A 49,511-nucleotide genomic window follows, 5' to 3' on the forward strand; every position below is an offset into this window, starting at 1 on the left:
AGGCCCTGCTTGCGCGCCCGCAGGTCATGACCGCGGGGCGCCGCCAAAGGTGCCTCGGCCAGCGCGCCCAGATCGGCGCGCCGAAGTTTCTGGGTCGAGGTCGTGGGCAGACTGTCCACGAACACAACCACCCCCGGCACCTTGAAGTAGCTGAGTTGCGTCGCGCAACGGTCGAACACCGCCTGCGCCAGCGCGGCTTCGTCCTGCCCCGCCTTCGGCACGATGACGGCCAGAACCTCCTCGCCGCGCAGCGGTTCGGGCATGGCGACCACGGCAACCTGTGCGACACCGGCGCAAGAGGCCACCGCGCCTTCAACCTCGATGGCCGCAATATTCTCGCCCGAGCGGCGGATGATGTTCTTCTTGCGGTCGTTGAAGTAAAGCCGCCCCGCCGCGTCGCGGATCACCACATCGCCGGTATGGAACCAGCCGCCCGCCCAGGCCTCGGCCGTGGCTTCCGGGTTCTTCAGATAACCCGAGAACAGCCCCCGGCGCGGATCGTCCCCCGACGCCCGGACCCAAAGTTCGCCTGGCGTTCCGTCGGGCACATCGGCGCCCGTGTCATCGACCACGCGCGCCTCCATCGCCGGGCCGGGGCGCGCGGGGTTGCCGATGCAACGGCTGCCCAACACGCGCGGCTCCTCCCATGCGCACAGCACACAGGCACCGCCGGTTTCCGTCATGGCCCAGCCTTCCAGCAGCGGCACGCCATAGCGCGCCTCGAACACCGCATGGTGATCAGGATGCACGCCACCGCCCAGACCGAACCGCATGCCATGCGCGCGATCCTCGGGGCCTTCCGGCAGTTCCAGCAAGATGGCGGGCATGACACCAAGATAATGGAAGCAGGTCGCGCCCGTCTCTGCCGCCTCGTGCCACCAGTTGCGGGGGTGGAAGCGATCCACAATGATCTGCGCCCCGCCGGTCGTCAGCATCCCCATGAAGGAATGGCCCGACGCATTGACGTGAAACGCGGGCAGCGGCGTCATCAGCCGCTCAGCCCAGGGACGCAGCGAGATCGCGCCGCCCTGCGCGGCATACCATCGTCCCCAGTTCAGGAAGTAAAGGTTCGACAGGATGCAGCCTTTGGGCTTGCCCGTCGTGCCAGAGGTATAGACCAGCGCCGCCTCGGCTTCCTCGCCCGTCTGGCCGCCGGGGGCAGCCGGGGCCGGGGGCGGCACCTCGCCGGGCCCGATCACCGGCAGGCCCAGCGGCGCAGCGGCGGTGCGGACATGGGCCGCACGCGCTTCCAGCGCAATCGCCAGAACCGCGCCACTATGGCCCAGCACATAGCCGAACTCCTCGGCGCTGCCGTCTGGGTTCAGCGGCACCGCGCTGATGCCCAAGCTGTTCAGTGCCAGCCAGTGCAGGAAATGCTCGGGCCGGTTTTCCAGCAGCAGCGCCACCCGGTGTCCCGGCCCATAGCCAGCCGCTGCGAAATCAGACGCCAGCCGCGCCACTTCGGCCTGAACCTCGCCATAGCTCCATTGCGCCTTCGCGCCCCACATCGCCTGAACCGAGGCAGGCAGCAGGAACAGCGGCGCATCGGGGCGTTCGGCAGCTTTATCCGCCAGCAGCGCGGCAAGGGTCGTCATGTGCGCAGGCCCGCCTTTTGCAGAAGCGGCAGAACCCTGTCGCAGAAATAAGGAAGTTCATACAGGTAGTTGGCGAAAGACAGCGCGATCCCGGCATAACCCTGCTCCGAAATCGCCTTCATCTCTTCGACAATCTTTTCCGGTGTGCCGACCAGCGGATAGCTGCCCGCCCCACCGGCAAAACGCTTGCGATAACGGTCATAGGCATCGGCGTCATGGGAATGCGAGAATTCCTTCTTGCCCGCCATATGCTGATCGACGGCTTCTTTATCCGCCAGTGTCACGGCATAGCGTTCGTAATACTCTTCCGCCTCGGCCTGCGTTTCGCGGCAGACCACATGGCAGACGGTATAACAGCCGACATCGCGACCCACCTTTTCGGCGCGGCCACGAATATCCGCGACATGTTTGCCTGCCTCGGCAATCTCGGTGAATGTTGTGAACAGATATTCACAATGCGCCGCCGCGAAGTCACGGCCAGGGCCACCGAAAGCCGCGTTCATCGTCACCGGACGCGGGGTTTGCAGGCTGGCCGGGCGGCTGACCGCCTGTTTCAGCTGGTAGAAATCGCCGTTGAGATCAATCGGCCCCTCGGCGGCATAGACCTGCTCGATGATCCGCAGCCATTCCGACGCCTGATCATAGCCCTTTTCCACCAGCGGGATGTTGAACATCCCGAATTCCTTCGGGTTCCAGCCGCAGACGATGTTCAGCCCGGCCCGCCCGCCCGAGATATGATCCACCGTCGCCAGCGCCTTGGCCGCGTAAAGCGGATGCACGATCGGCACATGCACGGTCATGAACAACCCGATGCGCTGCGTCGCCGCCGCAAGCCCCGCCGCCCAGGTGAAGGTCTCGTAAGACCATTCGCGCACCTTGTTCTTGCCGCCGAACCCGGCCCAGCGGGCGATGGGCAGGAAAAAGTCGATCCCCGCGCGGTCGGCGATCTGCGCCGCCGACAAATTGTCGTTCCACAGCGCGCGCCAGCGTTCAGGCACATCGGTAATGGCCAGCCCACCGTCGGCATTTGCCGCAAAGATACCAAGCTTCAGCTTGTTCGGGCCTTTCAGGGGATGCAGTCGCGTCATCGGAGCCTCGTGAAAAAGGCGGCTGACCTGTGGTCAGTCGGTCAGGGGAAAGGAGGCGCGCGTCGGGATCAGACTAGAGGCTGCGGTCAATATTTCAAGCATGAAATACATGGCCGCAGCGGATTCTCAGCCGCGCCGGAAGCCCTGTGCCGCAAGCTGGCGGAAATCGCCCATCGCCTGTTCCGGCGCGCGGCAGCAATGCGGCCCGCGGTTCGGCTCCAACCCGTTCAGCCGGTGCAGCCGCACCTGCATTTCCGCCTGCATCAGCGCGACGGCAGCGCAGTTCACCACCGGCGCAGCGCCGATCTTCAGCCCGTATTCGCCGCCGATCAGCAGCCCCGGCAATACACCCGCCGGCACGATGACATCGGCGCCGTCCGCGACCATCGGTTCGGCCACCTTGCGGAAGCCGTCAATCATCCGCACCTTCGCGGCCTCGTCCCCGGCAAAGGCCGCCGAGAAATCAGAAGGCAGAATGTTCAGCCCGGCGATATGGCTGATCCGGTGGCCAAGGCCGTAAAGATCGGCCTGTTCGCGGTGCATGTTGCGGTAAACGTCATCCAGCGAGACCAGCGCGATCATCCGCCCCAGTTGCGCCGCCAGATGCAGCGTCGCTTCGCCGGTGCCCACGACAGGGATGCCCACCGCCGATTTCAGCTCATAAAGCCCAGGGTCCTGAAAGTGCCCCATGACGATGGCGTCATAACCATCCGCCTCGGCCTGAATCCCCTGATCCACCGCCTGCACGGCACAACGGAATTCTGACAACCGGCCGAAGCCGCGGTCGGGCGGCGAGATGCCATGCACCTCGACCGTGGTGCCGGGGCTGGCGATCTCGTTCAGATAGGACGAGAGCTTCGCCAGATAGGCGGCGCTGGCGGTCGCGTCGATGAAACTTTGCCAGTAGATGCGCATTCATCCCTCCTTCGGGATCAGGGCCAGCACCCGCAGCGGGCTGCCCGAGCCTTCATGAACCTTCAGCGGCGCGGCCAGGATCACCGCCCCGGTCGGCGGCAGGCGATCCAGCGCCGCAAGGCATTGCAGCCCGTAGCGCCCGGCACCATGCAGATAGTGGTGCGCAGGATAGGGCGGTGTCAGATGCCCGCCCTGCCCCGCATCGGTGCCGATGGTTTCGGTGCCAAAGCCAAGGATGCCCCGTTCGTCGACCAGCCAGCGCATCACAGCCGCATCAGGGCCGGGGGTATGGGCGCCATCGTCGCGCAGGTTGGCATAAGCCGCGCCTTGCCGTTTCGACCAGTCAGTTCGCATCAGCACCCAGGACCGCGCCGGGATGCGACCGTGTTTCGCCTCCCACGCCTCGACATGGGCGATGGTCAGCAGGAAATCCGGGTCGGCGCTTTCCGCCGAGCAGTCGATCACACAGGCCGGGGCGATCATATCCGCCACCGGCAGCGTATCGACCGTGTTCAGCGGCAGGTCGCGCCCGGTGAACCAATGCACCGGCGCGTCGAAATGCGTGCCCGTATGTTCGCCGAAGTTGAGGTTGTTCCAATACCACGCCGGGCCATTGGCATCATATCGCGAGATGCGTTCGATCCGCACCGGGGCCGAGGCGCCAAATTCCGGCGGCAGCACGATGGTGGGGCTGTCCTCGCGCAGGGTCTGCGTCAGGTCCACCACCTCCACCGCGCCGGAGCCGAGTGCCGAAACAAGCAGGGTCAACGGGTTGGTCATGCGATGCTCCTCATCCCTGCCGCATTTCGCGTTCGACCGCCTTGGGGTTGGCGGCCAGCCGGGCCTGAACGTCCTTGGCGACATCGCCGACGAACATTTCCTCCAGCCCGCGTTTCAGCCCGGATACCGCAGCGGTGGCGACGGCAGAGCCCCCGACCTTCGGTTGGGGCCAGGTCTGGAACCAGTCGCTGTCCGTAGGACCACAGAACAGGTTCAGAAGCTTCACGCCCCCCTGCGCCAGGTCTGCCCGCAGGCTGTGCGACCAGGCCAGCGCCGCCGCCTGCGCCGCCGACCAACCGGCAAGCGCAGGCGAAGGCGCCAGCGCATGTACCGACAGCAGGTTGACCCAGGCCGCCGCGCCGGTCGGCCCGTCGGCACCGCGCCCGATCATCGCGGGGGCCAGCGCCTGTGCCAGCCGCATCGGGCCAAAGACCACCGCCTCCATCGCGTCGCGGGTGGCGGTTATACTGCCTCCCAGCGCGCCACCGGGGCGCATGTGGTCGGCGGTATTGATCACGATTTCGGTTTTGCCACCGTAATCGCGCGCGTGATCGGCGACAGACCGTTCCGAGCCCAGATCCAGCGGCACCACGCTCACCCCCGGCAGGGCGGTCAGCTTCTCCGCCGCAAAGGGCTTCCACGCCTCGGGCAGGCCCAACCGCACCTCGCGCGCGCCCGCCTCCACCAGCGCCTTCACCAGCGCCGGAGCCACGAAGCTACGCGCATCGGTAATCAGAACCCGGCGATGCAGCGGATCGGCGGTCATCTCGCGCCATTGCGGATCGGTCATCGGATCGGCCCCCTTCTGTTCCGGCCCCGCATAAAGCACCGCCTGCCCGGCGCGGTCCAGCATCAGCGCAAGCCGCACCCGCGACCCGGCGATGCCTTCGGGATGCAGATGCACCAGCGCGGTCGGTCCAGCATCCATCTTGACCAGCCCCACCCGCCATGGCGCGCGCTCGCGGAAGTAATTGTCGGCGGGCACTTCGGCGGTGGTCTGCGACAGGACGGTGGCACCCTCCGGTGCCTCGACCATCTCGATCCGCGCCGACAGGCAGTCGGGGCAGGCCTCGCGCACCGGGAAGTGGAAGGTGCCACAAGCGGCACAGCGCGGCAGGGCAAAGCTCCCCTCGGCGGCGGCAGCGGTCAGGTGATGCGCCGCGCGGCTGCGCTGGCCCGGCGGCAACAGCGGCAGCCGCGTGCGTTTCAGCGGATCTTTGCGACGCGGTGGTTGAAGCGGAGCCATCACGCGCCCTCCCCGCCAAGGATCACCGCGCCCGAGCCAAGCCCCCGGTCGAAGTTGATCATGCCAAAGCCCGAGGCCAGACCGCGTTTCGCGCCCGAAACCTGCGTCGGCCCGGCTTGCCCGGTGACCTGCCGCAGCACCTCGACAATGCCCATGTGCCCGCCACCGCAACCCGCCTGCCCGGCCGACAACTGCCCCCCACAGGTGTTATGCGGAAAGTCCCCGGCGATGGTGAAATCATGCGCCTGCACGAAATCGGACGCCTCGCCCTTCTTGCAGAAGCCCAGATCCTCGAACTGCATCATGCAGACAAAGGGGTAATCGTCATAGGTGTTCACGACGTCGATCCCTGCGGGCGTGGTGCCCGACATGGCGTAAAGCTCCGGCATATCCTTCGCCCAGCCGCCGCGCATCTGCACCGGGTCTTCGGCAAAGGCATTGTGCCGCTCAATACTGCCCAGCAGATGCGCATAGGGCAGGCCCTGCGCCTTGGCAGTTTCCTCGCGCATCACCAGAAACGCCTCGGCCCCGGCGCAGGGCATGACGCAATCGAACAGGTGGATCGGCGGCGCGATGGCGCGGGCGTCCAGATATTGCGCCAGCGTCAGCGGCTTCTTCATCAGCGCATTGGGGTTCTTCAACGCATTGTCGCGCATGGCGACGCAGAGCTTGCCGAAATCCTCGCGCGTTGCGCCGGTCTGGGCCATGTAGTTCTGGCAGATCAGCGCGAAAGACACGTTCGGCCCGCCGGCCCCATAGGGGTAGACGGCATCCTGCGAGAAGCGGCTGAAATTCTCCAGCCCGTAGCGGAAGGTATGGACGCCGTTGGTTTCGGCGGCAACGCAGGCCACCACATCGGCATCGCCCATCTGCACCGCCCGCGCAGCGCGGCGAAGGCTGACAACCCCCGCCACCCCGCCCAGCGGCACGAAATCCAGAAAACGCGGCAACAGGCCGAAATGCTGGGTCAGGCCGATCGCACTGTCCGGTGCGGCGGAAAAGCTGGCGAAGGAAAAGCCGTCGAAGTCCCGATGGCTCATCCCCGCACCCGCCGCCAGCGCGGCCAGCGCCCGCCCGGCCCACCAAGCGGTGCTTTCGACCGAATAGCGCTGATAGGGCACCGTCACCGGCACCGTCAGCACGACATCCTCATACCCGCGCCGCGCCATCCGGTCAGACCAGCGTCAGCGTCACGTCGATATTGCCGCGCGTCGCATTGGAATAGGGGCAACGCTGATGCGCGCCCTCCACGATTTCCTGCGCCAGCGCCGACTCGACACCCGGCAGGTGGATGATCAGTTCCACCGTCAGCCCATAGCCGGTGGGCACAGGCCCCATGCCGACCTTGGCGGTCACCTTCAGGTCATCGGGCAGGCTGACCTTCTTCTGCCGCCCCACCAGCTTCAGCGCGCCGATGAAACAGGCCGAATAACCTGCCGCGAACAGCTCTTCGGGGTTGGTGCCTTCACCGCCCGGACCGCCCAGTTCCTTCGGGATGGTCAGCGCCAGCGGGAAGCTGCCGTCAGGGCGGCTGGACGTGCCCTGACGTCCGGCGGTGGAGGTCATTTCAGCGGTATAGAGGATCTTCTCGGGGGTCATTCGCGTATCCTTTCCTGTCATGCCTTCTTGCGCAGCGCGGTCTTTTCCGACCGCAGATCGAAGGCGCGGCCCGATGCCACCGCCTCGGCCGCATCAGATTTCAGCACGCCGCGCAAAAGCTTGTTGGTCGAACTGACCGGCAGTGCCTTGGTATAGGCAAGCCAGCCGGGCAGCTTGTGGTAACTCAGCTTCGCCGCCAGACGTTCCAGCAGCGCATTTGCAGCGGCAGGGTCGGCGGCAGCTTCCGTCACCACGAAAGCAAATACCTCTTCGCCGCGGGTGTCATCTGCGACAGGCGTCACGGCAGCGGTCTTCACCGCGGGATCGGCGATCAGCGCCATCTCCACCTCCAGCGCCGAGATATTCTCGCCCGACCGCCGCACGATGCTTTTCTTGCGATCGACGAAATAGAACCGGCCTTCAGCATCGACACTCATCACATCGCCGGTATGGAACCAGCCGCCCTCCCAGGCTTCCGCTGTAGCCTTTTCATCGCCCAGATAGCCGGTGAAGAACCCCTTGTGCGGGTCGTCGCCCTTGGCGCGCACCCACAATTCGCCTGGGGTGCCGGGGGGCACATCGCGGCCCTCGTCGTCAACCAGCCGCCAGTCCATTCCGCTGCGCGCCACACCAATGCAGCGCTGGCCGGGCGGACAATCGACGCCGAAGGTGCAAGTGACGCCGGTGCCGCCTGTCTCGGTCATCGCCCAGCCTTCGAGGATCGGCAGGCCATAGCGCCGCTCGAATTCGATCTTGTGCGCAGCATCAACGCCGGGGCTGAAGGCAAAGCGCGCCTTGTGCGCAGTTTCAGCCGGGTGGGACGGCAGTTGCAGCAGGATCGCCGGAATGACGCCCAGCGCATGCACAATGGTCGCGCCGCTGTCGGCCACGGTCTGCCACCAGCGCGAGGCATGGAAGCGATCCAGCGCCACGATGCAGCCACCGACGACCATCATCCCCACAGCCGTACAGCCCAGCGCATTCATGTGGAAGAACGGCAGCGGCGTCAGCGAAACTTCGCAATCCTCCGCCAACCCGCCCATGCCTTCGGTCGAAACATACCAGTCCGCGACATTCATGAAGTAGTAATTCGACAGGATGCAGGCTTTCGGCATCCCGGTGCTGCCCGAGGTGAACAGCAGCGCGCATTCGTCGCCCGGCTGGCCTTCGGCGGCGGGGCGGGGGGCCTTCGCGGGCGGGATCGCGTCGCCGGGGTGGCAGTGCGGCATATCCCCGGGGCAGCCCGCCGCCACCAGCGCATCGAATTCAGGCAGCGCCACCATCAACTCGGCCTGCGATTTCTCCATCTGATAGCGCAGCTCGTCGGGACGCATATCGGCATTCACCGGCACGATGGAAGCGCCAAGCGCATTCAGCGCCAGCCAGTGAAACAGGAACTCCGGCCGGTTCTGCAATATCAGCGCCACGCGCGACCCATGGCCGTAACCCGCCGCCGCATAGCTCACGCGCAGGGCGGCAATCTGTTCCGCCGCCGCACCGTAAGTGTAGCTGAATCCTTCCGGCGCATACGGCAGGCCCGCGCTGGCCGGGGCCATGACAAAGGGCAGATCTGGGCGGGTTTGCGCCTTGCGGTCGAAGGCATGAAAGGGCGTCGGCAGCAGCATGGGCACCTCTGTTCTTTCGGTCAGCTTAGGGGCCGTTGTCCCGTCGTTCCAATTCAATTGCCTTGTCGAACTGATAGCAACTTACTATCAAAACACATGGAACTGAGACAGCTTCACTATTTTATTGCCATTGCCGAGACCGAACACTTCGGTCGCGCCTCGACCAGTCTGCGCATCGCGCAACCGGCGCTGAGCCGTCAGATGCAGCTTCTGGAGGCGGAACTGGGCATCGACCTGTTCGAACGGCTGCCGCGCGGGGTGCGGCTGACCCCGGCAGGTCGGGTGTTTCTGGACCAGACGCGCGAGGTGAAGGCGCAGCTTGCCCGCGCCGTGGCGGCGGCGCGTTCGGCGGCGGCCGGCACCGGCGGGCGGCTGCGGCTGGGGCTGATCGAGGTGGCGGCCTGGCAGGGGCTGTTGCCCGAAACCATCCGCCGCTTCCGCGCCGAATTTCCGCAGGTCGAACTCGCGCTCAGCGCCATGTCCTCCCCCGCGCAGCTTGCCGCGATTCAGGGCGGCACGCTGGATGCCGGGTTCCTGTATAACCCGCCCGACGATCCGGCGCTGGGGCAGCTGGCGCTTGGCTTTCACCGGATGATCCTCGCCGTGCCCTCTGGCGCCCCCTTCGCGGCGCGGACCGGGGTGCGGCTGGCCGATCTGGAGGGACAAGACATGATCGGCTTTCGTCGCGGTGCCAGCCCACGCCTGTCGGATGATCTGACCGCCGCACTGCGCGGTGCTGGGGTTACCCCGCGCCGCATCGCCGAGACGGAAAGCGAGGCCGACATCCTCGCACTCGTGAATGCCGGGCTGGGCATGGCCTTCGTGAATGAGAACCAGCGGCACCGCCCCCCGCCCGGCGTGCGCTTCCTGCCGGTCACCGACATGGAGGTGCGGCTGCATCTGGCGCTGGTCTGGCATCGCGGCACGCCCTCGCCCGCGCGCGACCGGCTGGCGGAGCTTACGCAGGCCATGGCGCGCGAGGGGGCTTGCGGCGCGGACGGGGAAATACTTTAATCCTGAAATATCATTCCTGCGCGCGAGGCCCAGATGACCGATTTCCGCAGCCGCTGTATCGCCCCCGAGCCGCTGGCCGGGTTGTTCTGCGCCATCCCGCATCCGACGGCGGTGGAAATCTGCGCGGTCACCGCGCCGGATTTCCTGTGTCTTGACGGCGAACACGCCCCCATCGGCCGCGAGCGCGCGGAAGAGATGATCCGCGCCGCGCAACTGCTTGGCGTGCCGGTCATCATGCGCGTGCCGGGGCATCTGCCCGACAGCATCGCGGGCGTGCTGGACAGCGGCGCCGACGGGGTGCTGGTGCCCCGCGTCTCCACCGCCGACGAGGCCCGCGCCGCCGTCGCCGCCACGCGCTATCCGCCGGTCGGAGTGCGCGGGGTCGGGCCAGGGCGCGCGGCGGGGTTCGGCTATCGCATCCCCGATTATCTGGCGACAGCGAACAGCCGCATCCTGCTGGCCATTCAGGCTGAAACCCCCGGCGCGCTTGAAAATATCGAGGAAATCTCGGCCGTGGAGGGTGTGGATGTCATCTTCATCGGCCCCGGCGATCTGGGGGTGACGCTGGGCGCGCTGGGGCCGGAGGGGCGACCAAGGCTGATGGCGGCGATCAAGCGCATCACCAAGGTCTCGCGCGCGGCGGGCAAGGCGGTGGGCATGTTCTGCGCTTCGCCTGACGAGGTGCCGGACTGGCGCGAGCTGGGCATCACCTTCTTCCTGATCGGCAATGATGCGCGCCATCTGGCCGATGCTGCGGGCGCCGCCGTGGCGCGCGCGCGGGAGGGGTTCTGATGCAGGCGATCTTTTATCGCGGCTATGGCGGCCCCGAAGTGCTGGAACATGGCACCCTGCCCGACCCGGAGCCTGGCCCCGGTCAGGTTCTGGTCGCGCTGGAGGCCGCCAGCGTCGCACCGCTGGACTGGAAACTGCGCGCCGGGATGCTGGCTGCGCATTTCACGCCCGAATTTCCCAAGATCCCCGGCCGGGATGGCACGGGCCGCGTGCTCGCCTGCGGGCCGGGTGTCACCGGCTTTACGCCCGGACAGCGCGTCGCCGTCATGGCGCCGCCCGCGCGCGGAGCAGGGTGCTATGCCAGCATGATCGCCGCCGATGCGGCCCTGACCGTGCCGCTACCCGATGCGCTGGCGATGGAAGAAGGCGCCGCGCTGGTGAACTCCGGCCTCTCCGCGCTGATCGCCTGCCGCACGGCGGGGGTGATGGCGGGGCAGCGCGTGCTGGTCCATTCCGGCGCGGGTGCGGTGGGCGGGCTGCTGGTGCAGCTTTGCGCTCATCTGGGGGCCGAGGTCAGCGCCACCTGCCACAGCCGCAACGCCGATTATGTGCGTGGTCTGGGGGCCACGCGGATCATCGCTTATGACCGGGACGCCCTGACCGACCTGCCGCCGCAGGATGTGGTGTTCGACCTGATGGGCGGAGCGGTCCATACTGCCAGCTATGCCGTTCTGAAACGCGGCGGACATCTGGTCTGGCTGACCGCCGCCCCGTTCGAGGATCGCGGCGCGGAACACGGCGTCCGCGTCACCCGCGCGATGATCACGGACGATGCCAGCGTGGTGGCCGAGGTGCTGAACCTTGCGGCGCAGGGCGTGCTGAAAGCGCAGATCGCGGACCGCCTGCCGCTGGATCAGGCGGCGGAGGCGCAGCGGCGGCTTGCGGCGGGCGAGATCAGCCGCGGACGGCTGATCCTGCTGCCATAAGGCTCAGACCACTTCGGTTGACATCGGGAAGTGGTAATTCCCGCCCTCGAAGGGCGGGAAGGTATGGAAATCCGCCCGCATCTCGTGGCGCACCGGCGAATGCAGCGCGGCAGTCAGCGCCGCCGGGCTGTCGAACAGCACGCGGTTGCGCTGCATGTGACCGGCACGGGCGAAGGGCAGCGCGGAAATCCAGTCGCAGCGCGTCAGGATCTCGATACCGCGAATGCCGGGAAAGCGGCGCATGATCGGCGGATGTCCGGCGATGTAATGCGTCATCCAGGCATTATAGTCCTGCGCCGGGCCGGGATAGTGCACCACATAGGAACAGGGCATTTCGCCCGCGGGCGTCTGCATCTGCGCCTCATCCACCGGATAGCGGCGCAGGACGAACATCTGCTGATCCGCCTGAGCCCCCGCCAGTTCCGGCAGGAAATCTGGATCGGCCAGCGCCTGCAAGGCGCCGTCAGCGGCGCAAGCCGCCTCCAGCGCCTCAAGGCTCGGGGCCTCGATCTGCACACCCAGCGTGGGGCCCGCGCCATCGTCGGTGTAAAGATCGCTTGCCCTGGCGGGGGTGTAGAGGATCGACCGATCCACACCCGCCAGCCCGCCCAGCAGGGCGCGCAGCCTGCCGCGCCCCGCCTCGGTCAGTGCCGCGCCACCCTGCCAGAACATCACCAGTGCAAAGCTCATCGGTCAGCTCCTCAGATCAGGCTTGGCAGGAACAGCGCCAGCTGCGGGAAGATCATGATGATCACGATCAGAAGCAGCGTCAGCAGCACATAGGGCAGCGCCGACATGGCGATGGTTTTCAGCGATGTCCCCGGTTCCGCCACGCCCAGTACGACGAACAGCAACATGCCAAACGGCGGCGTGGTGAAGCCCACCTCATAGGCCAGCAGCAGGATCAGCCCCAGCCAGACCGTATCAAACCCGTACTGGCTGGCGATCGGCATGAACAGCGGCAGGGTAATCAGCATCATCGAGACCTGATCCATGAACATGCCAAGGATCAGCACCGTCACCACCATCATCAGCACGATGCCATGCGGGCCAAGGTCGAAGCCGGTGATATACTGGATGAACCCGTTCGAGGCGCCCGAGAAGGCGAAGATCTGCGAGAAGGTCATCGAGGCCGAGATGATGAGGAAGGTCATCGCCGTGACCTTCATTGCATCATCCAGCGACTTCCACAGCACCGCGAAGCTGAACTTGCGATAGACCATCAGCAACAGCACGACGCCCGCACAGCCCAGACCGGCAGATTCCGTCGGCGTGGCGATGCCAAGGATGATGGTGCCCACCACCATGAACACCAGAAAGCCCATGGGGATAATGTTCACCAGCACGGCTTTCAGCTTTTCGCGGCCGGTGACCTGCGGCACCGGATATTGCGGCGCGGCCTCGGGGTCGATGCGGGTCTGCACCCAGATCAGCACGGCATACATCGACACCAGCAACAGGCCCGGCAACACCCCGGCAATCAGCAGCGCCCCCACGTCGATCTGCGCCAGCGAACCCAGCAGCACCCCCAGCGCCGAGGGCGGGATGATGACGGCAAGGCTGCCCGCGCCAAGGATCGGGCCATAGGCCATATGCGGTTTATATTTCCGCTTCAGCATCTCGGGCGCCATCAGCGAGCCCATCATCCCCGCATTGGCAAGGCTCGACCCCGACAGCGCGGCGAAGATCGCCCCGGCGCTGAGCACGACATAGGACAGTCGCCCTCGCAGGTTGCCGATGGCAAGATCAAGCGCGTGGATGACCTTCTCGCCCAGACCGGACCGGAAATACAGGCTGCCCATGACCAGGAACATCGGCAGCGGCGCCAGTGCATAGGTCGCCACCGCATCGTTGAAATTCGCCACCATCTGCGTGATGCCCCGCGTACCGCCAAAGTACAGGAGCGCGCCAAGGATATTGGTGGCAAAGAAGGCAAAGGCCACCGGCAGGCCCAGCCCCATCAGCGTGATGATCGAGCCGATGAGCACGGCGAAAGGATAAAGCCAGTCCATCACATGCCCTCCATCTCGGTCGGGTTGATGTCGTACATCGACACCGGCGTCAGCAGGAAGCGCAGCCACTCCAGCGCGGACAGGCCAAAGCCCAGCATGATCGGCAGGAACACCGCCCATTTCGGCATGTCGAAGGTACGGGTTTCATAGGTGCCCTTTGCCACCGCCACCGACAGCGAGGTTGCCGCGATCCAGCCGAGGTAGAGGCACAGCACGATGCAGGCGATGTACATGAGCTTTTCCAGCAGCGCTCGTCCGGCAGGCGGCAAAAGCCCCCGCAAGAACACGACAAAGACATGCCCCTTGTTGCGCACGAGCCAGGGCATCGACAGGAAGGTCAGATACAGCAGGCTGTATTCGGAGGCCGAAATGGCCCAGGTCAGCGCGCGCATCCCGAGGTTCCGGGCAACGACATCCGACACCACGAACAGGATCAGCAGCCCGATCAGCAGTTTTGCCACAACGGCCAGCAGCCAGGAAACCCGGCCGACAATATCGAAGAAGGTGGTCATCCGCTCCATCCGCAAAGCAGCCCATCCGGGCCATGCGCCGGTTCACCCTGTCGGGAACTCTGGCGCCAGTCGGGGGCGGAGCACGGGTCACGCACCCCCTCGCAAGGAAAAGGGCCGCACATCAGGTGCGGCCCGGCAGGTCTCAGGGGAACAACTTGCGCAGCTCTTCCACATGGGTCGGATCGCGGTCCTTCATGCGGTCCCAGCTTGCCTTGGCAGCTTCGGCGAGGAACTTGTCACGGCCTGCGCCGGTCATTTCCACGACCTTCATGCCCTCGGCTTCCATCGCAGCGCGCGATTCCTGGTCTTCCTTGGCAATCGCGTCATAGCTTTCGCGTTCGTATTCGATGGCAACCTCATTGAGAATCTTCTTCGATTCGTCCGAAAGCGAGTTCCACTTATCGAGGTTCATCGAGATCAGCACGTCGAGGTGAAAGAACCCCGGCTCGACCCGGTAGCGGGTGAACTTGTCCCAGCCGAAGGCCTTGTACCCGATGGAAGGATAGGCATTGGCGTTGATCACGCCGCGCTCCAGCGAGGTATACACATCCCCGGCCGGCTGCACGATCATCTGCGCGCCAAGGCTTTCGAAGAACTGTTTGTAAAGCGGCGAGGCGCGGATCACGAGCTTGCTGAAGTCCAGCATGCCATCCTCGGTCAGCTTCGGCTCGTCCACGGTCCACAGCCAGAAACCGGCCCCGGCGTCGACATGGGCCAGCAGCTTGGCATTGCCCTTTTCCTGATAGATCTTGTCGATCGCATCCCAGCCGCCGTTCTCACGCGCTTCCCAGGGCTTGATCCCCGAGGCCGAGAACACCTCGCCTTCCGGCACGATTTCCAGATACAGGCCCGCAGGCGCATTCATCATGTCGATCAGGCCGCTTTGCTGAGCCGTGCCCAGCTGCGGGTTCGGCACAACCTCGGGGCCACCGCGCACGTTGATCTGAACGACACCCTTGCCGCGTTCGTTCACCCGGTCGACGAAGCGCAGGAAACTTTGGGCAAAGCCCACCTGGGTCGGCGTGAAGTGGACCGCCTCGATCACATCTTCCGCCACAGAAGCCGTGCCGAACGACCCCAGCAGGGCCGCGGCGGCAAAGGCCTTGAACATTCTCATAGCATAACCTCCGTTGGATGTCTTTTCTGTCAGGATCGCAAGACCGGCAGCGGCTCTGTCGTCCGCTTTTTCCGATCACCGGGAGCGGTGCGGGCAATGCCCGCCGGACCCCAGCCGAAACTCTTATGAAGCGGATTAAAACATGCATATGCAAATAAAACAAGTTCAAACCTGAAATATCCGAAAAGCGAAGTTCACCCTCCACCTTTTCACTATCAAGTCATTGAAAAAATATGCAATATTTCAGATTCCGCCACAAGAAAGGGCGACCCTGCACTGACCGGGCCGCCCATAAGAAGGTTGCAGACACATGCTCTTTCAATCAGGGCGAAAGCACCTTGCCCGGATTGAGAATCCCCTTCGGATCCAGCGCGGCCTTGACCGCCCGCATGGTGGCGATTTCCTCGGGGCTGCGGCTGTAGGCAAGGTAATCGCGCTTGATCAGGCCGATGCCATGTTCGGCGGAAATCGTGCCCGCCATCTCGCGCACGATGCCGTAGACCAGCTTCTTGACCTCGGACTCCGGCTGGTTCTTGCCAGCCGAAGGGACCGAGACCACAAGATGCAGGTTGCTGTCACCGATATGGCCATAGCTGAGCGCCAGCGCACCGGGCCAGCGTTCGGCAATACCGCTTTCGCAGCGCCGCACGGCCTCGTCCATGCGCATCAGCGGCAGGCCGACATCAAAGGCGATGATCGGGCCGACCACGCGGGCAAATTCGGCCACGCTTTCGCGCACGGCCCATAGCCCGCGCTCCTCGCGGCTGTTGGCGGCGATCACCGCATCCTCGACTGTGCCCGCCTCCAGCGCAGCCTCAAGGCAGGTTTCCAGCGCGGCACGGGCGCCGCCTTCGGCAAAGCCGCTGGCCTCGATCACCACATAGACGCCATGGCGCCCAGTCAGCGGGCTGCCGATGCCCGTGCCTTCGGACATATGGTGAAAGAAGCTCGGCCACATCACCTCGAACGAGGTGAGTTGCGGGCCAAGTGCCGCGCGGGCGCGGGCCAGCATGTCGATCACCGCCGCCGTATCGGCAAGGCCAAGGAAGGCGGTGGCGGTGTGGGGCGGGCGCGGTTGCAAACGCATCACGGCGCGGGTGACCACGCCCAACAGCCCCTCGGTGCCAATGAACATCTGTTTCAGGTCCAGCCCGGCGTTGTTCTTAAGCATCTTGTTCAGCGCGGTGATCACCGTGCCATCGGCCAGAACGACCTCCAGCCCCAGCACATGCTCGCGCGCCATGCCGTAGCGGATCACCTGATTGCCGCCCGCATTGGTGGAGATAACGCCGCCCACGGTGCACGACCCCCGCGCGCCCAGATCGACGGCCAGCATCAGCCCTGCCTCCGCCGCTGCCTGCTGCGCCTTTTCCAGCACCACACCCGCGCCACAGGTCAGCGTGGCCATCTGCGGATCGACCTCCTCGATCTGATTCAGCCGGTCGAGCGACAGCACAACCGCCCCCGCCACCGGCATGGCGCCGCCGGAAATGCCGCTGCGCCCGCCCTGCGGCACGACGCCCACGCCATGTTCGTTGCAGAACCGCAGCGCCGCTGACACCCCCGCCGTATCGCGGGGCCGCAACAGCGCCAGCGGCTCCACCGGGGTCAGGCCAGACCAGTCATGGCGATAGGCTTCGGGCACATCACCCGCACGGGTGACCACCTCGGGGCCCAGAAGTTCCTCCAGCCCCGTCACGATATCCTGCATCGCCAAATCTCCGCTGTCGCTGATGCTTCAAGGTTAAAACGATAACACCCGAAGCGGCAAGCCTTACCAGCGCAGCAAACGCCACCCCAGAAGCGCGCCGATGCCACCTGCGCCAAGAATCGCGGCACCATACCATGTGACGTAGAACAGCGGATTATCCTCGGTGCAGTGCAGCGCATAGCCTGCCGCCGCCATTCCACCGCAGGCGAGCCCCAGCACAGCCCCTGACAGCGCGGGCGCAGAACTCGCCCCGCGCCGCAGCATCAGCAGCCCTACCGCCAGCGGCGGCAGGGACATCAGGGCAATGGTCGTCAGGCATTTCACCTGGGTAGAGCCACGGATTGCCGCACCCAACGCCTGCGTTGGCGTCTGCACCCAGAAGCCCAGCCACAGCCCCAGCGCCGCCAGCCCGACCAGCGCAGCCGGAACCAGCCGACGCCCCACCCGTGCCTCGGGCCGCGCGAGATGCAGCGCCAGCGCGAAACTCGTGGCGCCCAGCACGAAGGGAAGCAGCGACTTCGCCGCCGTCACCGGCGCGAGCAGCGCCGCCTCCAGATCCGGCCGCATCCCCATGCTGCCCAGAAACCACCCCAGCGGCAGCGCCAGTGCGACCAGCATGGCCAGCGCCATCGCCGCCGCGCGAAGCGGCGGGCGTGGCGGCTCCGCCACCAGTCGGGAAATGAGATCTTCGGTTCTCATTCGTCACGTCCCCGGCCCGGTCTATCGCCGCCGCTCCCGGCGCCCAGACGGGCCAATTTCTTCATCGCCCGGTGCAGCGCCACGCGCACCGCACCCTCGGTCATCGACAGCCGCGCGCCCACGGCGCCGGTTTCCTCGCCTTCAATCGCCACCGCCCGCACGATTGCAGCGGAACGGTCGTCGATCCCGGCCAGCAGCCGGTCGGTATCGCGCCGCGCCAGCGGGTCGGGGCCAGGCTCGCTTTCGAGGAATTCGGTGAAATCCTCGATGGGCAGATGCACCGATGCGCCCCAGCGACGAAAGGCATCCACCACCTTGTGCCGCGTCACGGCATAGAGCCACGGCTTCAGCGGACTGTCGGGACGCCAGGTGTGCCGCTTCTCGTGAATCGCCAGCAGCACATCCTGCACGATGTCCTCGTGCCGGTCCGGCGGCAGCGTCCGCCCGCGCGACCGCACGATCCCGCGCAGCACCGGCGTGATCTCCGTCAGCAGGCGTGCATAGGCACGCCCGTCACCGCCGATCGCAGCCCGCATCAGCACCGACCATTCGCTTTCGCTGTCTCTCATACTGTCCTGCATTACGCCGTCAGCCTGACCTTGTTACAGCCGCTCACGACATTTCTGCAATGGATCACGGGTGAACACACAAGCGTGATGCCAGTAACGCCCCCGGCCCGTCCGGCGAAATGCACTGCGAGGGCCGGACGCGCCCTTGCTTCAGATCCAACGGAGGATGACCCGATGACCATGATGACCAAGACCCTGTCGCTGACCGCCACGCTGGCCACCGCGCTGACGCTGGCCGCCGCACAGGCGCAGGCCGAGGGCGATATGGAAAAGTGCTATGGCGTCGCCATGGCGGGGCAGAACGACTGCGCGGCAGGCCCAGGCACCACCTGCGCCGGCACTGCGACGAAAGACTATCAGGGCAACGCCTGGAAATACGTTCCCGCCGGCACCTGCGCCAGCATCGAGACCCCGCATGGCGTGGGTTCGCTGGAGCCGGTCAAGATGTGATCGCCGCCGGGGCCTCGCATGGCCCCGGCAAAGCGACCGGCCGGGGCGTCCCCAGCCCCGGCCACCCTGCCCCGAGGAGGACAAGATGCAGCCCGCCCTTCCCGCCGCCGCCGGACTTGGCTTCAAGCCCGAACATTTTCCCGCCATCCGCGACACCCGCCCTGCATTGGGGTTCTTTGAGGTGCATGCCGAGAATTACATGGGCGCAGGCGGCCCGCCGCACCGGATGCTGACCGCCCTGCGGCAGGATTATGCGCTGTCGCTGCATGGGGTGGGCCTGTCCATCGGCGGCGCCGGGCGGCTGAACGCCGGTCATCTGGCCCGGCTGCGTGCGCTGGTGGATCGCTATCAACCCGAGAGCTTTTCCGAACATCTGGCCTGGTCCAGCCATGGCACCGATTACCTGAACGACCTGCTGCCCCTGCCCTATACGCCGGAAACCCTGAACGTTGTCTGCGACCATATCGACGAAGTGCAGACCGCGCTGGGGCGGCGGATGCTGCTGGAAAACCCGTCGACCTATGTGATCTTCGAACAGTCGGAAATCCCCGAGACCGCGTTTCTGACCGAAATCGCGCGCCGCACCGGCTGCGGCCTGTTGCTGGATGTGAACAACGTCTTTGTGTCCTGCACCAATCACCGGATGGACCCGCGCGCCTGGCTGGCCGATTTCCCGCTGCATCTGGCGGGCGAGATTCATCTGGGCGGCCATGCCGAGGAGGAACTGCCCTCTGGTCCGCTGCTGATCGACGCGCATGGCAGCCCGGTCGCCGATCCGGTCTGGGCGCTGTTTGCCGAAACCGTGATGCGCAGCGGCCCGCTGCCGACGCTGATCGAATGGGACAATGACGTGCCGATCTTTGCCGAGCTGATGGCGGAGGCCGACCGCGCCAGCGTCATCCTGACCCTTGCGCAAGAGGCCCGCCGTGCGCTCGCATCCTGAGTTCATTGCCGCCTTCGGACAGGCCATCGCAGCGGGGGGCCTGCCCCCTGGTGTGACCGCAACAGCGCCGGATGAGGCGGAGCGCCGTTTCGCCGTCTATCGCAACAATGTGGCGCATTCGCTGACCGAGGCCCTGAAAGCCCGGTTCCCGGTTGTGGAGCGGCTGGTGGGGGCGGAGTTCTTCGCCGCCATGGCCGGAGTCTACTGGAAGGACAGCCCGCCCCCCTCGCCTGTGTTGTTCCAATGGGGCGAGACCTTCCCCGATTTCCTCGCAGCCTTTCCGCCGCTGGCCGGGCTGCCCTACCTGCCCGATGTCGCGCGGCTGGAACTGGCGCGCGGCCGCGCCTATCACGCAGCCGATGCAGCACCTGCCCCGCCCGAGGCTGTGGCGGCTGCGGCTGCCGGGGCGGATCGCGCACGCCTGCCCCTGCATCCGTCAGTGCAGCGGCTTGTGGCGCCCTGGGCCTTTGTCACCATCTGGCAGGCCAACCAGCCCGGCACCGCTACGCCCGGCAAGATCGAGGCTGCCCGCACCGAGGCCGCGCTGGTGTTGCGGGATCGTCAGGACGCCGTGCAGGTCGAGACGCTTGCTCCCGGCGACAATGCCTTTCTTGCCAGCTTGATGGCGGGCCATTCGCTGCTCGCCGCAGCCGAGGCCGCAACCGCAGCCGAGCCCCGCCACGATGCAGGCCCGTTCCTGATGCGCCTGATCCGCCACGGCGCCATCACCCAGATCACCTTCGGAGAAACCCCATGACCGCGCTTCTCTCCCCCCGCCTGCAAACTCGCCTTGAAACAGCCGAAGCCCGCTTTGCTCCCCTGCTGTGGGACATCGCAGGGCTTGCGCTGCGCGTCTTTCCGGCGGCCGTGTTCTTTACCTCGGGCCGGACGAAGGTCGAGGGGCTGTTCACCATCAGGGACAGCACATGGTTCCTGTTCAAAAATGAATATGCGCTGCCGCTGATCCCGTCAGACCTTGCTGCCGTGCTGGCCACGGTATCGGAACATCTGTTCCCGATCCTGCTGGTGCTGGGCCTGGCGACGCGCCTGTCGGCACTGGCGCTGCTGGGCATGACGCTAGCCATCCAGATCTTCGTCTACCCCGAGGCATGGCAGGTGCATGGCACCTGGGCGGCCTGTTTCCTTGCGCTGATAGCGCGGGGGCCGGGGCGGTGGTCGCTGGATGCGCTGCTCTGGCGCCGCGACTGACCGCCCCGCCGGGCCTTACATCCCGTCGCGCAGCTTGAAGCGCTGGATCTTGCCGCTTTCAGTCTTGGGCAGCGCCTCGCGGAACACGATGGAGCGGGGGTATTTGAAGGGCGCAATGGTCGCTTTCACATGATCCTGCAACATCTTGATCGTGGCGCGGTCGGCCAGCACGCCCGCCGCCAGCACCACATGCGCCTCGACGATCTGGCCGCGTTCCGCATCCGGTGCCCCGATCACCGCACATTCGGCCACATCCGGGTGCGCCAGCAGCGCCGCCTCCACCTCTGGCCCCGCGATATTGTAGCCCGAGGAGACGATGATGCCGTCGGTCCGCGCGGCGAAGTGGAAATAGCCCGCCTCATCCTGCCAGAAGCTGTCGCCCGTCAGGTTCCAGCCATTCTTCACATAGGCGCGCTGCTTGTCCGGCGCGCTCATGTAGCGGCAGCCGACCGGGCCTTTCACCGCAAGACGCCCCATCTCGCCACGCGGCATTTCGGAGCCATCGGGCGCCATGATCATGGCCTTGTAGCCGGTCACGGGCCGCCCGGTGCAGGCGGGGAAGCTGTCGCCGAAACGGTTGGTGATGAAGATATGCAGCATCTCGGTCGAGCCGATGCCATCCAGCATCGGCTTGCCGGTTTTGGCGATCCAGTCTTCATAGACCGGGCCGGGCAGGGTTTCCCCCGCCGAAACCGCGGCGCGCAGGCTGGACAGATCGGCGCCTTCCTCCATCGCGCGCAGCATCACGCGATAGGCGGTCGGCGCAGTGAAACAGACCGTCGCCCGGTATTTCTGGATGATCTCGATCATGTTCGGCGGCGAGGCATTTTCCAGAAGTGCGGCCGAAGCGCCAAAGCGCAGCGGAAATACCGCAAGCCCACCCAGACCGAAGGTGAAGGCCAAGGGAGGCGAGCCGACAAACACATCCTCGGGCTGCACGTTCAGCACTTCGCGCGCATAGGCATCCGCGATGATCAGGATGTCGCGGTGGAAATGCATCGTCGCTTTCGGCTCGCCCGTGGTGCCGCTGGTGAAACCCAGCAGCGCCACGTCGTCGCGGCCCGTCTTCACCGCCTCGAACTTCACCGGCTTCGACAGCGCCATCCGGTCCAGCTCGGCGTCATGGTTGGCGGTGCCGTCAAAGCCCACCACCGTTTTCAGGAAACGGTTGTTCTTGGCCGCCACGACCAGCTCTTCCATCAGCCGGGTATCGCACAGCGCATGGGTGATCTCGGCCTTGTCGATGATCTGGTTCAGCTCGCCATGGCGCAGCATCGGCATGGTGTTCACCACAACCGCCCCCGCCTTGGTCGCGGCCAGCCAGCAGGCCACCATCGCCGGATTGTTGGCGGACCGGATCAGCACGCGGTTGCCCGGCTTCACCCCGTAATCCTCGACCAGCGCATGCGCGATGCGGTTGGTCCAGTCCGTCAGTTCCTTGTAGGTCCGCATCCGGCCATTGCCGATCAGCGCGACATTGTCGCCAAAGCCCTTGGCGACCATAGCATCGGTCAGTTCCACCGCCGCATTCAGCCAGTCGGGATAACGGTAGGGACCGAGCTCGATCTCGGGCCACAGATCGAAGGGCGGCAGGTTGTCGCGTGTGAACGTGTCGATATGGCCAGTGGGCCCGAGGATCGGTTCCGGCATGTCAGTCTCCCATGTGATAATGGCAGGGCGCGTCTTCTGCGCGCCTCTGCCGGATGTGTCAGCCCTGCGGAATGACCGCCGTGGCCTCGATTTCGACTTTTGCGCGGTCCTCGACCAGCGCCACCACCTGCACCAGCGCCATCGCCGGATAGTGCCGCCCGATCACCGCCTTGTAGACGCGACCCAGATCCTTGAGACTGTCGAGGTATTCGCTTTTCGACGTCACATACCAGGTCAGCCGCACCAGATGTTCGGGCTTCGCCCCGGCCTCTGCCAGAACGGCCACGATGCCTTTCAGCGCAGCTTCGACCTGTCCCACGAAATCGTCGGTCTCGAATTCCTGCTGGTCGTTCCAGCCGATCATGCCGCCGGTGAACACCATCCGCCCGGTTGCCGCCATCCCGTTGGAATAGCCCGGTGTCGCCTTCCACCCCTTCGGGTGCAGTGCCTCGATCGTCATGCCTTTGCCTCCATGAATTCCACCATGCGCCTGCGCATGTCTTCGGGCCAGGGGGCGGCTTTCAGCCCTTCCACCCAGACCAGCGTGATCTCCGCCACCATCCGCACCTCGTCGCCCAGCCGGGCGGTGATCGTCAGGTTGACGCTGCTGCCGCCGACGCGGTGCAGTTCCAGCCCGAAGGTTACCTTCTCGCCCAGCCGCGAGGGGGCGCGGAAATTCGCCTCCAGCCGCGCGGTCGGCACCCCCGCCCCGCCTTGCAGATGCATCTGCGCGAAACTGCGGCCCACCACATCGGCGAAGAAATTCTCGACCACCGAATTGGTCATCTCGAAATAACGGGGATAGAACACGATCCCCGCCGGATCGCAGTGATTGAACTCGATCTGGATGAGCCGCTCGTAGATCATCAGTCGTTGGCCTCCGGTGGCAGGAAATCCACATCGTGTTCGGCAGAGGCTTTCACCACCGCATCGACATCGGTCATGTCATGCAGCACCTCGAACAGGTCGCGCAGCTTGCCGGCGGGCGAGACCCAGAACAGCGCCCGCGCGGGCTTGTCGGATTTGTTGAAATAGCCATGCGGCACGCCGCGCGGCATCCGCACCAGATCGCCCGCCTTCGCCACCGACCACACGCCGTCAAGCTTCAGATGCAGCTCCCCCTCCTGCACGAGGATGAACTCGTCCTGAGTCGGGTGGATATGCACGGGCACGAACTGGCCCGGCTCGCTGTTGGTTTCAAACGCAAAGGCCGCATCGCAATCGGCCTTCGGGAAATACCGCTGACCGAGGATGTTCCATTCGAGACCTTCGATCCCCGTGCCGTTGCGGGTGATGCCTCCGTCCAGTGCCTTGCTCATGCCGTCCTCCCTGATCAGCCAAGAACCGAGCGCGCGATGACCACTTTCTGCACGTCTGTCGCGCCTTCATAGATGCGCAGCGCCCGGATCTCGCGGTAAAGGCTTTCCACCGCGAACCCGTGCCGCACGCCATCGCCGCCATGCAGTTGCAGCGCGGTGTCGATGACCCGCTGCGCCGCCTCGGTGGCGTAAAGCTTGGCCATGGCCGCCTCGCGGCTGACCCGTGCGGCACCGCTGTCCTTGGTCCAGGCCGCGCGATAGATCAGCAGCGCTGCGGCATCAACCTCCAGCGCCATATCGGCGATATGGCCCTGCACCATCTGGTAATCAGCCAGCGTCCCGCCACTGACGCGCGGCACCTGCACCCGCGCCAGCGCCTCATCCAGCGCGCGGCGGGCAAAGCCCAGCGCCGCCGCCCCGACGGTAGAGCGGAACACATCCAGCACCGACATGGCGATCTTGAAGCCCGATCCGGCTTGCCCGATCAGCGCGCTGTCCGGCAGGAACACGTCGTTCAGCCGCAGATGCGCCAGCGGATGCGGCGCGATCACGTCGATCCGGTCAAGGATTTCCAGCCCTGCGACATCGGCCGGCATCAGAAAGGCCGACAACCCGCGCGCGCCCGGTGCCTCGCCCGTGCGGGCGAAGATCACATAGACATCGGCGATCCCGCCGTTGGAGATATAGGTCTTCTCGCCACTCAGCCGGAACCCGCCCGGCACACGCTCTGCCGTCGTCGCGGTATGCGCCACGTCCGACCCGGAACCCGGCTCGGTCAGCGCGAAGGCCGAAATCGCCTTGCCCGCCCGGGTCCGGTCCAGCCAGGCCCGCTGTTCAGGGCTGCCAAACAGACTGACGGCGCCCATGCCCAGCCCCTGCATCGCAAAGGCGAAATCCGCCAGACCATCATGCCGTGCCAGCGTCTCGCGGATCAGGCAAAGCGAGCGGACATCCAGCACCTCGCCCTCGGCCGCGCCGCTATGGCGCAGGAACCCCGCCGCGCCCAGACTGGCCACCAGACCGCGACAGGCCGCATCGGCATCGCCATGATCCACCGGCAGATGCGCCCCCGCCCATGCGTCAACCGCTTCCGCCAGCTCGCGGTGACGGTCTTCAAAGAAGGGCCAGGAAAGGAAAGTCCGGTCTGCCATTTTCTGTCCTCAAATATCCCACGGGGGTCCGGGGGTGTGAAACCCCCGGTCCGCACTCAATCGCCCTGAAACACCGGCTTTTCCTTCGCGACGAAGGCGTGATAGGCCCGCTCGAAATCGCGGGTCTGCATGCAGATAGCCTGCGCCTGCGCCTCGGCCTCGATGGCCTGCTCCAGCCCCATGTTCCATTCCTGGTTCAGCTGGGTCTTGGTGATGCCATGGGCAAAGGTCGGCCCGGCGGCGATGCGGGTGGCGAGCTTCTGCGCCTCGGCCTCCAGCGACTCGGCGCCATGCAGGGCGTTCCAGAAGCCCCAGGCGGCGCCTTCCTCGGCAGTCATCACCCGGCCGGTATACAGCAGCTCCGCTGCACGACCCTGCCCGATGATGCGCGGCAGCATGGCGCAGGCGCCCATGTCGCAGCCCGCCAGACCGACGCGTGTGAACAGGAAGGCACACTTCGCCTCGGCCGTGGCGATCCGCAGGTCCGAGGCCATGGCGATGATCGCGCCAGCCCCAACGCAGATGCCGTCCACCGCCGAAATGATTGGCTTGCCGCAGCCGATCATCGCCTTGACCAGATCGCCGGTCATGCGGGTGAAGGCCAGAAGCTGCTTCATGTCCATGCCGACCAGCGGACCGATGATGTCATGCACATCGCCGCCAGAGCAGAAATTGCCGCCGTTCGAGGCAAAGACCACCACATCCACATCGGTCGCATAAACCAGCTTGCGGAACGTATCGCGCAGCTCGGCGTAGCTGTCGAAGGTCAGCGGGTTCTTGCGGTCAGGGCGGTTCAGCCGAACCGTCGCAATGCGGTCCTTTACCTCCCACAGAAAATGTTCGGGCTTCAGCCCCGCCAGTTCCAGCTCGGTCATGCCGTCTCTCCCCTCTGCCCCGCGCGCTTCAGGATTTCTGTCAGCGCATCGAGGTCGTCTTCGGTGAGGCTGGCGAACAGCTTGTTCACCTCGCCCTCGTGATCTGTTGCCAGTTGCTCGAACTGGCGCAGGCCCTCTTCGGTGAGGGCCACATAAACGGTGCGCCGGTCGGTGGCGCTTTGCGTGCGTTTCGCCAGCCCGTCCTTTTCCAGCCGGTCCACCACCGCCGTTGCATTGCCGTTCGACACCAGCAGCATGCGGCTCAACTCGCTCATGGTGACACCCTCGCGGCGACGCCAGAGCGCGGCCATCACGTCAAAGCGCGGCAGCGTGGTGTCATGGTTCACCCGCAGGAATTCGCGCAGGTGGTTTTCGGCGGCGCGGGTCACGCCCAGGAGGCGGATCCAGCTTTTCAGGCGGCGTTTCGACAGGGGATCGGGCTTCGCAGGGTCGGTCATGTCTCTCCTCCGGCAATCGCAATTGCCTGACCGTTTATCCCCTCGGAACCGTTTGCACAGAGCCAAAGTGCCGCAGCGGTCACTTCGGCGGGCTGAATCAGCCGTTTTTGCGGGTTTGTCGCCTCCAGCGAGGAACGCGCCGCCGCCGCATCCATCCCGGTCTTGTCCATGATATTGGCGACCGAGCGCTCGGTCATCTCGGTATCCAGAAAACCGGGGCAAAGCGCGTTCACCGTCACCGGCTTCCTTGCCACTTCCAGCGCGAGGCTGCGGGTCAGGCCGACCACCCCGTGCTTCGCCGCCGCATAAGGCGCGACATAGGCATAGCCCTTCAGCCCGGCGGTGGAGGCGACGGCGATCAGCCGCCCCCAGCTTTTCATCTGACCAAGGCCCGCACGGAAGGTCAGGAACACGCCGGTCAGGTTGACCGCCATCATGGCGTTCCATTGCGCCAGCGTCGTGCGGCCCAAGGGCGCGCTTTCGGCAGCGCCCGCATTGGCGATGACAATGTCGCAGGGACCGGTAGCGGCAAACATCGCCGCAACCGACTCCTCATCCGTCACATCGGCCGTCACCGCGCGGGCACCGACCCGCGCGGCCACATCTTCCAGCGGGGCAAGGCGGCGCCCGGCGATCACCACTTCGGCACCCGCCGCCGCGAAGCCGCGCGCAAGGTCGGCCCCCACGCCGGTGCCGCCGCCGGTGATCAGAACGCGCTTGCCCTCGATGCTCATGCCCGTCTCCTCAGACCCGGATGGTTTCCTGCTGGCGCTCGCGCAGGCGATACAGCAGATCGCGCCCGCCCTTGTAGGGCGCCGGCCATTCGGCGGCGGTATCGCCCTGCTCGACCGCAGCATGCAGCGTCCAGTAGGGGTTCGCCAGATGCATCCGCGCCAGACAGACCAGATCGGCCCGACCCGCCATGAGGATGCCGTTCACCTGATCCCAGTCCGAGATATTGCCGACGGTCATGGTGGGCATGCCCGCCTCGTTGCGGATGCGGTCCGAGAACGGGGTCTGGAACATCCGGCCATAGACCGGCTTTTCCGCCGGGTCGGTCTGACCCGAGGAGACGTCGATGATGTCGGCCCCCGCCGCACGGAACATGCGGGCGATTTCCAGCGCCTCGGTCGGTGTCACGCCGCCGTCGATCCAGTCATGAGCACTGATCCGCACCGACATCGGCTTGCCGGCAGGCCAGACCGCGCGCATCGCCTCGAACACTTCCAGCGGATAGCGCATGCGGTTTTCAAGGCTGCCACCGTAGTCGTCCTCGCGCTTGTTGGTCACGGGGCTGATGAAGGTGGCCAGAAGATAGCCATGCGCCGCGTGCATCTCGATCATGTCGACGCCTGCGCGGTCGGCCATCTGAGCCGAGGCCACGAACTGCGCCTTCACCTCGTCCATATCGGCACGGGTCATGGCGCGGGGGGTCTGGTTCTCGGGGCGGTAGGGGATGGCCGAGGCGGCGATGATCTCCCAGTTGCCCGAGGGCAGCGGCTTGTCGATCCCGCCATCCCACGGCACGCAGGTCGAAGCCTTGCGCCCGGCATGGCCGATCTGGATGCACAGCTTCGCCGTGGTTTCCGCATGGATGAAATCGGCCAGTCGTTTCCACGCCGCCTCGTGTTCCGGCTTGTAAAGACCGGGGCAGCCAGGGGTGATGCGGCCCGAGGCCGAGACGCAGGTCATCTCGGTATAGATCAGCGCAGCACCACCCTTGGCGCGTTCGGCGTAATGGGTGAAGTGCCAGTCGGTCGGGCAGCCATCCACCGCTTTGTATTGCGCCATGGGCGACATCACGATGCGGTTCTTCAGCGTCATGTCCCGCAGCCTGAAGGGCGCGAACATCGGGCGGCGGCCTTTTTCGCCCCCCGCCTGCTCCTGGAACCAGTCTTCAGCCGAGGCCAGCCATTTCGGATCGCGCAGGCGCAGGTTTTCGTGGCTGATGCGCTGACTGCGGGTCAGCAGCGAATAGGCGAACTGGGTCGGGTGCATGTCGAGGTAACGCTCGACCTCCTCGAACCATTCAAGGCTGTTGCGCGCCGCCGATTGCAGGCGCAGTACCTCGACGCGGCGTTCGTCCTGATAGCGGGCAAAGGCGCGTTCCAGCGTCGGCTCGCTGTGCAGATATTCGGCCAGCGCAATGGCGCTGTCGAAAGCCAGACGCGAGCCGGAGCCGATCGAGAAATGCCCGGTCGCCGCCGCATCGCCCATCAGGACGACGTTTTCGTGATACCACTTTTCGCAGATCACGCGGGGGAACTGCATCCACACCGCCGAGCCGCGCAGGTGATTGGCGTTCGACATCAGCTCGTGTCCGCCCAGATGCGCGGCAAAGATCTGGCGGCAGGTCTCGATGATCTCTTCCTTGCTCATCGTCTCGAAACCCCATTTATCCCAGGTCTCGGGCAGGGTTTCGACGATGAAGGTCGCGGTCTTGTCGTCAAACTGGTAGACGTGCGCCCAGACCCAGCCATGCTTCGTCTTCTCGAAGATGAAGGTGAAAGCGTCGTCAAATTTCTGATGCGTGCCCAGCCAGATGAACTTGCATTTGCGCACGTCGATATCGGGCTTGAACTCGGCCTGATATTCCCGCCGCACAACGGAATTGATGCCGTCGCAGCCGACGACGATGTCATATTCCTTGCGATATTCCTCGGCTGCCTTGAACTCGGTCTCGAACTGCAGATCCACGCCCAGTTCGCGCGCCCGTTCCTGCAACAGAACCAGCATCGCCTTGCGGCCGATCCCGGCGAACCCGTGCCCGCCCGACACGGTGCGCACGCCGTTATGGATCGTGGCGATATCATCCCAATAGGCAAAGTTCGACCGGATCGCCTCGGTCGATTTGGGGTCGTTCTTCTGCATCCGGCCCAGCGCGTCATCCGACAGCACAACACCCCAGCCGAAGGTATCGTTGGCCTTGTTGCGTTCAAGCACCGTCACCTGATGCGACGGGTCGCGCAGCTTCATCGAGATGGCGAAATAGAGACCGGCCGGGCCGCCCCCAAGGCAGAGCACTTTCATCGTAAACCTCCCGCGGTTTTCGCGTTCCTTGCAATCATGCTGCCACCGTCGCGCCGTTATTTCAAGCTTGAAATTTCTGACTTGAAATCTTTTTGCCAAAGGCTCAGCATGGGATCAAAGCAGGAGGGCGAGAATGGCAGTGATCGGAGTTGTCGGTCTGGGCGTCATGGGGCTTGGTATCGCGCAGGTTTACGCGACGGCGGGCCACGAAGTACGCGTGACAGATGCCTGGGCGCCCGCGCGTGAAAGCGCCATGCAGCGCCTGCGCGACGGTCTGGCGCCGCGCGTCGCCTCGGGCAAGATGCCCGCGGCAGAGATGGAGGCGCTGCTGGACCGGATCACGGTCTGCGATATGGCCGACCTCGCCCCCTGTGCGCTGATCATCGAGGCGATTGCCGAAAAGATTGACGCCAAGCAGACGCTTTTCGCAGAAGTTGAACGGATTTCCGACGCGGTTCTGGCCACCAATACCTCGTCGCTGTCCGTGGGGGCGATTGCGGTTGGCCTGACCGATCCGGGCCGTCTGGTCGGGCTGCATTTCTTCAACCCCGCGCCGGTGATGAAGCTGGTGGAGTTCATCACCCTGCCCGGCACCACGCCCGGCGCAGCCGAAACCGCCCGCCGGTTGACCGAAGCGACCGGCAAGACCGTTATCCCCTGCGCTGACACGCCCGGCTTCATCGTCAACCGCTGCGCCCGGCCCTATTACGGCGAGGCGCTGGCCCTGCTGGACGAAGGTCGCAGCGCAGGCGAGATTGACGCGGCCATGGTCGCGGCAGGCTATCGGCTGGGGCCGTTCCAGCTGATCGACCTTGTAGGGGCCGACATCAATCTTGCCGCCACCGAAAGCTTGCTGGCCGCGATGGGGGAAAGCCCGCGTTATCAAGTGTTCCCCGCGCTGCGTGCGCAGGTGGAAAGCGGCCATCTTGGCCGCAAGACGGGTCGGGGATTCCTCCACCCCGACCCGCTCCCGCCTGCCCCTGCCGATGCGGCGGCGATTGTCCTGCGGATTGAGGCGATGCTGGCCAACGAGGCCGCGACACTGCTGGCCGAAGGCGGCACCGATATGGCGGGCATCGACACTGCGCTGAAACTGGGGCTGAACTTCCCGCGCGGCCCGTTTGAAAGCGCGCGTGTCCATGGCCTGTCCGCGATCCGGGCCGAACTCGCCCGCCTGCGCGCCGCCGCGCCCGACGCGCTGAAACCCCGCTATGACGCATCCCCCGCGCTGGAGGCCCTTGCATGACCGCCGTTTATCTCTGCTCCGGCAAACGCACACCCATCGGCCGCTACGCTGGCAGCCTGTCGGCGGTGCGGCCCGACGATCTGGCGGCCCATGCCATCACCGCCGCGCTGGCGGGGCATGACCTGCCGGTGGACGAGGTGATCCTCGGCTGCGCCAATCAGGCGGGCGAGGACAATCGCAACGTCGCGCGTATGGCTGTCCTGCTGTCCGGCCTGCCCGAAAGCGTGCCGGGCGTCACTGTGAACAGGTTGTGCGCCTCGGGGCTGGATGCTGTCATCCTCGGCGCCCGTTCCATAGCCACCGGCGCCGCTGATCTAGTGATCGCGGGAGGCGTCGAAAGCATGAGCCGCGCGCCCTTCGTCATGCCCAAGGCGGACAGCGCGTTTTCGCGCTCGAATGCGGTTTATGACACGACGATCGGCTGGCGCTTTATCCACAAGCGCATGGCGGCGGAATTCGGCGTCGAGTCGATGCCCGAGACCGCAGAGAATGTCGCCGCCGATTTCGGTGTGTCCCGCGACGATCAGGACGCTTTCGCCCTGCGCAGCCAAAGCCGCTACGATGCCGCATGGCATGCAGGCGACATCGCGCCGGTCACCATTCCGGGCCGCAAGGGCGATACGGTGGTGGCCGGGGATGAACACCCCCGTGCGACGACGCTGGAGAAGCTCGCCGCCTTGCCCACGCCCTTCCGCCAGGGGGGCAGCGTGACGGCAGGCAATGCCTCGGGCGTGAATGACGGCGCCTGTGCGCTGCTTCTGGCCTCGGAAGCGGCGGTGAAAGCGCATGGCCTGACCCCGCTGGCCCGAATCGGTGCCGCCGCCAGCGCAGGCGTCGCGCCGCGTATCATGGGCATCGGCCCGGTTGCAGCCGTTGAACGCATCACCGCCCGCACCGGCCTGCGCCCCGCCGATTGCGACGTGATCGAGCTGAACGAGGCCTTCGCCGCGCAGGCGCTCGCCTGCCTGCGGCAATGGGGTCTGCCCGACGATGCGCCGCAGGTGAACCGCTACGGCGGGGCCATCGCCATGGGGCATCCCCTTGGCATGTCCGGCGCACGTATTGCCCTTTCCGCCGCACGGCAACTGGCGGAAACCGGCGGTAAGACCGCGCTGGCCACGCTCTGCGTCGGTGTCGGTCAGGGCCTGGCACTGGTGCTGCACGGGGTCTGAGCCGGAATATCCCGCGCCTTTTATCCTTTAACCGCCAGTTCACCCCGCCGGGCTAGTCTGGGCATGGGTGTAAAAGGATGGGTGTGTGATGGCCGGCAAGAATTCTGCCGCGCCAGTCATCATCAAACGGAAAAAGATCGTCGGGGGCGATGGTCACCACGGGGGGGCGTGGAAAGTCGCCTATGCCGATTTCGTGACCGCCATGATGGCGTTTTTCCTGCTGATGTGGCTGCTGGGCGCGACGACTGAAGAACAGCGCAAGGGTGTGGCGGATTACTTCGCCCCGACCGCCTCAATCTCGCCTTCAGGGGGTGGGGTCGATGTATTGGGGGGAGATTCTCCCTTTTCGCAAGACGCGCGTGCGCGCTCTGGCACCGGATTGGCGGGCGGACGCTCGCCTTCGGAAACCGGCGAGGGCGGGGCGGGTGAACTGCATGAAATCAAGACCGAGATCGACAAGCATCTGACCGCGTTCAGCGGCGAAAGCATGACGATGCAGCGGGCTTTGCGCCATGTCGTCACCCGCGTCACCGACGAAGGTCTGGTGATCGAGATTTTCGATCTGGACCACGCCGCCCTTTTCGCCCCCGATTCTGCCAGGCCAGAGCCGGTTCTGCGCGAGATTGCGACGATGCTGGCAGAGGTTCTGGACATCACCAGCAACGAACTCGCGGTGAATGGCCATGTCCGCTCTTATCCCATGGCTTTGGCACGCAATCCGATGTGGGAGCTTTCGGCCGCCCGCGCCGATGCCCTGCGCGGATTGCTGCAATCCGCCGGTGTGCCCGCCTCGCGATTGCGGCGCATCACCGGCCACGCCGACCGCAAGCCGGTAACCGCCGATCCCATGGCAAACCGGAACAACCGGGTTGAGGTGGTTCTGTTGCGGCGGGACAGATAGCAAAGTCGCCTGTGCCGCATTAGGGCAATGTTAAGCGCGAGAGCGCAGGGTCTTTCTGCAAGTGGAATCGACACGCAGAAAGGTGCCCTCTCCGATGACCATTTCCTCTGCCCTGAATGCCGGGGTGGCCGGGCTGAACGCGAATGCCAGCCGCCTGGCCTCCATTTCCGACAACATCGCCAATTCCGGCACCTATGGCTATAAACGCGCCTGGACGGAGTTTGAGTCGCTCGTGCTCAGCGGGGCGCAAAACGCGGGCAGCTATTCTGCCGGTGGCGTTCGGGCGAATGCCTCGCGACTGATCGACGAACGCGGGTCGCTGGTTTCTACCGCAAGCGCGCTGGACCTCGCGGTATCCGGGCGGGGGATGCTGCCCGTAATGCGGTCCGTGAACATGGGCGGCAGTCAGGGCGAGCTGCTGATGACGACAACGGGCGCATTCCGCCCCGATGAAAACGGTGTGCTGCGCACCGCCTCGGGCCTCGTGCTGCTGGGCTGGCCCGCCAATGCCGACGGCACAATTCCGGTGATGCCACGCGATGCCATGTCGGGCCTCTCTCCGGTGGTGGTCAACACCAACCAGCAGGCGGGCGACCCGACGACCGCCGTGCGACTTGGCGTGAACCTGCCCGCCACAGCAACTGACGAAAGCGCCCCGGGCGATCCGCTGCCGCTTTCGGTGGAATATTTCGGCAATCTCGGCACCTCGGAATCGCTGGACATCACCTTCACCCCGACGCCGGGCACCGGCGGGCGCTCCAACCAATGGACCATGACGATCACCGATTCCGCGCAAGACGGCGCGGTGATCGGGGAATATACGCTCACCTTCGACGACAGCCGCGCCAATGGCGGCACACTGGCCTCGGTCAGCGCTGTTTCGGGTGGCGCATATGACCCCGCGACCGGCGCAATCAATCTGACGGTCGCGGGCGGGCCGCTGGAACTGAGCATCGGCAAGCTCGGGGATGCGACGGGGCTGACCCAGCTTTCCGACAATTTCGCGCCGACCTCCATCGTCAAGAACGGCTCGCCCGTCGGCAATTTGATGGAGGTGGAGGTCGATCAGAACGGCATGCTGCGGGCCACCTATGACACGGGCTTTACCCGCACGCTGTACCAGATCCCGCTGGTTGACGTGCCCAATCTGAACGGCCTGACCTCCTACAACGACCAGACCTACGGCATTTCGCCCGATTCCGGGTCGTTCTTCCTCTGGGATGCGGGGGACGGGCCGACTGGCTCGGTCGCGGGCTACGCGCGGGAAGGGTCGACCACCGATGTCGCCGGGGAATTGACCAACCTGATCCAGACCCAGCGCGCCTATTCGTCCAATGCCAAGGTGATTCAGACCGTGGACGAAATGTTGCAGGAAACCACCAATATCAAACGGTAACCCGCCATGAGCCTTTCCTCCGCCATGAATGCGACCCTTTCGGGTCTGACCGTCAGCGCCCGGATGGCCGAGCTGGTTTCCTCCAATGTCGCCAACGCAATGACCCCCGGCTACGTTCGCCGTACGGCAGAACTTGCAGCGCGCGAAACCGGGGGCCAGGGGGTACGGCTTGTCGCCATCCTGCGCACCGCAGACATGCATCTTCTGAGCGAACGCCGCATGGCACAAGCGGGGGAAGCAGGGGCATCCGCGCGAGCAGCCTTTCTGGCCGTGGCCGAACACGCCGTGGGAACCGCCGATACGTCAAGCTCACTGTCGGCCCGCGTCAATGCGCTCGACAGCGCCCTGCTGGCCGCGGCGGGCAGGCCGGATTCTGATGTGCGGCTTGGCGCAGTTGTCGATGCCGCCGCAGCCTTGACCAACCATCTCGGGGCCGCCAGCGCCACAATCCAGACAGCCCGCGCCACCGCTGATTCACGCATTGCATCCCAGGTCGGGAGGCTGAACGATGCCCTGGCGCAAATCGCCGATCTGAACACGCGCATCCAGATCGGCAGCATTGCCGGGCAGGACACGTCCGCATTGCTGGACCTGCGCCAGCAGCAGATCGATTCCGTTGCAGAACTCCTGCCCATCCGCGAAGTGGCGCGCGCCGATGGCGCAGTTGCGCTGTTCACACCGGGCGGGGCATCCTTGCTGGAAGGATCCCCCTCCGTTTTCGGCTTCACGCCGCATCCGGTGGTGACCGCCGACATGACGCAGGAAAATGGCGCACTTTCCGGGCTGACGCTGAACGGACGGGCCATCGCGACGGGTCCCGGCAGTTTCATTGATGGCGGCGGTCTGGCGGCGCAATTCGCCATCCGCGATGAAAGCGCCCCCGCCGCGCAGGCAAGCCTTGACGGGCTGGCCCGCGACCTGATCGAGCGGTTTTCGGGGCTGGATGACAGTCTGCCCCCCGACGCTCCTGGCCTGTTCACCGATGCGCAGGCCGGTTTCTCCGGGGAGGAGACAGGGTTGGCAACGCGCCTGGCGGTGAATGCAGCGCTGGACGGGGCAACGTGGCGGCTGCGCGATGGGCTCGGCGCACCCTCCCCGGGTCCGGCCGGCGATGCCACGAGGCTCAACGCACTTCATGCTGCGATGACGGCCGCGCTCCCGGCCAGTTCGCCCGCGCTGCCATCGGGCGCCCGCAGTCTTGCAACCCGCGTGTCGGACCTGACATCCGACGCTGCGGCGGCACGCCTGTCCGCCGACTCTGCGCAAAGCTTCGCAGCCGCCCGCGCCAGCGCCCTGCAAGAGCAGGAACTGGCTGGCGGTGTGGACACCGATCAGGAAATGCAATCGCTTCTGACCATCGAAAACACCTGGTCGGCCAATGCGCGCGTCCTTCAGGTGCTGGATGATCTTCTGGCCCGGCTGATGGAGATATAGATGAGCCTCGTATCCTTGGGCGACATGGCGCAAAGCTTCATGTTGCGGCGTCACATGGGGCAGGTGAAGGCGGATCTGGCCCTGCACACGCAGGAAATGACCACCGGCCTTATCACCGATATTGCCAGGCGAACCGACGGCGATCTGGGGCCATTGAACGCGATCTCGGCCTCCCTTGCCCGGCTGGAGACCCTCGCCTCGGTGACATCCGAGATGCAACTCTGGTCCGGCGCCATGCAATCGGCGCTGGAGGCCATCGACAACCGGGCCATCGAACTGGGGCCACAGCTGTTGTCCGCCGCCTCTGCCCGGCAATCTGCGACATTCGCAGCGGTGAGCGGGGAGGGAGAGGCAGCCTTCCTTGCGGCGGTCGGGTATCTGAACACCTCGCTCGACGGACGGGCGTTGTTCGGCGGCGTGGCGACGGATCATTCGCCCCTGCCCGATAGCGCCAGCCTGCTGAATCAGGTTGCAGAAGTCGCGCAAGGTGCCACGTCGGTGGCTGACCTGCGTGACCGGCTCGACACCTGGTTCGGCCCCGGCGGCGGCTTTGAAACCGCAGCTTGGCGTGGCGGTGCCGCGCTGGAGCCTGTGACCATCGCACAGGGAGAAACGGCCCGGCTGACACCGACCGCCTTGTCCGACGGGATACGGGACACGCTGAAGGGGCTGGCTCTTGCCGCACTCGCAGGTCGCGATCTGCCAGGACCGGGTATCGACGACAAGGCCGCCATGCTGGCCGCCGCAGGTGACACGCTGATTGGCAGCAGCGGGGCACGGGCCGCGCTGGCCGCCGACCTCGGCATCACCGAGCAGCGGATTGCCGATGCGCAAACCCGGAATGCGGCGGAAATGACGGCCCTGAAATTCGCGGAAAGCCAGATCAGGGCAGCCGATCCCTTCGAGGCTGCAAGCCGCGTGCAGGAGGCCGAAACGCAGCTCCAGCTCATCTATACACTCACGGCCCGCCTTTCCGGCCTCAGCCTTGCGGATTACCTTGGATGATACGGCTCCTGCTATTGCTGATCCTGCTAGCCTCGCCACTGCATGCCGCACCGATCCGCATCAAGGATCTGGTCGAGTTTGACGGGGTGCGCGGCAACGATCTGGTGGGCTATGGCCTTGTCGTCGGGCTGAACGGCACCGGCGACGGCATCCGAAATGCCCCCTTTACCGAAGAAATCATGGCCAACCTTCTGGAGCGGCTGGGCGTCAACGTTACGGGCGAGGAGTTTCGCCCCAAGAATGTTGCCGCCGTTTTCGTGACAGCCTCCCTGCCACCCTTCGCGCGTTCGGGCGGGCGCATTGACGTGACCGTTTCGGCCATCGGGGATGCCAAAAGCCTGCTGGGCGGCACATTGATCATGACGCCGCTGAATGGGGCCGACGGCGAGATCTACGCCGTGGCGCAGGGCACGATCATCGCCGGGGGTGTTGCTGCCGAGGGGCAGGCGGCGCGGGTCGTGCAGGGCGTGCCGACCGCCGGGGTCATCCCCTCCGGCGCAAGGGTCGAACGCGAGGTTGAATTCGATTTCACCTCGATCAGTGCGATCCGGCTGGCCCTGCGGCAGCCGGATTTCACCACGGCGGCGCGGATTGAAAGCGTCATCAATCGCGAATTCGGCCGAACCGTCGCCGTGATGACAGATGCGGGTACGGTCGCACTTGATCTGGAGCGCACACGCATGGACTCGCCCGCGCATGTGATCGGCAGGCTGGAGAACCTGCTGGTGCAACCCGAAACCCGCGCCCGGGTAATCGTCGATCAGCGATCGGGCACCATTGTCATGGGGGCGGATGTGCGCATCAGCAGCGTCGCGGTGGCGCAGGGCAACCTGACCCTGACGGTCGAGGAGGCGCCGGTTGTGGTGCAGCCCAACCCTTTCAGCCAGGGGGAAACCGTGGTGGTGCCCCGAAGCCAGGCATCCGTGACCAAGGCGCCGGGCACGGGCCTTGCCGAACTGACCGAGGGCACCAGCCTGTCATCCGTCGTTTCGGGACTGAACGCTTTGGGCGTGGCGCCGCATGACATGATCGACATTCTGAAAAGCATCAACGCGGCCGGGGCCCTCCATGCCGAGTTCATCGTGCAGTAACCGGGCTGTCCCTGACTCAACTTGCAGAAGAGACGAGCGCCCCGCAAATCTTTTCCCTGATGTCGGGGGCGGACTTGCCCGGCGACGAACGCTCGCCGATGCTGGCCCCGACACAGCCGGAGTCCGCCATGTTCGCCAAACTCTTCTCCCCCGTTCGCATCGGCAGCATCGAGCTGGCAAACCGGATCGTTTCCACCGGGCACGATACGGTGATGGCCGAAGAGGGTCATGTCACCGACCGCCTGATCGCCTATCATCAGGCGCGGGCCGAAGGCGGGGCGGGGTTGATCGTGGTGCAGGTTTCGGGCGTGCATGAGACCGCGCGATACACCTCGCATATGCTGATGGCGACATCGGATGACGCGATTCCGGGATATACCCGGCTGGCGCAGGCGGTGCAGGCGCATGGCACGCGAATTTTCGGGCAGTTGTTCCACCCCGGCCGCGAGATCATGGAAACCGATGATGGCACCGCCGCGATCGCCTATGCCCCTTCGGCCGTGCCCAATTCGCGCTTTCGGGTTATGCCGATCCCCCTGAGCCTCAGCCTGATTTCCGAGATCGTGCAGGGTTATGCCGACAGCGCGGCAAGATTGCAGCGCGCGGGGTTCGACGGGTGTGAAATCGTCGCCTCGCACGGGTATCTTCCGGCGCAGTTCCTTAACCCCGCGGTCAATCTGCGGGACGATGACTATGGCGGTCCGCTGGCGAACCGGATGCGGTTTCTGGTCGAGATCGCCGCGGCGATCCGCCACGCCACCAGGCCGGATTTCGCGATCAGCCTGCGGCTGAGTGGCGACGAGCGCGATGTCGAGGCGCTTGACCAGTCAGAAACCGTCGCGGTCTGTCGGCACCTTGATACGGCGGGCCTGGTCGATTGCTTCCATGTTACGGCGGGCAATTCGGCCTCGCTGTCGGGGGCCATCCACATCGTGCCGCCGATGTTCTATGCGGCGGGCTATACCGCGCCGCTGGCGGCGCAGGTGAAGGCAGCCGTCGGGCGCCCGGTGATCGTGACGGGTCGCATCAACCAGCCGCAGGAGGCCGAGGCCATCCTTGCCGCAGGTCACGCCGATCTGTGCGGCATGACCCGCGCGATGATCTGCGACCCGGAGATGCCTGCCAAGGCACGGGCAGGCGCGCCGGATCGCATCCGGGCATGCATCGGCTGCAATCAGGCCTGCATCGGGCATTTCCACCGGGGCTATCCGATCTCCTGTATCCAGTTCCCGGAAAGCGGGCGGGAAACCACGCTGGCCCCCCGCAAGACCCGGACCGCGACGCCCCGGCGCATCCTGATCGCAGGCGCCGGTCCTGCCGGGCTCAAGGCTGCGGCCGTGCTGGCGGCGCGCGGCCATGCGGTCACACTCTGCGAGGCCGGGCCGCAGGCGGGTGGGCAGGCCCTTCTGGCGCAGCTTCTGCCGGGCCGGGCAGAGTTTGGCGGCATTGTCACCAATCTTCTGCGAGAGGTACGCGAGGCAGGTGTGACCCTGCGGCTGAATACCCCCGTCACGGCAGAACTGGTGGCAGCGGAGGCGCCCGACCGGGTGATCCTCGCCACCGGCGCCCGCCCGCGCGCGCCTGCCATCGAGACCGAGGGCGCGCATGTGCTTGACGCCTGGGCCGTGCTCCGTGGCGAGGACAATCCGGGCAGCCGCGTGGCGATCGCGGACTGGCGCGGCGACTGGATCGGGATGGGGCTGGCGGAAAAGCTCGCCCGGGACGGCTGTTCGGTACGTCTGTTTGTTGAAGGCATCGCGCCCGGCGAAACCCTGCCCTTCTATGTGCGCGATGAAATGGCCGCGCGTCTGCATCGCCTGGGGGTTGAAATCCGGCCCTATGCCCGCCTGTTCGGAGCGGATTCGGACAGTGTTTATTTCACGCATTCCGCCAGCGGCGATGCCATCGTGGCGGAGGCGGTGGACACGCTGGTGCTGGCGCAGGGCCATGACAGCAACCGTGATCTGGCCGCGGCGCTCGCCGGTTGGCCGGGTCGGGTCGAGATCATCGGTGACGCGCTGACCCCGCGCAGTGCCGAGGATGCGGTGCTGGAGGGGCTGAAATGCGGTATCCAGGATTAAGACTTTCGTGCAATTAACCTAGCGTAATGCTTGCACCCGGATCCCATGCAGTCATTCTGATGTGACGGCTTGCGGAAAGCCGTGCAACCGGAGGCCGATGATGTTCTTTACCCCGGAAGAGGCGACGCTGCTGTCGATGGAAACCGGCCTCATGCTGGCCGAGGCGCAGATGGTTGTTGCCATGCGGCTTTGGGGAATGGCTGGCCTGTGGAATGTGACCTCGGACGAGCCCGTGCGAATGGTGCAGGAAAAAGCCGAAGCGGCGCTGCAATCGCTGGCCGCCGCCGGGCAGGCGCTGATGGGCGGGCAAGGCGCCGGTCAGGTGGCCATGGCTGCGCTTGCGCCAGTGCGCGACCGGACCCGCGACAATGTGCAACGACTGGGCACTCAGGGCCTGCGCACCGTCTGACCCTCAGGGCCGGAAGGCCATCTGGCCCCACAGCGCCTTCACCCGCTCATCACGGCCACAGGCCTTGCGATAGAATTTGTAGGCATTTTTCTTCTGCTTCGGTCCGGCGCGCGTCAGCACGATGTCGGACGAGCGATAGTAATCCTGATGATATTCCTCGGCTGGCCAGAACTGCCCGGCTTTGAGGACCGGCGTCACGATCTCCTGCCCAAGCGCGGCCTGAGCCTCGGCCACCGCCTGCTCCGCCGCCGCCTTCTGCGCCGCGCCCCGCGCGAAAATCGCTGTGCGATAGCTGTCGCCCCGGTCGCAGAACTGCCCGCCCGCGTCGGTGACATCAACTGACCGCAGGAACAGCGCAATCAGGTCGTGATAGCTGATGACGCTGTTGTCAAAGGTGATCTCGGCCGCCTCGTAATGGCCGGTACCCCCGGCAGAGACCTGCTTGTAACTCGGGTTCTGCACCTTGCCGCCGCTATAACCCGACACCACGGATTTCACGCCTTTGACGCCTTCGAAATCGGCTTCGACGCACCAGAAACAGCCCCCGGCGACCAGCGCCTTTTCCTCCGCCGCGCGGGCCACTCCCACCGCCGCACCGCCGGTCAGGGCCACGGCCAGCACCAGAATTGCATAGATCCGCCGCATCGCACCCTCCTGTTGCATCCCGCAACAGGCTCGCCCCAACCACACCCCGGCACAACACAAGCCTGCGTGAGCGTCGCATCTTGAACCCCGCCCGGTGCGGCCCTAGCGTGGGCCGCGAACAGGAGGGCGCCATGACCGAACACGTTTCCACCCACCAGGCGGAAGAGGACGCCCGCAACGAAAACCTGATGCTGTTCCTGAATGGCCGGATCGTGCCCAAGGCCGAAGCACTGGTTTCAGTGTACGATTCCGGTTTCATGATGGGCGACGGCGTATGGGAAGGGATGCGGCTTTACGAGGGCCGCTGGGCCTTTCTGGACGAGCACCTTGACCGGCTGTTCGAGGCGGCGAAGGCCATCGACCTTGATATCAGGATGACCGCAGCCGAACTGGAACAGGCGCTGCGCGACACCCAGGCAGCGAATGGCATGACCACCGACGCTCATGCGCGGCTGATGGTGACGCGCGGGGTGAAGACCCGCCCCTTCCAGCATCCGCAGCTGTCGCAGCAGGGGCCGACCGTCACCATCATCATGGAGCACTCGCGCCCCAAAATCCCGCGCCCGATCACGCTGGCCACCGTGCCGCATCTGCGCGGGCTGCCGATGACGCAAGACCCGAAGCTGAACTCGCATTCCAAGCTGAACTGCATTCTTGCCTGTATCGCGGCGCAGAAGGCCGGCGCGGACGAGGCGCTGATGCTGGACGTGCATGGCTTTGTGAACACGACCAATGCCTGCAACTTCTTCATCGTGAAGAAGGGCGAGGTTTGGACCTCAACAGGTGATTACTGCATGAACGGCATCACCCGCCGCAAGGTGATCGACCTGTGCCGCGCCAATGGCATCCCGGTGTTCGAGCGGAATTTCAGCCTCGTCGACACCTATTCGGCGGATGAGGCCTTCCTGACCGGCACTTTCGGCGCGCAAACCCCGGTCGGCAGCATCGACGGGCGGCAGATCGGCAGCGGCAAGATGGGGCCAATGACGGAACGCCTGCGCGGCCTTTACAAGCAACTCGTGCTGGCATGACGGTCAGCACCATGAAAATCGCGATGTGGAGCGGCCCGCGCAATCTTTCGACCGCCATGATGTATGCTTTCGCCGCGCGTGGGGATTGCGCGGTGTGGGATGAACCCTTCTATGCCGCCTATCTGGCCGCGACCGGCATAGACCATCCGATGTCGGCCGAGGTGATCGCGGCGGGCGAGGCCGATCCGGCAAAGGTCGCCGCTGCCTGTCCGGGGCCAAACCCTGACGGAAAACCGCTGTGGTATCAAAAGCATATGACGCTTCATATGATCCCCGGCTTTGATCGGGGCTTTCTGCGCGGGCTGACCAATGTGTTCCTGATCCGCCATCCGGCGCGGGTGGTGGCAAGCTACTCCAGGAAGCGCGAAAGCCCGACGCTGGCCGACATCGGCTTTGTCCAGCAAGGGGAACTGTTTGATCAGGTGGCTGACTTGACCGGCGCGGCGCCGGTGGTGGTGGACAGCGAGGATATCCGCGCCAACCCGACTGTCAGCCTGCATGCCCTTTGTGCGGCCCTGGACATTCCGTTCACCGAAAGCATGCTGCGCTGGCCTGCGGGGCCGAAGCCCTTTGACGGGGCATGGGCGCCGCATTGGTATAATGCAGTCCATGCCTCCACCGGCTTTGATGCCCCGGAAGGCCCGCTGCCCGACCTTGCGCCCGAATATGCGCGGCTGGTCGAGGCGGCGCTGCCACATTACGACCGGCTGCGCCAATACGCGCTGGGGACGTAATCAGATGCTCAGCGCGGCTTGCAGCGCCTCGCGCGTCAGGCCCTCTTTCGGATGCGACAGGTTCACCGCGCCGCGTTTGAGCACATAGAACTGGTCGCCCAGATCGAAGGCAAAATCGAAATACTGTTCGACCAGAATGATGGCCATATTGCCCTTGGCCTTCAGATATTCGATCACGCGGCCGATCTGCTGGATGATATTGGGCTGGATGCCCTCGGTCGGTTCGTCCAGCAACAGCACCTTGGGACGCATGATCATCGCCCGCGCGATGGCAAGCTGTTGCTGCTGCCCGCCCGACAGATCGCCGCCGCGCCTGTGGCCCATATCCTTCAGCACCGGGAACAGGTCATAGATTTCGTCGTGCACCTTGTGATCGGCCTTCGGCAGCAGCGAAAAGCCGGTTTCGAGGTTCTCGCGCACAGTCAGCAGCGGAAAGATCATCCGCCCCTGCGGAACCACCGCCAGTCCGCGCCGCGCCATATGTTGCGCGGGCAGGACCGGCAGCACCTCGCCATCCAGCGTGAGCCTGCCACCGGAGCGCGGATGCGTTCCGGCCAGCGCCTTCAGAAGCGAGGTCTTGCCTACGCCATTGGTGCCCATGACGCAGGTCACCACACCAGCCTTCGCCTCAAGGTCGATGCCGTTCAGGATCTGGCTGCCGCCGTAATGCAGGGTCAGCCCTTCGGTTGTCAGCATGTTCAGCGCCCCAGATAGACTTCGATGACTTGCGGATTCTTGGTGACGTGATCCAGGCTGCCCTCGGCCAAAACCGAGCCTTCGTGCAGCACCGTGACCTTGCAGTTCAGCCGCCGGATGAACTCCATGTCATGCTCCACCACGACGACGGCGCGGGTTTTCGCCAGTTCGACCAGCAGCGCGGTGGTCTGCTCGCGCTCCAGAAAGCTCATCCCCGCCGCAGGTTCATCGACCAGCAGCAGGCGCGGTTCCTGTGCCAGCAGCATGGCGATTTCCAGCCATTGCTTCTGGCCATGGGACAGCTCGCCCGCCTTGCGGGACAGGTGATCGGCAAGGCCCACCTGTGCTGCAAGCTCCGCCACGCGGACACGGTCTTTCGCCGTTTCGCGCCAGAACAGCACCCGCCAGGGCGTGCGCGCCGCCTTCAGCGCCAACATCAGGTTTTCGGAAACGCTCTGATCCTCGAACACCGTGGGGCGCTGGAACTTGCGGCCGACGCCTGCGCGCGCGATCTGCGCCTCGGACATCCGCAGCAATGAGCGGGGCACATCCCCGAAGACAACCGTGCCTTCGTCCGGCCGGGTCTTGCCGGTCACGATGTCCATGAAGGTGGTCTTGCCCGCGCCATTCGGGCCGATCACTGCGCGCAGTTCCTGCGGGCCGATGGCGAAGGACAGATTGTTGATGGCGCGGAAGCCGTCGAAGGTGACCGAGACGCCGGAAACCTCCAGCAGCGAGGTCGTGCGGGCGGGGGCGATGGTGGTCATGCGTCGGCCTCCTTCTCGCGCAGTGCGCCGTCATCGGGGCCAAGCTGGGCGCCATGGCGGCGCGGGCTGGGCAGCCAGTCGAACAGCCCGCCGATCCCGCGTGGCGCGAACAGCGTCACCAGCACGAAGGCGAGGCCGAGAAGCACCGTCCACCAGTCCACCCATTTGATTGTGTAGAACCCGAGCGGAATGGCGGGCGCCATGCCCCCGGTGAACCACGAGGACAACAACGAGACGAAGGCCGCCCCGATCACCGCCCCATAAAGCCGTCCGCGCCCGCCAATGGCGACCCAGACGGCGAGGTAGATCGAGGCGATGGGCGCAAGCTCGGCCGGGTTGATGATGCCCGCCTGCGGGTAATAGAAAGCACCCGCCACGGCGGCGACCATGGCGGTCAGGGTAAAGACAAACAGCTTGTAACCCTCGACCGGGTAGCCAAGGAAACGCAGCCGCTGTTCATCGTCGCGGATCGCGCGCAAGGCACTGCCGAACTTGCCCGAGGTGACCCAGGCCAGCAACAGATACCCCGCCGCCAGCAACAGGGCCGAGGCGAGGAAGAACAGGATCGACAGCGTGGATTGTGGCACATCGGCGAGGCCAGGCAGATTTTGCAGCCCTGAAAGCCCGTTATTGCCGCGCAACCCACTGTCGTTCTGGAACAGGTAAAGCGCCAGCGCCAGCGTCATGGCCTGTGTCAGGATCGACAGGTAAACCCCGTTCACCCGCGCCCGGAACGCCAGCCAGCCGAAGATCAGCGCCAGAACGCCCGGCACGATCAATACCAATGGCAATTGCAGGAAGGCGCTGTGGGCGAAGCTCCAGACCACGGGCAGGTCAGAGCCGCCGACCACGCCGAAGATCTGTGTGGCAACCCCCTGCGCCACCTCTTCGGGCGTGGGCGGGATGGGCGATCCGGCCAGCGCCTGCACCACGATCTCCTCGGTGCGGGCATACATCAGCCACATGCCGGTCATGTAGCCGCCAAGGGCGAAGAAGGCCATGTGGCCCAGCGAAAGGATGCCGGTGTATCCCCAGATCAGATCCATCGCCAGGGCGACGAGGCAGAGACATAAGGTCTTGCCCAGCACCTTGACGAAGGCGGTGGGGATGAGGCCGATGCCAAAGCCCTCGGCCAGAACGGTGACGCCAAGGGTGAACAGCGCCAGCACCAGCAGGAACCACAGGGTCGAGGGGTTGCGGGCAAGGAATGTCCGGGTCATTGCGGGGCCTCCGGCGTTGCGGCGGGGGTTTCACACCCCCGCGCCCCCGTGGGATATTTGGGCCAAGATGAAGGGAAGGACAGCGGCGGTCTGAACATCGGCTCAATCTCCTGCCGCGCGGCCCTTGAGGGCGATGATGCCGCGAGGGCGGAACTGGATGAACAGGATGATGAACAGGATCATGTAGGTCTGCGCCGCCAGCGTGTTCGAGGGGTTCAGCCACTCGATCACCTTCTGGAAGCCGCCGATCATGGCGGCGCCCGCCAGCGCCCCCCAGATATTGCCGACCCCACCCACCACGACTGTCATGAAGCTTTGCACGATATAATCCGAGCCAAGCTCCGAGGTGACCTTGGCGAAAAGCCCGATGGCGACGCCCGCGATCCCGGCGATGCCCGAGCCGATCCCGAAGGTCAGCATGTTGATGCGGTCGGGGTCGATGCCCATGCTGGCGGCCATGGCCGGGTTCTGCGTCACGGCGCGCACCTCCAGCCCCAGCCGGGTGCGTTTCATCAGCCAGAGGAAGAAGCCGAGGAACAGCAGCGCCAGCAGGAAGATGGCGACCCGGATATAGCTGATCGACACGATGTCGTTGAAGCTGAGCGCACCGTCCAGCCAGGCAGGCGCGGTCAGCGGCCGGGCCTGAGTGCCGAAGATGTTCTTGGCGATCTGTTGCAGCGCGATGGAGATACCGAAGGTCGCAAGCAGCGTCTCCAGCGGGCGTTTGTAGAGGTGACGGATCACCAGCCGTTCCATCGCCACGCCCGCCGCGAAGGTCACCGCGAAGGCCAGCGGAAGCGCGACAAGGATCGAGACGGTGTAATTCGGGATCATCTGTTGCACGACATAGCCGGTATAGGCGCCCATCATGATGAACTCGCCATGGGCCATGTTGATGACCCGCATCACGCCGAAGGTGATAGCGAGACCGATGGCGGCGAGGAAATAGATCGAGGCGAGCGAGAGCGCATCGAGCCCCAGATCGGCGGCTGTCATCAAGCCCACGCGGGTTTCGATACTAGCAAGAGTCCGTCGGGCCGCATCGGTGACGGCCGGGTCGGGTTCTGCATATTGATCGTAGAACACATGCGCCTCCAGCGCGGCAGCGACCTCGGCATCAGTAGCGGCGGCGGGCACCTGGCCCGATTTCTCCAGCGCCTCATAGGCCGCGTCACGAAGCTGCTGGCTGGCCAGTTCGGCCAGCGGCACGCCACCGACAGCCCCGTTTTCCAGATGGGCGGCCAGCGCGGCCTTCTGATCGGCCAGCGTAAGGCGCGCGGGGGCGAGGCCGGCACCGACCAGCAGGTCATAGGCGGCCTCGCGCGGGATGTCCTTGCCCGGTGTCAGGGTAGCCGCGATGTTCACGCCCTGCGGTAGCGCCACGGCGACCTTGCGGCTGGTGACCAGCAGCGGGTTCAGCGCGGCGCGCACGTCCAGTGCGGTATCGCCTGCAAGGCTTTCGATGGCGACGACGCGGGTCGCACTGTCGTCTCCGAATTGCAGGGTCAGGAAAGTGGCGAGGCGTTCCTTCCGGGCTTTCAGCCCCGGGTCGGCCTCATCCTCGATCGAAGCACGCAAGGGCGCGAGCTGCGCCTTGGCAGGCGAGCGGGCGATGGCGTCCAGCGCACGGGTGCGCTGCGCCGGATCGGGGTCGGTCAGGGTGAACTGCACAAGCGCCGCACCGATCAGTTCGCGCACACCGGCATTGGGTTTGAGGTCGGTAATGTCCGATGTCGGCGCGGTTCCGGCGGCAGCTCCGTCCAGTCCGGTCAGCGCCCAGCCCTCCGGCGCCTTTTCCAGCAGGAAGAACGCGCCATCGGCCTTGCGCACCCCCAACTTGCGGTCGGCCCAGGCCTGCAACAGCGCCGCCGCCGCCGGATCGCCGGTCGAGGCGATGGCGTCGATCACCGGGCCAACGGTCTGGCGCGAGGGTTTCTCGATCTGGGCGCGCGATGCCTCCACCACTTCGGGCAGGGTCTGCGCAAGGGTAGGCAAGGCAAGACAGACCGCCATGGCAAGCGGCAGCAGGAAACGGAACATTCCAACCCCTTCGATAGGGCGAGGGGCGCCATGGCCCCCCTCGCGGATCAGATCAGTAGTTGGAGGTCAGCTGCACGCAGGTCTTGGTCTCGGTGTTATACATGCCGCATTTCAGGTCTTTCCAATCCGATTCCAGCACCGCCGATTCCGGGAGGAAATCGGTCCAGGCGTCGCCGGACACCGGCTCGGTCTGGCTGATGATGTCGAACTGGCCATCAGCGCGGATCTCGCCGATCAGCACGGGTTTGGTCAGGTGGTGGTTCGGCAGCATCTCGGCCATGCCGCCGGTCAGGTTGGGGAATTTCTGTCCGACCATGGCGTCGATCACCGGATCGACCGCCGTGGTGCCCGCCGCTGTCACCGCATTCACCCACATGTTGAAGCCGATATAATGCGCTTCCATCGGGTCGTTGGTGACACGCTTGTCGTCCTTGATGAACTTGTGCCACGCCTCGATGAACGATTTGTTCTCGGGCGTATCGGCCGACATGAAATAGTTCCATGCTGCCAGATGGCCGACGAGGTTGGTGGTATCCAGCCCCGAAAGCTCTTCCTCGCCGACCGAGAAGGCCACGACCGGGATCTTGTCGGCGGTGACGCCCGCTGCGGCCAGTTCCTTGTAGAAACCGATATTGGCGTCACCGTTGATGGTGGAAACCACGCCGACCTTCTTGCCATCGGCCCCCAGCGCCACCACATCGGCCACGATCTTTGACCAGTCGCTGTGGCCGAACGGGGTATAGTTGACGAAGATATCTTCGGCCGCGATGCCCTTGGCCTTCAGATAGCTTTCAAGGATGTTGTTCGTGGTGCGCGGATAGACGTAATCGGTACCCAGAAGCGCGAATTTCTCGATCCCCAACTCGTTGAGGAAGTAATCCACCGCCGGAATCGCCTGCTGGTTCGGCGCCGCGCCGGTGTAGAATACGTTCTTCGACGATTCCTCGCCCTCGTATTGCACCGGGTAGAACAGCAGGCCGTTCAGTTCCTCGATGACCGGCAGCACCGATTTGCGGCTGACGGAGGTCCAGCAGCCGAACATCACATCGACCTTCGAAACCGTCAGCAACTCACGGGCCTTCTCCGCGAACAGCGGCCAGTCCGAGGCCGGGTCGACCACCACCGCCTCAAGCTGTCGGCCCAGCACGCCGCCCTTGGCGTTCTGTTCCTCGATCAGCATCAGCATCGTGTCTTTCAGCGTGGTTTCAGAAATCGCCATGGTCCCCGACAGCGAATGCAGGACGCCGATCCTGATCGGGCCTTCCTGCGCAAAGGCAAAACGCGGCGCGGTCAGCGGCGCGGCAAGGGCGGCGGCGGCTGTGGCCAGAAGCGAGCGACGTGTCAGATTCATATCCATTCCCCGTTGCATGCCGGGATCGGGCCGCGCCTGACAGCAGGCGCGACAAAACCGTTCCGACGTTTTTTTCTTTTCCTTTTGCGGAGGCAGTGCGCGGTCGTTCCCGCCTGCGCTGTGCTGCCGCAGAACGAATAAGCCGCAGCCGTGTCAGAGCACGCAAGACAGATGCCGCGCCGCAGAAAACCGTCGCTGCGCTGCTGCTGCATTCCGGTCAAAAAAACAGCGCCACAGTTTCGGTCGCTGACGATTTGCGCAGAACCGAAACGGGGATGGCGGTTTAAAGCGGAAATACTTCGAATTTGAACGATTCCGCTGCCGGTTTTCGCGGCGGCAAGGATGCACGCACCGTTTGATCCGGTTCATTACATATGCAATGAAGGCACATCAGCAGTATGGCGGCCTATGCAACTGGAATCCTTCTTTCCCTATCGTCTGGCGGTCGTCGCCGAAGCGTTTTCGCGTCAACTGGTCGAGGTCTATGGCCATGACCATGGCCTCACACGGGAGGAATGGCGGCTTCTGTTCCTGATCGAGGGCGCGGAAGAGATCAATTCGCTGGAACTGGCCCGGCGCACTACCCTGGACAAGGTGCAGGTCAGCCGCGCGACCCAGCGGCTTGAGGACAAGGGGCTGATCCTGCGCTCCATCCCGGCTGAGGACCGGCGGCTGCGGCTCTACACCATCACGCCGCTGGGCCGCAGCACCTTCGCCCGCGCCTTTTCACAGGTCGAAGCACGGGCGAATGCCATTCTTGGCGCCATGACAGAGGCCGAGCGCGCAGCGCTGGATCAGGGTCTTGCGGCGCTTCATCGCGCCGTAGCCAATCCGGCGATCTGAACACCGTCCCGCGTTATATTTTCACGCCTGGAGATCATTCCACATTTGTTGATCTCGGGTTGCGGTCCAGATTTTGGGAGTGTCGATGCCTTTTGCTTCGTCGTATGCGCGGGCGACGTTGAAGGGGAGGCAGTGTTCGTAGATGGCGTAGTTTGCGAATTTGG

General features: G+C 65.2%; 49 protein-coding genes and 1 pseudogene (1 of these 50 running past the window's edge). 19 read left to right on the plus strand and 31 right to left on the minus strand.

What is annotated here, in order from left to right:
• From IE126_RS16055 to IE126_RS16090, 8 genes are all read right to left on the minus strand, one after another.
• Positions 1-1,595 carry the 5' portion of an AMP-binding protein gene (locus tag IE126_RS16055; RefSeq protein WP_189381589.1) on the minus strand. 22 nt of this gene lie to the left of the window's left edge, so 1,595 of the gene's 1,617 nt are visible here — the first part of the coding sequence; the start codon lies at positions 1,593-1,595; the stop codon falls past the left edge of the window.
• Entirely contained in the window at positions 1,592-2,683 is a 1,092-nt protein-coding gene (locus IE126_RS16060) for an LLM class flavin-dependent oxidoreductase (protein WP_054304315.1), read from the minus strand. The genes IE126_RS16055 and IE126_RS16060 overlap by 4 nt, the downstream gene beginning before the upstream one ends.
• Before the next feature lie 126 nt (positions 2,684-2,809).
• A complete protein-coding gene (locus IE126_RS16065) occupies positions 2,810-3,598 on the minus strand; it encodes an aspartate/glutamate racemase family protein (RefSeq protein WP_108129799.1) in 789 nt (262 codons plus the stop codon).
• Positions 3,599-4,378 carry a cyclase family protein gene (locus IE126_RS16070; RefSeq protein WP_108129798.1) on the minus strand — a complete coding sequence of 260 codons (780 nt, stop codon included), beginning with the start codon at positions 4,376-4,378 and terminating at the stop codon, positions 3,599-3,601.
• A 10-nt stretch (positions 4,379-4,388) separates the two neighbouring features.
• Complete coding sequence (locus IE126_RS16075) at positions 4,389-5,624, minus strand: SDR family NAD(P)-dependent oxidoreductase (RefSeq protein WP_229825578.1); 1,236 nt, start codon at positions 5,622-5,624, stop codon at positions 4,389-4,391.
• Positions 5,624-6,793 carry a thiolase family protein gene (locus tag IE126_RS16080; RefSeq protein ID WP_189381591.1) on the minus strand — a complete coding sequence of 390 codons (1,170 nt, stop codon included), beginning with the start codon at positions 6,791-6,793 and terminating at the stop codon, positions 5,624-5,626. The genes IE126_RS16075 and IE126_RS16080 overlap by 1 nt, the downstream gene beginning before the upstream one ends.
• Before the next feature lie 4 nt (positions 6,794-6,797).
• Positions 6,798-7,223 (minus strand): organic hydroperoxide resistance protein, encoded by a 426-nt coding sequence (locus IE126_RS16085; RefSeq protein ID WP_108129795.1) that lies wholly within the window; start codon positions 7,221-7,223, stop codon positions 6,798-6,800.
• Between the two features lie 17 nt (positions 7,224-7,240).
• A complete protein-coding gene (locus IE126_RS16090) occupies positions 7,241-8,848 on the minus strand; it encodes an AMP-binding protein (RefSeq protein ID WP_189381592.1) in 1,608 nt (535 codons plus the stop codon).
• Between the two features lie 96 nt (positions 8,849-8,944).
• Here IE126_RS16090 and IE126_RS16095 point away from each other — a divergent pair, with 96 nt between their 5' ends.
• Genes IE126_RS16095 through IE126_RS16105 form a run of 3 tightly spaced genes read left to right on the plus strand, consistent with a single transcriptional unit; the run spans position 8,945 to position 11,580 of the window.
• Complete coding sequence (locus IE126_RS16095) at positions 8,945-9,862, plus strand: LysR family transcriptional regulator (RefSeq protein ID WP_054304322.1); 918 nt, start codon at positions 8,945-8,947, stop codon at positions 9,860-9,862.
• 33 nt (positions 9,863-9,895) lie between these two features.
• Positions 9,896-10,654, plus strand: a complete 759-nt coding sequence (locus IE126_RS16100) for an HpcH/HpaI aldolase family protein (RefSeq protein ID WP_189381593.1) — start codon at positions 9,896-9,898, stop codon at positions 10,652-10,654.
• Positions 10,654-11,580 carry an NADP-dependent oxidoreductase gene (locus IE126_RS16105; RefSeq protein WP_189381594.1) on the plus strand — a complete coding sequence of 309 codons (927 nt, stop codon included), beginning with the start codon at positions 10,654-10,656 and terminating at the stop codon, positions 11,578-11,580. Before IE126_RS16100 ends, IE126_RS16105 begins: the two co-directional genes overlap by 1 nt.
• 3 nt (positions 11,581-11,583) lie before the next feature.
• Here the strand turns inward: IE126_RS16105 and IE126_RS16110 are convergent, their stop codons facing one another.
• The 7 genes from IE126_RS16110 to IE126_RS16140 all read right to left on the minus strand — a co-directional run bounded on the left by IE126_RS16110 (position 11,584) and on the right by IE126_RS16140 (position 18,200).
• Positions 11,584-12,270, minus strand: coding sequence for an EthD domain-containing protein (locus IE126_RS16110; RefSeq protein WP_108129791.1), 687 nt, complete (start codon positions 12,268-12,270; stop codon positions 11,584-11,586).
• An 11-nt stretch (positions 12,271-12,281) separates the two neighbouring features.
• Complete coding sequence (locus tag IE126_RS16115) at positions 12,282-13,592, minus strand: TRAP transporter large permease (RefSeq protein WP_054304326.1); 1,311 nt, start codon at positions 13,590-13,592, stop codon at positions 12,282-12,284.
• The gene (locus IE126_RS16120) at positions 13,592-14,104 is read right to left on the minus strand and encodes a TRAP transporter small permease (RefSeq protein WP_054304327.1); all 513 of its coding nucleotides are present in this window, start codon (positions 14,102-14,104) and stop codon (positions 13,592-13,594) included. The genes IE126_RS16115 and IE126_RS16120 overlap by 1 nt, the downstream gene beginning before the upstream one ends.
• A gap of 142 nt (positions 14,105-14,246) precedes the next feature.
• Positions 14,247-15,221 (minus strand): TRAP transporter substrate-binding protein DctP, encoded by a 975-nt coding sequence (dctP, locus tag IE126_RS16125; RefSeq protein WP_082401123.1) that lies wholly within the window; start codon positions 15,219-15,221, stop codon positions 14,247-14,249.
• Between the two features lie 322 nt (positions 15,222-15,543).
• A complete protein-coding gene (locus IE126_RS16130; protein ID WP_189381595.1) occupies positions 15,544-16,932 on the minus strand; it encodes an FAD-binding oxidoreductase in 1,389 nt (462 codons plus the stop codon).
• Between the two features lie 63 nt (positions 16,933-16,995).
• On the minus strand, positions 16,996-17,631 hold the full coding sequence (locus IE126_RS16135) for an NrsF family protein (RefSeq protein ID WP_189381596.1): 636 nt from the start codon (positions 17,629-17,631) through the stop codon (positions 16,996-16,998).
• Positions 17,628-18,200, minus strand: coding sequence for a sigma-70 family RNA polymerase sigma factor (locus IE126_RS16140; protein ID WP_229825580.1), 573 nt, complete (start codon positions 18,198-18,200; stop codon positions 17,628-17,630). The genes IE126_RS16135 and IE126_RS16140 overlap by 4 nt, the downstream gene beginning before the upstream one ends.
• A 174-nt stretch (positions 18,201-18,374) precedes the next feature.
• Between IE126_RS16140 and IE126_RS16145 the strand changes: the two genes are divergently transcribed.
• The 4 genes from IE126_RS16145 to IE126_RS16160 all read left to right on the plus strand — a co-directional run bounded on the left by IE126_RS16145 (position 18,375) and on the right by IE126_RS16160 (position 20,802).
• A complete protein-coding gene (locus IE126_RS16145; RefSeq protein ID WP_229825582.1) occupies positions 18,375-18,650 on the plus strand; it encodes a BufA1 family periplasmic bufferin-type metallophore in 276 nt (91 codons plus the stop codon).
• Positions 18,651-18,735: 85 nt separating this feature from the next.
• Positions 18,736-19,593 carry an MNIO family bufferin maturase gene (bufB, locus tag IE126_RS16150; protein ID WP_108129786.1) on the plus strand — a complete coding sequence of 286 codons (858 nt, stop codon included), beginning with the start codon at positions 18,736-18,738 and terminating at the stop codon, positions 19,591-19,593.
• A complete protein-coding gene (locus tag IE126_RS16155; RefSeq protein WP_158640713.1) occupies positions 19,577-20,350 on the plus strand; it encodes an HvfC/BufC N-terminal domain-containing protein in 774 nt (257 codons plus the stop codon). The genes bufB and IE126_RS16155 overlap by 17 nt, the downstream gene beginning before the upstream one ends.
• On the plus strand, positions 20,347-20,802 hold the full coding sequence (locus tag IE126_RS16160; protein WP_108129784.1) for a DoxX family protein: 456 nt from the start codon (positions 20,347-20,349) through the stop codon (positions 20,800-20,802). Before IE126_RS16155 ends, IE126_RS16160 begins: the two co-directional genes overlap by 4 nt.
• Positions 20,803-20,817: 15 nt before the next feature.
• Here IE126_RS16160 and IE126_RS16165 read toward each other — a convergent pair whose 3' ends face one another.
• The 9 genes from IE126_RS16165 to IE126_RS16205 form a co-directional block, all read right to left on the minus strand.
• Positions 20,818-22,440, minus strand: coding sequence for an AMP-binding protein (locus tag IE126_RS16165; protein WP_200907838.1), 1,623 nt, complete (start codon positions 22,438-22,440; stop codon positions 20,818-20,820).
• Positions 22,441-22,510: 70 nt separating this feature from the next.
• Entirely contained in the window at positions 22,511-22,912 is a 402-nt protein-coding gene (locus tag IE126_RS16170) for a RidA family protein (RefSeq protein ID WP_054304336.1), read from the minus strand.
• Positions 22,909-23,319, minus strand: a complete 411-nt coding sequence (locus IE126_RS16175; protein WP_054304337.1) for an acyl-CoA thioesterase — start codon at positions 23,317-23,319, stop codon at positions 22,909-22,911. The genes IE126_RS16170 and IE126_RS16175 overlap by 4 nt, the downstream gene beginning before the upstream one ends.
• Complete coding sequence (locus IE126_RS16180) at positions 23,319-23,771, minus strand: cupin domain-containing protein (RefSeq protein WP_054304338.1); 453 nt, start codon at positions 23,769-23,771, stop codon at positions 23,319-23,321. The genes IE126_RS16175 and IE126_RS16180 overlap by 1 nt, the downstream gene beginning before the upstream one ends.
• 14 nt (positions 23,772-23,785) lie before the next feature.
• Positions 23,786-24,922 (minus strand): acyl-CoA dehydrogenase family protein, encoded by a 1,137-nt coding sequence (locus IE126_RS16185; protein WP_108129781.1) that lies wholly within the window; start codon positions 24,920-24,922, stop codon positions 23,786-23,788.
• Between the two features lie 56 nt (positions 24,923-24,978).
• Positions 24,979-25,797: an enoyl-CoA hydratase family protein gene (locus IE126_RS16190; protein ID WP_189381598.1), complete on the minus strand. Its 819-nt coding sequence runs from the start codon at positions 25,795-25,797 to the stop codon at positions 24,979-24,981.
• The gene (locus IE126_RS16195; protein WP_054304341.1) at positions 25,794-26,255 is read right to left on the minus strand and encodes a MarR family winged helix-turn-helix transcriptional regulator; all 462 of its coding nucleotides are present in this window, start codon (positions 26,253-26,255) and stop codon (positions 25,794-25,796) included. Before IE126_RS16195 ends, IE126_RS16190 begins: the two co-directional genes overlap by 4 nt.
• On the minus strand, positions 26,252-26,989 hold the full coding sequence (locus IE126_RS16200; protein ID WP_189381599.1) for an SDR family NAD(P)-dependent oxidoreductase: 738 nt from the start codon (positions 26,987-26,989) through the stop codon (positions 26,252-26,254). Before IE126_RS16200 ends, IE126_RS16195 begins: the two co-directional genes overlap by 4 nt.
• Positions 26,990-26,999: 10 nt before the next feature.
• Positions 27,000-29,285, minus strand: a complete 2,286-nt coding sequence (locus tag IE126_RS16205) for a bifunctional salicylyl-CoA 5-hydroxylase/oxidoreductase (protein ID WP_189381600.1) — start codon at positions 29,283-29,285, stop codon at positions 27,000-27,002.
• 133 nt (positions 29,286-29,418) lie between these two features.
• Here IE126_RS16205 and IE126_RS16210 point away from each other — a divergent pair, with 133 nt between their 5' ends.
• The 9 genes from IE126_RS16210 to IE126_RS16250 all read left to right on the plus strand — a co-directional run bounded on the left by IE126_RS16210 (position 29,419) and on the right by IE126_RS16250 (position 40,020).
• Positions 29,419-30,531: a 3-hydroxyacyl-CoA dehydrogenase gene (locus tag IE126_RS16210; protein WP_189381601.1), complete on the plus strand. Its 1,113-nt coding sequence runs from the start codon at positions 29,419-29,421 to the stop codon at positions 30,529-30,531.
• Positions 30,528-31,703: an acetyl-CoA C-acyltransferase gene (locus IE126_RS16215; protein ID WP_189381602.1), complete on the plus strand. Its 1,176-nt coding sequence runs from the start codon at positions 30,528-30,530 to the stop codon at positions 31,701-31,703. Before IE126_RS16210 ends, IE126_RS16215 begins: the two co-directional genes overlap by 4 nt.
• 88 nt (positions 31,704-31,791) lie before the next feature.
• A complete protein-coding gene (locus IE126_RS16220; RefSeq protein ID WP_189381603.1) occupies positions 31,792-32,604 on the plus strand; it encodes a flagellar motor protein MotB in 813 nt (270 codons plus the stop codon).
• Positions 32,605-32,698: 94 nt separating this feature from the next.
• Positions 32,699-34,000, plus strand: a complete 1,302-nt coding sequence (locus IE126_RS16225; protein WP_054304347.1) for a flagellar hook protein FlgE — start codon at positions 32,699-32,701, stop codon at positions 33,998-34,000.
• Positions 34,001-34,006: 6 nt separating this feature from the next.
• Positions 34,007-35,434, plus strand: a complete 1,428-nt coding sequence (flgK, locus tag IE126_RS16230) for a flagellar hook-associated protein FlgK (RefSeq protein WP_189381604.1) — start codon at positions 34,007-34,009, stop codon at positions 35,432-35,434.
• A complete protein-coding gene (locus tag IE126_RS16235) occupies positions 35,435-36,439 on the plus strand; it encodes a flagellin (RefSeq protein WP_189381605.1) in 1,005 nt (334 codons plus the stop codon).
• Positions 36,436-37,530: a flagellar basal body P-ring protein FlgI gene (locus tag IE126_RS16240; protein WP_082401127.1), complete on the plus strand. Its 1,095-nt coding sequence runs from the start codon at positions 36,436-36,438 to the stop codon at positions 37,528-37,530. The genes IE126_RS16235 and IE126_RS16240 overlap by 4 nt, the downstream gene beginning before the upstream one ends.
• A gap of 128 nt (positions 37,531-37,658) precedes the next feature.
• A complete protein-coding gene (locus IE126_RS16245) occupies positions 37,659-39,611 on the plus strand; it encodes an oxidoreductase (RefSeq protein WP_189381606.1) in 1,953 nt (650 codons plus the stop codon).
• Positions 39,612-39,708: 97 nt separating this feature from the next.
• Complete coding sequence (locus tag IE126_RS16250; RefSeq protein ID WP_108129773.1) at positions 39,709-40,020, plus strand: antibiotic ABC transporter; 312 nt, start codon at positions 39,709-39,711, stop codon at positions 40,018-40,020.
• A 3-nt stretch (positions 40,021-40,023) separates the two neighbouring features.
• Here IE126_RS16250 and msrA read toward each other — a convergent pair whose 3' ends face one another.
• A complete protein-coding gene (gene msrA / locus IE126_RS16255) occupies positions 40,024-40,665 on the minus strand; it encodes a peptide-methionine (S)-S-oxide reductase MsrA (RefSeq protein ID WP_189381607.1) in 642 nt (213 codons plus the stop codon).
• A gap of 131 nt (positions 40,666-40,796) precedes the next feature.
• On the opposite strand from msrA, the gene IE126_RS16260 reads away from it, so the two are divergent.
• The gene (locus tag IE126_RS16260; RefSeq protein WP_054304352.1) at positions 40,797-41,696 is read left to right on the plus strand and encodes a D-amino acid aminotransferase; all 900 of its coding nucleotides are present in this window, start codon (positions 40,797-40,799) and stop codon (positions 41,694-41,696) included.
• A gap of 11 nt (positions 41,697-41,707) precedes the next feature.
• Entirely contained in the window at positions 41,708-42,430 is a 723-nt protein-coding gene (locus tag IE126_RS16265; RefSeq protein WP_229825583.1) for a sulfotransferase-like domain-containing protein, read from the plus strand.
• On the opposite strand, the gene urtE is transcribed toward IE126_RS16265, so the two are convergent.
• The 5 genes from urtE to urtA form a co-directional block, all read right to left on the minus strand.
• Positions 42,431-43,126 (minus strand): urea ABC transporter ATP-binding subunit UrtE, encoded by a 696-nt coding sequence (gene urtE, locus IE126_RS16270; protein ID WP_189381608.1) that lies wholly within the window; start codon positions 43,124-43,126, stop codon positions 42,431-42,433.
• 2 nt (positions 43,127-43,128) lie between these two features.
• Positions 43,129-43,893 carry an urea ABC transporter ATP-binding protein UrtD gene (urtD, locus tag IE126_RS16275; RefSeq protein WP_189381609.1) on the minus strand — a complete coding sequence of 255 codons (765 nt, stop codon included), beginning with the start codon at positions 43,891-43,893 and terminating at the stop codon, positions 43,129-43,131.
• Complete coding sequence (gene urtC, locus IE126_RS16280; protein WP_189381610.1) at positions 43,890-45,113, minus strand: urea ABC transporter permease subunit UrtC; 1,224 nt, start codon at positions 45,111-45,113, stop codon at positions 43,890-43,892. The genes urtD and urtC overlap by 4 nt, the downstream gene beginning before the upstream one ends.
• Before the next feature lie 102 nt (positions 45,114-45,215).
• Positions 45,216-47,153, minus strand: coding sequence for an urea ABC transporter permease subunit UrtB (gene urtB, locus IE126_RS16285; RefSeq protein ID WP_189381611.1), 1,938 nt, complete (start codon positions 47,151-47,153; stop codon positions 45,216-45,218).
• A 52-nt stretch (positions 47,154-47,205) separates the two neighbouring features.
• Complete coding sequence (gene urtA / locus IE126_RS16290; RefSeq protein ID WP_189381612.1) at positions 47,206-48,504, minus strand: urea ABC transporter substrate-binding protein; 1,299 nt, start codon at positions 48,502-48,504, stop codon at positions 47,206-47,208.
• A gap of 408 nt (positions 48,505-48,912) precedes the next feature.
• Between urtA and IE126_RS16295 the strand changes: the two genes are divergently transcribed.
• Positions 48,913-49,347 (plus strand): MarR family winged helix-turn-helix transcriptional regulator, encoded by a 435-nt coding sequence (locus tag IE126_RS16295; RefSeq protein WP_054304357.1) that lies wholly within the window; start codon positions 48,913-48,915, stop codon positions 49,345-49,347.
• Positions 49,348-49,368: 21 nt separating this feature from the next.
• Here IE126_RS16295 and IE126_RS25970 read toward each other — a convergent pair.
• Positions 49,369-49,511, minus strand: a pseudogene (locus IE126_RS25970) (MBL fold metallo-hydrolase); the annotation flags it as partial.

Origin of the sequence: Gemmobacter nanjingensis, assembly GCF_014652195.1 — a bacterium.
GTDB lineage: Bacteria > Pseudomonadota > Alphaproteobacteria > Rhodobacterales > Rhodobacteraceae > Gemmobacter > Gemmobacter caeni.

Excerpts from the sequence above, each read along its gene's own strand:
- IE126_RS16265 (WP_229825583.1), top strand. The coding sequence starts at position 41,708 with ATGAAAATCGCGATGTGGAGCGGCCCGCGCAATCTTTCGACCGCCATG.
- IE126_RS16090 (WP_189381592.1), bottom strand. The coding sequence starts at position 8,848 with ATGCTGCTGCCGACGCCCTTTCATGCCTTCGACCGCAAGGCGCAAACC.
- IE126_RS16295 (WP_054304357.1), top strand. The coding sequence starts at position 48,913 with ATGCAACTGGAATCCTTCTTTCCCTATCGTCTGGCGGTCGTCGCCGAA.
- IE126_RS16225 (WP_054304347.1), top strand. The coding sequence starts at position 32,699 with ATGACCATTTCCTCTGCCCTGAATGCCGGGGTGGCCGGGCTGAACGCG.
- urtE (WP_189381608.1), bottom strand. The coding sequence starts at position 43,126 with ATGCTGACAACCGAAGGGCTGACCCTGCATTACGGCGGCAGCCAGATC.
- IE126_RS16105 (WP_189381594.1), top strand. The coding sequence starts at position 10,654 with ATGCAGGCGATCTTTTATCGCGGCTATGGCGGCCCCGAAGTGCTGGAA.
- IE126_RS16170 (WP_054304336.1), bottom strand. The coding sequence starts at position 22,912 with ATGACGATCGAGGCACTGCACCCGAAGGGGTGGAAGGCGACACCGGGC.
- bufB (WP_108129786.1), top strand. The coding sequence starts at position 18,736 with ATGCAGCCCGCCCTTCCCGCCGCCGCCGGACTTGGCTTCAAGCCCGAA.
- IE126_RS16140 (WP_229825580.1), bottom strand. The coding sequence starts at position 18,200 with ATGAGAGACAGCGAAAGCGAATGGTCGGTGCTGATGCGGGCTGCGATC.
- IE126_RS16195 (WP_054304341.1), bottom strand. The coding sequence starts at position 26,255 with ATGACCGACCCTGCGAAGCCCGATCCCCTGTCGAAACGCCGCCTGAAA.
- IE126_RS16200 (WP_189381599.1), bottom strand. The coding sequence starts at position 26,989 with ATGAGCATCGAGGGCAAGCGCGTTCTGATCACCGGCGGCGGCACCGGC.
- IE126_RS16145 (WP_229825582.1), top strand. The coding sequence starts at position 18,375 with ATGACCATGATGACCAAGACCCTGTCGCTGACCGCCACGCTGGCCACC.
- IE126_RS16205 (WP_189381600.1), bottom strand. The coding sequence starts at position 29,285 with ATGAAAGTGCTCTGCCTTGGGGGCGGCCCGGCCGGTCTCTATTTCGCC.
- IE126_RS16135 (WP_189381596.1), bottom strand. The coding sequence starts at position 17,631 with ATGAGAACCGAAGATCTCATTTCCCGACTGGTGGCGGAGCCGCCACGC.
- IE126_RS16250 (WP_108129773.1), top strand. The coding sequence starts at position 39,709 with ATGATGTTCTTTACCCCGGAAGAGGCGACGCTGCTGTCGATGGAAACC.
- msrA (WP_189381607.1), bottom strand. The coding sequence starts at position 40,665 with ATGCGGCGGATCTATGCAATTCTGGTGCTGGCCGTGGCCCTGACCGGC.
- IE126_RS16185 (WP_108129781.1), bottom strand. The coding sequence starts at position 24,922 with ATGGCAGACCGGACTTTCCTTTCCTGGCCCTTCTTTGAAGACCGTCAC.
- IE126_RS16095 (WP_054304322.1), top strand. The coding sequence starts at position 8,945 with ATGGAACTGAGACAGCTTCACTATTTTATTGCCATTGCCGAGACCGAA.
- IE126_RS16060 (WP_054304315.1), bottom strand. The coding sequence starts at position 2,683 with ATGACGCGACTGCATCCCCTGAAAGGCCCGAACAAGCTGAAGCTTGGT.
- IE126_RS16115 (WP_054304326.1), bottom strand. The coding sequence starts at position 13,592 with ATGGACTGGCTTTATCCTTTCGCCGTGCTCATCGGCTCGATCATCACG.
- IE126_RS16130 (WP_189381595.1), bottom strand. The coding sequence starts at position 16,932 with ATGCAGGATATCGTGACGGGGCTGGAGGAACTTCTGGGCCCCGAGGTG.
- IE126_RS16210 (WP_189381601.1), top strand. The coding sequence starts at position 29,419 with ATGGCAGTGATCGGAGTTGTCGGTCTGGGCGTCATGGGGCTTGGTATC.
- urtC (WP_189381610.1), bottom strand. The coding sequence starts at position 45,113 with ATGACCCGGACATTCCTTGCCCGCAACCCCTCGACCCTGTGGTTCCTG.
- IE126_RS16175 (WP_054304337.1), bottom strand. The coding sequence starts at position 23,319 with ATGATCTACGAGCGGCTCATCCAGATCGAGTTCAATCACTGCGATCCG.
- IE126_RS16085 (WP_108129795.1), bottom strand. The coding sequence starts at position 7,223 with ATGACCCCCGAGAAGATCCTCTATACCGCTGAAATGACCTCCACCGCC.
- IE126_RS16110 (WP_108129791.1), bottom strand. The coding sequence starts at position 12,270 with ATGAGCTTTGCACTGGTGATGTTCTGGCAGGGTGGCGCGGCACTGACC.
- IE126_RS16080 (WP_189381591.1), bottom strand. The coding sequence starts at position 6,793 with ATGGCGCGGCGCGGGTATGAGGATGTCGTGCTGACGGTGCCGGTGACG.
- IE126_RS16245 (WP_189381606.1), top strand. The coding sequence starts at position 37,659 with ATGTTCGCCAAACTCTTCTCCCCCGTTCGCATCGGCAGCATCGAGCTG.
- IE126_RS16065 (WP_108129799.1), bottom strand. The coding sequence starts at position 3,598 with ATGCGCATCTACTGGCAAAGTTTCATCGACGCGACCGCCAGCGCCGCC.
- IE126_RS16190 (WP_189381598.1), bottom strand. The coding sequence starts at position 25,797 with ATGACCGAGCTGGAACTGGCGGGGCTGAAGCCCGAACATTTTCTGTGG.
- IE126_RS16070 (WP_108129798.1), bottom strand. The coding sequence starts at position 4,378 with ATGACCAACCCGTTGACCCTGCTTGTTTCGGCACTCGGCTCCGGCGCG.
- IE126_RS16260 (WP_054304352.1), top strand. The coding sequence starts at position 40,797 with ATGACCGAACACGTTTCCACCCACCAGGCGGAAGAGGACGCCCGCAAC.
- urtB (WP_189381611.1), bottom strand. The coding sequence starts at position 47,153 with ATGTTCCGTTTCCTGCTGCCGCTTGCCATGGCGGTCTGTCTTGCCTTG.
- IE126_RS16075 (WP_229825578.1), bottom strand. The coding sequence starts at position 5,624 with ATGGCTCCGCTTCAACCACCGCGTCGCAAAGATCCGCTGAAACGCACG.
- IE126_RS16160 (WP_108129784.1), top strand. The coding sequence starts at position 20,347 with ATGACCGCGCTTCTCTCCCCCCGCCTGCAAACTCGCCTTGAAACAGCC.
- IE126_RS16240 (WP_082401127.1), top strand. The coding sequence starts at position 36,436 with ATGATACGGCTCCTGCTATTGCTGATCCTGCTAGCCTCGCCACTGCAT.
- IE126_RS16100 (WP_189381593.1), top strand. The coding sequence starts at position 9,896 with ATGACCGATTTCCGCAGCCGCTGTATCGCCCCCGAGCCGCTGGCCGGG.
- urtD (WP_189381609.1), bottom strand. The coding sequence starts at position 43,893 with ATGACCACCATCGCCCCCGCCCGCACGACCTCGCTGCTGGAGGTTTCC.
- IE126_RS16215 (WP_189381602.1), top strand. The coding sequence starts at position 30,528 with ATGACCGCCGTTTATCTCTGCTCCGGCAAACGCACACCCATCGGCCGC.
- IE126_RS16120 (WP_054304327.1), bottom strand. The coding sequence starts at position 14,104 with ATGACCACCTTCTTCGATATTGTCGGCCGGGTTTCCTGGCTGCTGGCC.
- IE126_RS16235 (WP_189381605.1), top strand. The coding sequence starts at position 35,435 with ATGAGCCTCGTATCCTTGGGCGACATGGCGCAAAGCTTCATGTTGCGG.
- IE126_RS16220 (WP_189381603.1), top strand. The coding sequence starts at position 31,792 with ATGGCCGGCAAGAATTCTGCCGCGCCAGTCATCATCAAACGGAAAAAG.
- urtA (WP_189381612.1), bottom strand. The coding sequence starts at position 48,504 with ATGAATCTGACACGTCGCTCGCTTCTGGCCACAGCCGCCGCCGCCCTT.
- flgK (WP_189381604.1), top strand. The coding sequence starts at position 34,007 with ATGAGCCTTTCCTCCGCCATGAATGCGACCCTTTCGGGTCTGACCGTC.
- IE126_RS16180 (WP_054304338.1), bottom strand. The coding sequence starts at position 23,771 with ATGAGCAAGGCACTGGACGGAGGCATCACCCGCAACGGCACGGGGATC.
- dctP (WP_082401123.1), bottom strand. The coding sequence starts at position 15,221 with ATGAGAATGTTCAAGGCCTTTGCCGCCGCGGCCCTGCTGGGGTCGTTC.